The sequence below is a fragment of the Streptomyces sp. NPDC045998 genome, assembly GCF_056430285.1.
In genome coordinates this window covers 166767-222999 of record NZ_JBWKLJ010000005.1, presented here as the reverse complement: position 1 = coordinate 222999, position 56233 = coordinate 166767, and the positions used below count along the sequence as shown (strand labels likewise).

Sequence of the window (56233 nt, the reverse complement as noted above, 5' to 3'; positions counted from 1 at the left end):
GTTCGCCCCCGTGCAGGACGACCGAGATGCCCGCGCCGGGGAGGGAGGCGTCGGCCCGCCGGTGTTCGGCGATCCGCCGGGCGACCTGCCGCACGGTCGCGGAGTCCATCCGCCGGGGCTTGGTCCGCCAGCTCTGATCGGCCGCCTCGTACACGTAACAGTACGAACAGGACAGGTTGCACCGCCCGTGCAGCTTCAACAGAAACTGACGGGGGATCACCGCAGGTGCCGGCCCACTTCGACCAGTGCGGAGCCGAACGCCGACACCGGCTCGCAGGAGGGATGGAGGGCGTCGTCCCGCAGTCGCGCCACCATGGCGCCGAACACCGTGTCCGGCAGCTCGGCCAGCTCTGCGTCGCTCAGGGCGCTGACGTCCGCCAGCACCGAGATGAGCGGGGCGGGCGAATCAGTCGCGTCCATGATCCCCTACCTTCACTTTGTGCCGGAGCATATAACAGAGAGTGCCGCTCCGCTCGCGCAAGCGCATCGCGCACGCGACCGCCGCCTCACCCCTCGGAGACCACCACGGCCTCGCCGCCGGTGAGCTTCAGCAGCTCGGTGAACGTCGTACGGAAAACGGTGTGCGGCATGCCGGCACCGGCCCACACATGGTCGTACGCGTCGAGGGCGACATCCACCAGCGTGCGCAGGCGCCGCGGATGGCCGACGGGCGCCACGCCGCCGACCTCCTGCCCCGTCGCGGCGAGGACGGCGTCGGGGTCGGCGCGCTTGATCCTGCCGCGGGCGACACCCAGGACGGGGGCGATCAGCCGGGTGTCGACGCGGTGGTCCCCGCCGGCCAGCACGAGCACCGGGGCGCCGTCGGCCAGGAAGACGAGGCTGTTGGCGATCGCGCCCTCAGGGCAGCCGAGTTGGGCCGCGGCCGCCGCGGCGGTGGGGGCGGGGGCCGGAAGCTCGACGATCTCAGCGGAACCGCCGTTCTCGCGCAGGACCGCGCCGACGCGACGTACTCGTTCGTGCACAGCAGACTCCATCCGTACGGGCCAGGCCCACAACCGGCCGGTCAGGGCGGGCGGTTGACGCCGGGCCACCCCGTGTCCGCCCCGTGTCCGCCCCGTGTCCGCCCCGTGTCCGCCCGGCGTCCTGACGGCCTGTGAACACCTTGACACGCTCGAAGCGCCGTCGCTAGTTTCCTGGCCACCGATAAGAGTTATTTCTCTACAGGAAATGTGCGGGCCGCGCCCACGGCGGTGCCCGCCTGTTGAGTTGCGCGCAGCGTCAGACCCCGACAGCGGAAGAGGGACACACCATGGGCAACATCGGGCGGGAAGAGACGTCGGGAACGCACGACCGGGCCATCCCCGGGAAGTTCCTGGAGCTGATGACGACCGGCTGGAGCGAGGACGAGGCCGACGTCGCCCCGGTCCCCCACGTCAAGCAGCTGACCCGGCGCCGGGCGCTGCTCTCCGCGGCCTTCCCGGGCGACACCCTGGTGATCCCCACGGGGAACATCCGCTCCCGCACCTTCGGCGCGCCGTACGAGTTCCGCGCGGGCAGCGACTTCCTCTGGCTGACCGGCGACCAGGAGCCCAACTCGGTGCTCGTGCTGCACCCGACGGCCACCGGGCACGACGCGGTGCTGTACGCGCAGCCGCGTTCGGACGCCTCGACCAGCGCCCAGTACCTCGACCGGATGGACGGTGAGATCTGGCACGGCCGGCGCTACTCGCCGCGCGAGAAGTCCGTCCTCTTCGAGATCGAGACGCGCCCGCTGGACGAACTGCCCCGGGTTCTCGCCTCGGTGGCGTCCTCGGACCGGCTGCGGGTGCTGCGCGGGTACGACACCGGCATCGACGGCGGCATGGAGCGCGGCGCGCTGCCCGTCACGCCCGACAACCGGGAACGGGACGCGCTGCTCGCGAGCGTGCTGTCCGAACTGCGCCTGGAGAAGGACGAGTGGGAGATCGCGCAGATCCAGGACGCGGTCGACGCCACCGTGCTCGGCTTCGAGGACGTCGCCCGGCGGCTGCGGCCCGACGTCCCGACGTCCGAGCGGTACATCGAGGGCGTCTTCTCCTGGCGTGCGCGGGTCGCCGGCAACGGCGTCGGCTACAGCTCCATCGTCGGCGGCGGCCCCCACTCCACGATCCTGCACTGGACGCGCAACGACGCGGCGGTGGAGCCGGGGCAGATCCTGCTCCTCGACATGGGCGTGGAGAACGTCCACTGCTACACGGCCGACGTGACGCGCGTCCTGCCGGTCTCCGGCACCTTCAGCCCGGCGCAGCGCGACGTGTACGACATCGTGTACGCGTCGCGGACCGCGGGCCTGGAGGCCATCGCGCCGGGCGTGGAGTTCGCCGAGGTCCAGACCGTCTGCAACCGCGTCCTCGCCGAGGGACTGCGCGGGCTCGGCCTGCTCAAGGGGAGCCTGGAGGAGGTGCTGGACCCGGAGACGATGGCGTACCGCAGGTGGTCGCTGCACGGCTTCGGGCACATGCTCGGCCTCGACGTCCACGACTGCGGGCACGCCCGGCCCGAGCACTACGGCAGCGGCAGGCTGCGCGAGAACCACGTGCTGACCATGGAGCCGGGCCTCTACCTCCAGCCCCACGACGAGCTCGTACCGGAGGAGCTGCGCGGCATCGGCGTACGCATCGAGGACGACGTCCTGGTCACCGCCGGCGGCTCCCGGCTGCTGACGGAGGCGCTGCCGACGGCGTCGCACGAGGTGGAGGCGTGGCTCGCCGCCCAGCGGGAGGCGGGCCCGCGGGAGCCGGGCGTCGACGGCGCCTGAGAGCGGGAAGGTCCGCACGGCCGGCCGGAGCGCGCGGCGGGCGGGGTGAGGTGTGCCGGCGTCACGGGGGTGCGGCGGCACACCGCGCCCCGCCTTCCGCGCGCTCCGGCCGTACGGGAAGAGGCCGAGGCCCCGGTCCGCAGAGCCACGCCTATTCTTGGCAGCACGGCAGGGCGGGAGCGGAACGACGATTCGGGGACGGCGCATGGACGAGCTCGTGGAACAGGTGGGCGGCAGGCTCCGCCGGCTGCGCCGCGCCCGCGGTATGACGCTCGCCGACCTCGCCGACCGCGCCAACCTCACCGGCGGCTACCTCGCCAACGTGGAGAACGGGGTCACCACCCCGAGCCTCAGCGCGCTGTCGACCCTCGCGGCCGTCCTGGGCACCGACATGTCGGCGTTCTTCCCCCCGGTGGCCCGCGAGACCGTGCACGTCCACCGGGCCGCCGACACCAACCACATGCGGGTGGTGACCGGCCTGAAGCGGACCTACACCGTCCTGTCCGCGCGCTCGGTCGCCCCCGCCTTCACCGGCCTGCTCGACCGGATCGAACCACCGGACACCACCGCGCCCTACTCCTGTTTCGGCGAGAGGCTCCTGCTCGTGCTCGAGGGGGAGATCGAGACCCGCATCGGGGCCACGGTCCTCCGGCTGGGCCCCGGCGAGACGCTGCACTACTCCTCCCACCCCGAGCACACGCTCACGGTCACCTCCGACGACCCCGCGGTGATCCTGTGGGCCGTCACCCCGGCGATCCTGTGAAGAGAGACGTGGACGACCAGAGCACCCTCGCCGCCCGCGTCGGCGGGCAGCTGCGCCGCATGCGCAAGGAGCGCGGGCTCACGCTCGCGGCGCTCTCCCAGGTCTGCGGCGTCTCCGTGTCGTACCTCTCCGCGGTCGAGAAGGGCGTCAACCACCCCTCGCTGCACACCCTGGCCGCCATCACCGAGTCCCTCGGCGTGACCATCCCGGAGGTGCTCGCCCAGGAGGGCCAGGAGACCCTCCGCCGCGCCAAGGTCCCCGACGGGCCGCGGGGCCTCACCGAGATCTCGCACCCCCTGCTCTCGCTGCGCGGCTGCGTCGTCTCCGCGCTCCCCGGCGACCACGGCACCTGCCCGGTCGCCCTCGACGACCGGGGCCTGTTCGTCTACGTCATCAGCGGCACGGTCGTCGTCCGCGTGGACTCCACCGACTACACCCTGGCCGCGGGCGACGCCCTCGACGTGACGGAGCCGGGCGAGGTGTCCTGGCAGGCCGTCGAGGCGTCGAGGGTGACGTGGGTGTCGTGCCCGAGCCAGCGCGACTGACGCGTACGGCTCGGGCGAACCGGGCCCCTGCCGGAACGGATCTCGGTCCGGGCCGATCCCAGCCTGGACCCCAGCGACGACCCCATCCCGAGCACCGCTGCGACGAGTACGCCCCAGCCTCCACCGCGTCACCCTGATCCGCTACGCTGTCAGGGACCGTCCTTCGGTGGCGGTCAGACCCTTGCCGCAGCGGGGCCGCTTGCTCACGCAGAGTATTCAGCCACGCTTCGCGCAAGCCCTGCCTTCGTAGCTCAGGGGATAGAGCACCGCTCTCCTAAAGCGGGTGTCGCAGGTTCGAATCCTGCCGGGGGCACAAGGCAAAAGGGGCAGTTACTTTTTCAGTAACTGCCCCTTTGACACGACGTCGTCCCCTCGGTCATCGGGTCCGTGGCGCTCTGCGTGGTCGTCTACGAGGTCTCCGTCAAGCGGTGGCTCGCCTCAGCTCCGCAGGTCCGGCCATCCGTCCCTGTTGGAGTGGCTTTCGGAGCAATACCGGGTGGAACGGCTCCATTCCTCGCCGGTGGCCAGCTCGTACGCCTCGTCCGGCACGTACAGCAGCCATTCGCCGTCGTACTCGGTGGAGGTGTACGGGGCGAACCTTTCGGCGTCGAAGAAGACGCTCTCCCACACGGACTGACCTGCAGCCACCACAGCGCAGCGCGCGTGCAGGAACACGTCGGAGGATTGCGGGAAGGGCCTGCCGTCCCGTGTCGTGAGGCCGATCACCGGCAGGGTGCCGAACTTCTCTTGATCCAGGCGGTAGAGCGCCTCGGCGTGCCGTTCCGCGAAGCCGATGATGTCGGAGACGGGACGGCGGCTCAGTTCCTCGGCGAGACGCCGGCAGCTCGCTTGCGTGCTTTGGCCGTTCAGGGTGGCTATCAGTGCCCGACATCCGAGGCTGACAGCAACGAGAAAGGACGGCGACTGACCTCACCGGCACCTCACCCTCATCTGCCCCGCCCCATGGTGCGCCCCCACCAGGGAGGCGTCCCCCCAGTCGCGGCCCCGGTCCGTCAGTAGCACCGTGAAGGTGGACGACCGGACCTCGTACGTGCCGACCTCGACCAGCGTGCCCCGGTGGCGCGGTTGGCGGATGCCGAAGGCGGCGTACGCGGAGGACGGGGCGTCGTCCGGGTTCGCGAGGATGCGGTAGATCGTCGGGTTGCCCGCGACATCGATGTCACGCGGGCCGTCGGGGATGAACACCGCCAGGGCGCAGCGCTCGTAGGAGGTGCCGACCGGCCAGGTCCAGGTGACGGTGGAGGGGCCGTCGCGGTCGGGGGCGCCCGACATGGGGAGGGCGGTGAAGCGGCCGTCGCAGGAGTCGTCGCGGTGGCCGCCGGACGGGAGGGTGTACCAGGCCGCGTCGCCGTTCTCGAAGCGGCCGTGTTCGCGGTAGTCGGTGTCGGTCGTGCAGCCGGGGCCCGCCCACGCCGTGTACGTCGGCACGCCGGTGGGGGCTATGCGGGACGGGAGGCTGCGTTCGGGCGGGGTGAACCCGTCGTTCCGCGGGGCATCGGCGGACGGGTCGCAGGCCGCGAGGCAGCAGGCCGCCGCCGCGACAACAACCGCCGCCCGTATGGTGCGTTCGCTTGCCATAGCCGATCACTATGAAGCGTCACCCACGGTAACGGGAGAGTCAGCGCAGTTCTTCCGGGCACGGAGTGCCGCGCGGGAAGAGCTTGTACGGGGCCGCCAGGCGGTAGACGCCCGGCTTCGGCGCGAGGAGCTCCGTCCACTCGTCGCCCTCGGCGTCCTCCTCCGCCTTCAGCAGGCAGCCGGCGGTGTTCTCGTACGACTTCACGCCGTCGTCCCGCAGTCTCGACGCCTCCGTCTCCTGCGGCGGCTCGACCTTCTTCCCCTCCTCGTCCAGGAGCGCGAGCCAGGGCGAGTAGGGCACCCGGATCAGCACCCGCCCCTCCGACGTCACCCGGATCGTCACCTCCCCGGCGCCCGCCCGCTCCACGGTCGCCGGTGGATCGGCCAGCGGCGTGGGGTCCTCGACCGCGAACAGCCGCCAGTTGTCGTCCGCCCACACCTGCTTCAGGTACGGCTGCCCGTCCCGCACCAGTTTCGCCTCCTGCTCGGCGCCGGTGTCCGGCTCGCCCTTGGGCAGCACCACGTAGTGCACGGCCCAGCGGTGGAGCCAGTCCCGGTAGGTGACGGAGTTGAGCGTGTCGTCGTAGAAGACCGGGTTGCGCTCCATGTCCGCCTGCCGGTTCCAGCCGCGCGCGAGGTTGATGTACGGCGTGAGGGCGGACGCCTCCCGGTGGCTGCGCGCCGGTACGACCTCGACGCGCGCCTTCTCCGCTCCCCGCACCTGCAACTGGTTGATCAGCGGCGCCGCCTCCCGCGCCCACGCCGCGTCCGGAGCCGTACGCACCACGTCGTCCACGCTCTTGAAGCCGATCCAGCCGTTGAGGCCGATGAACGCCAGGACGACCGCGTACCACCGGACCGTGCGCGGCGCCGTGTACGGCAGGGCCGCCAGCAGCACCACGCCCGCGAACAGCATGGGCAGCCGCGAGACGTTCGACCCGATCTGCGAGTCGACGAGCCAGGTGAGAAGCGTGCCCAGCGCGTACACCGCCGCGCCCGTGCGGACCGTGCGCCAGTCGCGCGGTACGAGGACGCAGACCAGCACCCCGAAGAGGAACGGCAGCGTCGTCGACGCGAACGACATCGGCTGCGTACCGGAGAAGGGGAACAGCCAGGAGGAGAGCGCGACGACCGCGACCGGCGCGAGGCCGAGCGCGTACGCGCCCGGGCGCCGCTTGTTGAGGAACAGCGCCGCGGCCGCCACCCCGAGGAAGAGCCCGGCCACCGGGCTGGCGGCGGTCGCGAGTCCGGCGAGCGGCGCGGCGACCGCCGCCTTCGCCCAGCGCTTGTAGCGCCAGCGGTACGGCCAGCAGAAGACCGCCGCCACCGCGCCGAGCGCGAACATCATGCCGAGGCCGAAGGTCACCCGGCCCGACAGCGCGTTGCACAGCAGCGCGAACACGGCGGCGAGCGCGCACGCCAGTGGATTGCGCACCGCCCGCACCCGCACCAGGATCAGCGCCGTGAGCGCGGCCGACGCGGTGCCGGCCGCCATCATCGTCGTCCGTACGCCGAGCACCGACATCAGGTACGGCGAGACCACGCTGTACGAGACCGGGTGCATGCCGCCGTACCAGGCGAGGTTGTACGCCGAGTCGGGGTGGCGCCCGACGAACTCGGCCCACGCGTCCTGCGCCGCCAGGTCGCCGCCGCTGTTCGCGAAGAGCAGGAACCAGACGATGTGGGTGAGCGCGGCGAGGGCCGTCGCGAGGGCGACGGGGTGGCGGCGGAGGCGGTACGCGAGACGGTGCGCGGGACGCGCGCCGCCGGTGCCGTCGCCCGCAGGCGCCCTGTCACGCGGTCCGGTCGGGGCGCCCCGGCGGGGGGCGTCCCGGCCGGTCGGGGCGTCGCCCGCCTCCGCGCGCGTCGGCTCAGTGGTGGTCACCGCGGCTCTCTCCGTCTGCACCCCGGGCCCGGCCCGGGCATCGCCCACACGATACCGAGGCACATGTCCTCGGACGGCCCCCTGCCCCGTACGCGTGCGCGTACGGGGCAGGGTGCGCACCTCAGCCGAGCCGGACCAGCTTGTCGTCGAAGCCCGGCTCCACCAGGTCCCGCTCGAGCGCCACCGGGACGGCGACCTTGCCCGTGCCCTCGCCGACGGAGAGCTCACCGACCACGGTGCCCTCCTTCGCCGAGTGCGGGAGCGGGGCGTCGCCACTCACCAGCTTCAGGTCCACCTTCAGGCCCGGCCAGCCGACCGGCTTCAGGTCCTTGGTGGCGACGACCGGCGTACGGCCGCCGAGGCCGTCGTCGACGTGACCGACCACATCGCCCTTCTTGACGATGGTGGCCGAGGTGATGCCGTCCTGAGCGGTCTGGATCAGCTTGAGGCTGAGCTTGATCGACTCCTGGAGCTTCTGGTCCGGGGTGGAGCCCTTCTGCACGCCCATCACGGCGCCCACGATCCGGCGCAGCTCGCCGTCGACCTCCGCGTTGGCCGCCCAGAGGAGGTTGCCGCCCGCCGGGGTGGAGGAGCCGGTCTTGATGCCGCTCACGCCCGGCTCCAGCAGGATGTTGTTGTTGTTCTCCATCCGGCCGACGGTGCCGGGGACAGTGGCGTTCGGAGAGTTCACGATCTCCCGGAACACGTCGTTCTCCATCGCCGCCTTGCCCAGCTTGATCTGGTCGACGGCCGTGGAGACGGTGGTGCGGTCCAGACCGCTGGGGTCGGTGTAGTGGGTGTTCGTCATGCCGAGTTCCTTGGCGGCGGCGTTCATCTTCTTGACGAACTCCTCCTGCGAGGAATCCCAGCGGGCGAGCTGGCGGGCGATGTTGTTCGCGGACGGGATCATGAGCATCTGAAGCATCTGCTTCTGCGTGTACTCGTCACCCTCCTTGACGTGCACCCGCGACTCGTCCTCGTTGCTGCTCTCCCGCGCCGCGATCGCGTCCACCTTGATCTTCGGGCCGGTCTGCTTGCCCGTGATCGGGTGCTCCTTGAGGATCACGTACGCCGTCATCGTCTTCGCGACGCTGGCGATGGGCCCGGGCTTGTTCGCGCCGTACGTGCCGATCATGCCGACACCGTCGACCTCGACGGCACCCTGGCCCTCGCCGGGCCACGGCATCGCGAGCTGCCCGCCCTCGAAGGTGTACGTGGCCGGGGCGGCGAGCGTGAGGGTGGGCGCGGGCAGCGGGCGTACGGCCTGCACGATCGCAAAGACGATCAGCAGGAGCGCGACCAGCGGCGTCCAGATCTTCACGCGCCGGATGAGCGTGCGCACCGGGGTCGGCGGCGGGGGCGGCGTGTTCGTCAGCTCCGCGAGCAGGTCCAGCGGCGGGCGGGGCGGGAGGGGCTGCTGCTTGGTCCGCTCGGCCTCGGTGAGCGAGGCGGGAGCGGCGGCCGACGCCGGCGCCGGCGCCGCGACCTTCGGCTTGTCTTGGTTGCCCTGCTTGTCCTGCTTGTCCTGCTGCTCCGGTGCGGGCTTCGGCGCGGGCTTCGACGCGGACGCTGCCGGTGCGCCCGGCTCCTTCATGTCGGGCCGCAGCGGTACGAACTTGCTGGTCCGCTCGGCCGCCGGCTCGGGGCCGGACTTGGGCGCGACCGCCTTCAGCGCGGTGGTCGGCTGGTCCACGGCCTTGCGGGGGATCGCCTTGAAGACGGCGGTGGGCTGGTCGACGGGCGCGGGCTCGGACTCGGACTCGGACTCGGACTCGGACTCGGACTCGTCGGCAGCCTCGCCCCCCTCAACCTTCTTACCGTTCTCGTCCTTCTCCGCGGCGGCGGGGGCGGGAACGGTCTTCTTCGCAGAAGCATCGCTGGCGACGGCGTCGGGAGCGGCGGTCTCCGCACCCTTGTCGTCTTCGTCGGTCTCGTCGTCGGTGCCGGGCTCGTCGGCCTCGCCGTCGGATTCCTCGTTCTCGGCCTCGTCCGGTGCGGCCTCCCCGCCGTCGGGCGTGGCGGAACCTTCCGCCCCATCGCCCTCACCCTCGGCGTCGGCGTCGGCGACGGCGTCGGCGTCGGCGTCACGCGACACCCAGGCCTCCACCGCGGCCTTCAGCCGGGCGTCACCGGAAGCCTCGGACTCCTTGGCCTTCTCGGCCTTCTCGGACTCCTTGGCCCCCTCGGCCTCCGCGGGCTCCTTCGAGGCGTCGTCCGAGGCGTCGTCCGCAGCATCATCCGGGCGCGGAACCGTCGCCGCGCGCGGGAGCGTCTTGAAGACCGCTGTCGGCTGGTCGACGACCGTCCCGTCGCCGCGCATCTGCACCCTCGGGTCGCGTGCGCCCGACGCCGTCTCCCCCGACGGCTTCCGCTGCTCCGACTTGTCGGGGGACTCGCCCGCCACCGTGCCTCCTTCAAAAACGCCGTGTCCGAACCATGTACCAGTGTCCTGTGTGAGCGCTTGGCCCCCGTGCAAGACGAGAACGACATACCTACCGGTTCCCGTACGAAGCACCCAGGCGCTCTCGACAGACCAATGTGAGAGGGGTCACCCTGTCATTCATCCACGCGGGGAGGCATGGATGGGCAGGAGCCGCAGAACACTTCCGGAGGAGCTTCTGCTGCTCGCTCTGGACCCGGCCACGGGTACCACAGCGCAGCCGCAGTCGCTCGACCTCGGTCTCGCCGGAGCTCAGCTAGTGGAGCTGGCTCTGGCGGGACGGATAGCCCCTGACGGGGATCGTATCGCCGTGGTGATGCCACGGCCGACCGGAGATCCGACCCTGGACTCCGCGCTCGAGTTGCTGCGCAGGCGCGGCAGCCCGGTGCGCGCCGTCCACTGGATCGGCGGGCCCCGACTGGGGCTCCGCCAGACGTATCTCTCGCATCTGGAGCGGTGCGGCATGGTGCATGCCGTCGAGGGCCAGATGTGCGGGGTGCTGCCGACGACGCGCTATCAGGCGACGGAGACGGCGATCAGCCGGGAGATCAGGGCCCGGCTGGACAGCGCGATCCGCACCGGTGTGCCGCCGGACCCGCGGACCGCGGCGCTTGCCGCGCTGGCCCATGCGGTCGGACTCGGCAAGCACCTGTACCCGGGCAACGAAGGACGCTCGTCCCGTTCCCGGCTGCGGGATCTGATCAGGCACGACCCCATGGGCGGACTCGTGGCGCACGCCGTGATGGACGTCCAGAACGGCGCGGGCGCGCAGCCCCGCCGTAACGGCACCCCCGCGGCGGGGGGCCCCACCCGGCAGGCGCCGGGCGGTGGTGTCCCGTTGCAGCCGCGGTCGCGCGCCACCGGGTCCATGGCCCGCGTCGTGAGCGCGTAGCCGCACGCACCCGCACCACGCAGCACGCACCACGCAGCACGCACCACGCAGCACGCAGCACGCAGCACGAACTCGAAGAGCCCGTTCGGGAGCCGCACAAAAGCGCGCGGGACAGTCCTCGGCGACCGTCCCGCGCGCTCGCGCTCGCCGTACGTCTGGCCATTTTCCAGCGAGACCGGCGCTTTGGTGGCAGTCTGCTGAGACGTAGATACGCAGAGCTACGCCAAGTCACAGCTAGGCAGCCGGAGGTGCAGTTTCCGTGGCGTCCAACGTCAACCCCACCGTCAGGCGACGCAGATTGGGCCAGGAGCTGCGGCGACTGCGTGAGCTCAAGGGCATGACGGCGGAGGAGGTGGCGGAACGGCTGCTGGTCTCGCAGTCGAAGATCAGCCGCCTCGAGAACGGCCGCCGTTCCATCAGCCAGCGCGACGTCCGCGACCTGTGCGGGGTGTACGAGGTCGAGGACCACCGCATCGTGGACTCGCTGATGCAAATGGCCAAGGACTCGCGCCAGCAGGGCTGGTGGCACGCCTTCGGCGACATCCCGTACAGCGTGTACATCGGCCTGGAGACCGACGCCGCTTCCCTGCGCGTGTACGAACCGCAGGTCGTACCGGGCCTGCTGCAGACGCGGCGGTACGCGGAGGCGCTGATCACCGGCGCGCTGCCGGAGAGCTCGCCGGCCGACATCGAGAAGCGCGTCAACGTCCGCGCCCGCCGCCAGGACCGCATCAAGGACGCCGACCAGCCGCTGCGCCTGTGGGCGGTGATCGACGAGGCGGCGCTGCGCCGCGTGGTCGGCGACAAGCAACTGATGATCGAGCAGCTGGAGCACCTCGTCGAGCAATCGCAGCAGCCCCACGTCACCGTGCAGGTGCTGCCGTTCGACATGGGCGCGCACCCGGGCATCAGCGGGCACTACGCGATCCTGGAGTTCCCGGACGCCTCGGACTCGTCCGTCGTCTACATCGAGGGCGTCACCAGTGACCTCTACCTGGAGAAGCCGAACGACGTGCAGCGGTACAGCGTGATGTACGAGCACCTGCGCGCCCAGGCCCTGAACGCCGACCAGACGCGGCAGTTCATCACCGACGTGATGAAGGACTACGCACGCTGATGTACAGGGCCCCCTACAAGAAGGCCGGCAAGGTACACCCCTGTCGGCCTTCAAGGGAAGCCTCCATGGAATATGCCATCCAGTCGAGTGAATGACGGGCCCGCGCTCCGGGGCCGACGAGTAGCGTCGATCACGCCAGCACGACCGACTCGCGACCCATCGCGGTCAGAAACCGGAGCGAAGAAGATGGCAATTATTCAGGGCGCCACGGACACCTGGACGAAGTCCTCGTACTCGGGTGGCAACGGCGCGTGCGTCGAGGTGAAGTCCCCGGTGGTCCAGGAGATCGCGGTCCGGGACTCGAAGGTCCCGTCCGGCCCGTCGATCACCTTCGTACCGGAGTCGTGGAACGCGTTCGTGAGGGAAGTGAGCACGGGCGCGCTCTGAGCAGGCCCCCTCGCCGTACCGCACCACCGCGTCACGGCACCGCCGCGTCGCCGCATCACCGCATGAGCCCTCTCGACTGGCCCGCCGTCCCGGCCGAGGGGGCTCGGTCATGTCCGCACCCGGCACTCCCCCTTCTCCCCCTCCCGCCCCTCCCGTCGAAGTGACCGCGGAGGACCCGCATCCCCCGCCGATGAAGCGCCCCCACATCGTGGGACCACCCTCGCGATCACAACAACGGCCCACCGGGTCAAGAGCGAGTAAAATCGTCCGCCTTGCTGACCGGCGTTCACACTCATGACCCGGAACCTCTTGACCCTCCAGGCGAACAAACGGTTCAATCCCCCAAGTCCCCGCTCCCGCACGGGGTTTCCCGCTGATCGGCGACCGACCGGCGAAGCGCCTCGACGTTCACGATGCGGACCCCTGGAGGGGACACATGAACAGTCTGGACTGGGCCGTACTCATCGGCTACTTCGGCGTGATGGTCGCGATCGGCCTGTGGTCCCACAAACGCGTGGACGACGTCGGCGACTTCTTCACCGCCGGCGGCAAGATGCCGTGGTGGCTGTCGGGCATCTCGCACCACATGTCCGGCTACAGCGCGGTGATGTTCACCGGGTACGCGGGCATCGCGTACACCTACGGCGTCACCTCGTACGTCACCTGGTCCTTCCCCATCGCGATCGGCATCGCCGTCGGCGCCCACCTCTTCGCGCCCCGCCTCAACCGCCTGCGCTCCCGGCTCGGGGTCGCGTCGCCCCTCGAGTACCTGAAGAACCGCTACAACCTGCCCACCCAGCAAGCCCTCGCCTGGTCGGGTGTGCTGCTGAAGATCGTGGACGTGGGCGCGAAGTGGGCGGCGATCGCGACGCTGCTCTCCGTCTTCACCGGGATCTCCCTCAACCAGGGCATCCTCATCACCGGTGTCATCACCGGCGTCTACTGCACGGTCGGCGGGCTGTGGGCCGACGCCCTCACCGAACTGGGCCAGTTCATCATCCAGTTCTTCGCCGGCATCGCCATGCTCGTCGCCGTCATGGCGGAGCTCGGCGGGTTCAGCACGCTGTGGACCGTGTGGGACCGGCCCGAGCTCCAGGGGCACACGGCCCCGACCGCCGGGCCGTACACGCTGACGTTCCTCCTCGCGTACCTCTTCATCAAGACCTTCGAGTACAGCGGCGGCATGTGGAACCAGGCCCAGCGCTACATGGCCACGCCCACCGCCCGCGAGGCCACCCGCTCGGGGCGGCTGTCGGCCGTGCTGTGGCTGGTCTGGCCGCTGGTCCTCTTCTTCCCGATGTGGGTCGCGCCGCTGCTGGTCACGCCCCAGAAGCCGGACGCGTCGGACGCGTACGCGCTGATGACCGCGCAGCTGCTGCCGCACGGGCTGCTCGGGCTGGTGATCGTCGGGTTCTTCTCGCACACGATGGCCATGTGCTCCTCGGACGCCAACGCCATCGCCGCCGTCTTCACCCGCGACATCGCGCCCGCCCTGTCGAAGACGGCGCGCGGCTGGACGCACCGGGCCGGGCTGCTCGCGGCGCGCTGGTCGACGATCGCGTTCCTCGCGCTGTCGATGGCGGTGGCCACGCAGGTCAACTCCCCCACGTTCCAGGACATCATCACGGTCGTCATCAAGTGGGTGGCCGGTCTGATGGGGCCGATCGCGATCCCGTTCATGCTGGGCCTGCTGCGCGCCTTCCGCCGGTCCGGGCCGACGGCGGCGCTGGTGTCGTGGGCGGCGGGCCTGTTCGCCTTCTGGCTGACGAACTACGGGCTCGACTCCATCGAGCTCCAGATCCAGATCGTCTCGCCGCTCGCGACCTCACTCGTGCTGTACGTCCTCATCGGCTTCCTCAAGCCGGAGGACACCCCGGAGCGGGACCGGGTGCTCGACCGGCTCCACTCCGACGACGGCAGCCCCGCCCCGACCGCGGCGCGTCAGCCCCTCGGGTAGCGGGCCAGCCAGCCCGGCGACGACACCCCCGGACCGTGCAGGGCCGGGCCCTGGGTCATCTCCATGGCGAAGTCGTCCGCCATCTCCAGGAGCGTCGGCCGCCCTTCCAGCTCGGCCAGCCAGGTCGGCGGCAGGGCGGTCTCGCCGTGCAGGGCGCCCAGCAGCGCGCCGGTCAGCGACCCGGTGGCCTCGGACGGGCCGTCGTGGTTCACGGCGAGCCGCAGCCCGTGCCGTACGTCCTCGCTGACCAGGGCGCAGTACACGGCGATGGCCAGCGCGTCCTCGGCGTGCTCGCCGTCGGTGTCGCCGAGCGACGCGATCCTCGCCGGGCCGGGGATGCCCTGCCGTACGGCGCCGAGGGCGTGCTTCAGCGCCTCGGTGACCGGCTCGTGGCCGGGGCGGGGCGCGAGCTGGACCATCGCCCGCTGCACGGACCCGTCGAGGGTCTCGCCGCGCGCGAGGCCGTGCACGATGACGGCGAACGCCCCGGCGGCCAGGTACGCGGCGGGGTGCCCGTGCGTCTGCGCCGCGCACTCGACGGCCAGCTGGCACACCAGCTGCGGCTCCCAGCCGACCAGCAGCCCGAACGGCGCCGAGCGCACGACGGCCCCCGCGTCCCGGGCGCCGGGGTTCTTCGGCCGGTCGAGCGTGCCGAGGACCTCGTCGGCGAGCCCGGTGAGCGTCGCCCGCGCCGGGTCACGGCGCGCGTACAGCCACTCCTCGCAGGCGAGCCAGCCGTTGTCCTTGCGCCGCTCGTCCGGGCCCCAGTCGCGCTGCGTGGCCGCCCACCGCAGATGGGCGCGGTGCACGTCGGACGGCGGGTGCCAGGCGCCGGTGTCGCGGCGCACCTGGGCCCGTATGAGCCCGTCGACGGTGAACAGCGTGAGCTGCGTGGCCGAGGTGACGGCACCGCGCCGCCCGTAGGCGGGTGCCAGATCGGCGAGCCCGTCCGCCCCGTGGGCCGCGCGGATCGCCTCCACGGACAGCGTGGAGACCCCGGCCCCGAGGGCGTCACCGATGGCCGCCCCCAGCAGGCACCCCCGCACCCGGGCCCGGAAGTCCTGCTGCTCGGCCCGGCCCCAGACAGCCGTGGCTGCTGCACACACCTCGCGCCCCTTCCGTCCCTGTCGCCTGCGTCGTCACCTGCGTCCGGCGCGCAGCACTGTAATCGAACGGATGCCGGACGGCCGAGGTGCGCGCGTCACGTGGCCGTTTCGTCCCCGGGGCCCCCGGACGGGACGCGGTCCCGCAGGATGCGCTCCCGCTGCTCCGCCGCCCACGTGTAGCCGGGTTCCAGGGCCAGCGCGTCGTCGAGGTCGCGCAGGGCGTCGGCGCGGCGGCCGATCGCCTCGTACGCCAGGGCGCGGCTGCCGAGCGCCCACGCGTACGCGGGATCGAGCCGCAGAGCGCGCGTGTACGCGGTGACCGCCTCCTCGTGGCGGCCCTGCGCGCGCAGGACCTCCCCGCGCTCGCCCAGCACCCACGGGTCGGCCGGCGAGACGCGCTCCGCCCGGTCGAGGTCGGCCAGGGCGCCGGTGACGTCCCCGAGGGCGCGCCGGACCTGGGCGCGCCGCACCAGACCCCACAGGTAGTCGGGGTCCAGGCCCAACGCGACGTCCAGCTCGGCCAGGGCTTCCACCGGCCGGTCCAGCTTCCGCAGGACCTGGGCACGGCTCGCGCGCGGCCACACCCACCGCGGGTCGCGTTCGACCACGCGGTCGAAGTCCGCGAGGGCCTCGGCGTAGCGGCCCATCCGCCGGTACGTCTCTCCGCGATGGGCGAGGGGCCTCGTGTTCGGCGTGGCCAGCTCGACGGCCCGGTCGTGGTCCCTGAGCGCCGCCTCGAAGTCGCCGCGCCCGCGGTGGACGAAGGCCCGCCCGGTGAGCGCCCTCGGGAACTCCGGGCAGAGTTCGAGCGCCCGGTCGAAGTCGGCCAGCGCCTCGTCGTACCGGCCCGCGGCGTACAGGGCGTGGCCCCGGGCCTCGACGGCGTGGGCACGGTCGTCGGAGTCCACCTGGGCGACCAGCAGGGTCAGGACGGCGACGACGGACGCGGCCGGATCGGCGAGCGCCTCCAGGCACGTGTTCCCCAGGCGCCGCAGGAGCGCGTCGTCCGCGTCCTCGCCCGCTTCCGTCAGCGCCCGTGCCCAGCGGCGGGCCTGGACCGGCCCCTCGTTGCACGCCTTCGTCCCGTCCCTCAGCGCCTCGGGCAGCGCGCCGGCCGGGCCCGCACACAGCCGGTGGTACAGCTCCTCCAGTCGCAGGGCCCGCCAGTCCTCGTGCTCCCAGAGCTCCTGAACGTCGAGTCCCTCGACCGCCACGGCCGCCCACTCCGCGAAGACGTCCGCCAGCCGCGCGTGCGCCTCCCGCCAGCGGCGCGGCGAGGTCGTCCGCTGGAGTCGCAGCATGGGGACGCGTACGACGTCGTGATAGCGGGCATGGCCGTCGCGTTCGGAGACGAACGGCAGGTTGCGCAGCCAGCCGTACATGGCCGGGTCTCCGTCCGTCGCCGCGACGAACACGTCCTCGTCGAGCCGGCGCGGTAGCGCACAGGCCAGCGCGGCCGCGCGGCGGTCCGGGTCGGGCTCCCACTTCAGGAACCGGTCCACGGCGCCGGCGCCCGCCGTGTCCGGCGCGCCCGGATTCTCCGCGAGTGTCGACACCAGGACCGGAAGCCCGCCCGACAGGCGAAGGACCTCCTGGACGACCGGCTCGTCCACGACTCCCCTCGCCGACAGCAGCCGTCGGGTCTCGGGCTCCGTGAAGGGCGCCAGCGGCAGGTCCTCCACGAGACCGGCCCAGTCCGCCCAGCACACCGGGTCGAGGCGTGGCCGCCCGGCCAGTGTGACGACGGTGTTCGCGGGCAGCGCCCCGTACCGCACCCCTGCGGCCAGGTCGCGCAGCCAGGTGTCGAGGAACGGCCCGGTGCTTTCGTACGTGTCGAAGAAGAGGGCCAGCCAAGGGACCTCCGCCGAGACCCGGTTCAGCTCGCTCACCAGGACCGGGGTGAGGACCTTGAGCGGTTCGAGGACGAGCTGGACGTCCTCCGGGTTGGGGAAGCGGGCGGTGAGCACCGCCTTGATCCGGTCGGCGCGCCGGGCGACGGCCACCGGGTCCACGGCCCCGGCGAAGGCGCCGACGACCGGCAGCATGCCCGCCCCGATCAGACCGGCCTGGGCGGCGGCCATGCTGCCCGGTGAGGGGGAGGCGGGCTCCGGCCGGTCGGCCACGGAGGCCAGCTCGGCCTCGTGGCTACGCTGCCGGTACGTCGCCAACTGCCGGTCCAGCGCCTTCAGGGCGTGCCCCTGCCGGGCGAAGGCCGCGCTGATCGCCGCCATCACGTCGGGCACGCTGTCGGCGTCCTCGTCGACGTACGCCGTAACGGCCCCCAGCTCCTCGGCGATGTCGAGCAGTTCCCGTACGAGGGTGGTCTTGCCGACGCCCGCGTCGCCCCGGACGTGGAAGAGGAACCGGTGCCGTTCCTCGTCCGGCGCGGTGGCGAAGTTCTCGCGGAACAACGCCTTTTCGCGCTCCCTGCCGACGAATCCCGCCCGCCTGCGCCGCTCGATCAGCTCGCGCATCGACGGCCGCGCGCCCCCCGCTCCCGACCTCATGCCGTCAGTCTGTCAGCACCGGCAGCAGCTCCGGCAGGTGTCCGTCCGACGCGGCCGCCGCGCGCCGCCGCTCCTCGGGGACCTCGCCGTACAGGGTCGTACGGGGGCGGGCCGGGCGGCCGGCCGCCTCGGCGATGGCGGTGAGGTCCTTGACGGAGCGGTACGAGCCGTAGGAGGAGCCGGCCATGCGGGAAATGGTCTCCTCCATGAGGGTGCCGCCGAGGTCGTTGGCGCCGGAGCGGAGCATCTCGGCGGCGCCGTCCGTGCCGAGCTTCACCCAGCTGGTCTGGATGTTCGGGATGTGGGGGTGGAGCAGGAGGCGCGCCATGGCGGTGACGGCACGGTTGTCGCGGGCCGTCGGGCCGGGGCGGGCGATGCCGGCGAGGTACACGGGCGCGTTGGTGTGGATGAACGGGAGCGTCACGAACTCCGTGAAGCCGCCGGTCTCCCGCTGGATGCGGGCGAGGGTGCGCAGGTGCCCCAGCCAGTGGCGGGGCTGGTCGACGTGGCCGTACATCATCGTCGACGACGACCGGATGCCCAGCTCGTGCGCGGTGGTGATGACCTCGATCCAGGTGGCGGTCGGCAGCTTGCCCTTCGTCAGCACCCAGCGGACCTCGTCGTCGAGGATCTCGGCGGCGGTGCCGGGGATCGAGTCGAGACCGGCCTCCTTGGCGGCGGTCAGCCACTCCCGGATCGAAAGGCCGGTGCGGGTCGCGCCGTTGACGACCTCCATCGGCGAGAAGGCGTGCACGTGCATGCCGGGGACGCGGGCCTTCACGGCGCGGGCGATGTCGAAGTACGCCGTACCGGGCAGGTCCGGGTGGATGCCGCCCTGCATGCAGACCTCGACCGCGCCGACGTCCCACGCCTGCTGGGCGCGGTCGGCGACCTGGTCCAGGGAGAGGGTGTACGCGTCGGCGTCGGTGCGGCGCTGGGCGAAGGCGCAGAAGCGGCATCCGGTGTAGCAGACGTTGGTGAAGTTGATGTTGCGGGTGACGATGTAGGTGACGTCGTCGCCGACGGCCGCCTTGCGGACGTCGTCCGCGATCCGGCAGAGCGCGTCGAGCGCCGGCCCGTCCGCGTGCAGCAGCGCGAGCGCCTGGTCGTCGGTGAGGCGCGTCGGGTCGTCGGCGGCCACCGCGAGGGCCTCGCGCACGTCGATGTCGATGCGCTGCGGCACCATGCCGGGCGCGGCGGCCTCGCGCAGCGCCTCCCAGTCGCCGTACACCTCGTCGAAGTCGTCCCGGCGGTCGCCGGTGCGCCCCTCGGTGTCGATGGTGCGGTGCAGGTCGGTGCGGCCGGAGCCCGCGCCCGACGCGGTGAAGCCCTCGTCGGGTTCCTGCCACGGCAGCCCGCGCACCGGTGCGTCCGGGTTCGCGAGGCCCGTCTCGGGGTCGGCCAGCGCCCGCACGTGCGGCAGCACACGGGGGTCGAGCCACGGCTCGCCACGCCGTACGAACTCGGGGTAGACGCAGAGGCGTTCGCGCAGCTCGAAGCCGGCGGCCGCGGAGTGCTCGGCGAGCGCGTCGATCTGCGGCCACGGCCGCTCGGGGTTGACGTGGTCGATGGTGACCGGGGAGACGCCGCCCCAGTCGTCGATCCCGGCGCCGATGAGGCGCGCGTACTCGCCGTCGACCAGGTTCGGCGGGGCCTGGAGGCAGGCGGAGGGGCCCATGATGTGCCGGGCGACGGCGACGGTGGCGACCAGGTCGTCGAGCTCGGCGTCCGGCATGCCGCGCATCGCCGTGTCCGGCTTGGCGCGGAAGTTCTGGATGATCAGCTCCTGGATGCCGTGGTACGCGCGGGCGACGCGGCGCAGCGCGAACAGCGACTCCGCCCGCTCCTCGTACGTCTCGCCGATCCCGATGAGCAGCCCGCTGGTGAACGGCACCGACGACCGCCCCGCGTCCTCCAGCACCCGCAGCCGCACCGCCGGCTCCTTGTCGGGCGAGCCGTGGTGCGGGCCGCCCGGCTCCGACCAGAGCCGGGTCGCCGTCGTCTCCAGCATCATGCCCATGGAGGGCGCCACCGGCTTGAGCCGCTGGAAGTCGGTCCACGACAGGACACCGGGGTTGAGGTGCGGCAGCAGCCCGGTCTCCTCCAGGATGCGGATCGCCATGGCCCGTACGTAGGCGAGGGTGTCGTCGTAGCCGTGCGCGTCCAGCCACTCGCGCGCCTCGGGCCAGCGGTCCTCGGGCTTGTCGCCGAGCGTGATCAGGGCTTCCTTGCAGCCGAGTTCGGCGCCGCGCCGGGCGATGTCCAGCACCTCGTCCGGCGACATGAACATCCCGTGTCCCGCACGCCGCAGCTTGCCCGGCACGGTCGCGAAGGTGCAGTAGTGGCACTTGTCGCGGCACAGCCGGGTGAGCGGGATGAACACGCTCTTCGAGTACGTGATGACCCCGGGCCGCCCGGCCGCCGCGAGCCCCGCGTCCCGCACCCGCGCGGCGGACGCGGCCAGCTCCTCCAGGTCCGCGCCGCGCGCCTGGAGGAGCACGGCGGCCTCCCCGGCGTCCAGCGCGACCCCGTCCCTGGCTCGTCGCAACGCCCGTCGCATGGCGTTTTCCGTGGGGCGGCTGGTGGGGTGGTCGGCGGGGCGTCCGGGCTGGTCATCAGTCATGGGCCCGAGCATACGAGCCGCCCCCGCGGCGCAGTCGTGGCTCCTGCGGGCAGCACGGCCACGGGCACGGGGACGGCGACCGCTACAGGTACTGGGCGTACGCGTCGAGCGCCCGCAGCACCTCCGCCTCGGGGGCGGAGGGGAGTTGGAGCACCACCTCGGTGATGCCGAGGTCCGCGAAGTGCGCGAGCTTGCCCGGCGTGGGGCTGATGCCGCACGGGACCACGCGCAGGGTCTCGGGGTCGCGGCCCGCCTTCTCCCAGACGCCGCGCAGCGCGGGGAGCGTCTCGGTGAGGCCGCGGCCGCCGATCGGGATCCAGCCGTCGGCGTAGTCGGCCATGTGCGCGAAGAGCTTGGGGCCCGCGGCGCCGCCGAGGAGGATGCGCGGGGCGCCGCCCGCCGGCTTCGGATACGCGGAGGAGGCGCGTACCGCGGCGAACTCGCCCTCGTAGGCGGTTGGTTCCTCGGCCCACAGGGCGCGCATCAGGCCGATGAAGTCGCGGACGCGCTCGCGCCGGGTGCGCCAGACGACGCCGTGGTCCTCGGCCTCCTCGCGGTTCCAGCCGTGGCCGACGCCCAGGGTGAAGCGGCCCCCGGAGAGGTGGTCGAGGGTGGCGACCTGCTTGGCCAGGTCGATGGGGTCGTGCTGGGCGACCAGGGTGATGCCGGTGCCGAGGGTGAGCCGTTCGGTGACGGCGGCGGCCTGGCCGAGCGCCACGAAGGCGTCGAGGGTCCGTCCGTACTCGGGCGGCAGGACGCCGCCGAAGGGGTACGGGGTGGTCCGTTCGACGGGGATGTGGCTGTGCTCCGGCAGATACAGGCCGGCGAATCCGCGCTGCTCCAGCTCGCGCGCGAGGCGGACGGGGGTGATCGACTGATCGGTCAGGAAGATCGTGGTCGCGATGCGCATACGGCCAACGTATGGCGTGCGGCGGCGATTTCCGAGACCGTCGGCGTACGTTGCCGACGCGTTCACCGCGTCCGGGGAGGGTGGTCGCATGCTGGACAGGCGCGGGTTCGTGGCGGGTGCCGTGGGTCTGCTCACCGTGCCGGGGGTGAGCTTCGCGGGCGGGCGCACCGAGGTCGTCGTCCGCGGCACGCTGCCGCCCGGCTCGCCCGACTACGTGTACCTGCCGGTCGAGGTGCCACGCGGGGTGCGGGAGCTGAGGGTCTCGTACGCGTACGACCGGCCCGTCGTGCCCGCCGGGACGCAGGGCAACGCGCTGGACATCGGCGTGTTCGACGAGCGGGGCACCGAGCTGGGCGGGCGCGGCTTCCGGGGCTGGTCGGGCGGCGCCCGGTCGGAGTTCTTCCTCCGGGCGGACGCGGCGACGCCCGGGTACCTGGCGGGGCCCGTCCGCGCGGGCACCTGGCACATCGCGCTCGGGCCGTACACGGTGGCGCCGCAGGGCCTGAACTACACGGTGACGGTGAGGGTCGCGTACGGCGCCGAGGGGCCGGCGCCACGGCCGGTGTACCCGCCGGAGCGGGCGCGGGGGCGCGGGCGGGCCTGGTACCGCGGCGACTGCCACCTGCACTCGGTGTACTCGGACGGCCGGCGCACCCCGGCCGAGATCGCCGCCGCGGCGCGCGCCGCCGGGCTGGACTTCGTCAACACCTCCGAGCACAACACGCACGCGGCGCACGCGGCCTGGGAGGGCCTGTGGGGCGACGACCTGCTGATCCTCACCGGCGAGGAGGTGACGACGCGGACCGGCCACGTCCTGGCCGTGGGCACCGACCCGGGCACCTTCGTCGACTGGCGCTACCGCGCACGCGACAACCGCTTCGGCCGCTTTGCCCGCGCCATCCGGCGCGCCGGCGGGCTCGTCGTACCGGCGCATCCGCACGCGACCTGCGTCGGCTGCGCCTGGAAGTACGGCTTCGCGGAGGCGGACGCGGTGGAGGTGTGGAACGGTCCGTACACGCCGGAGGACGAGGCCGCGCTCGCCGACTGGGACGCCATGCTGACCGGCGGCGCCGGCTGGCTGCCGGCGATGGGCGGCAGCGACGCGCACCGCGAGCCTCAGCGGGTGGGCGAGCCGCAGACCGTCGTCCTCGCCGAGGAGCTGTCGCGCGAGGCGGTCCTGGCGGGGCTGCGGGCGGGGCGGTCGTACGTCGCGGAGTCGGCGGCGGTCTCGCTCGCCTTCTCGGCCTCGGGCGGCCGCGGCGAGCACGCCGGCATCGGGGAGCGGCTGCGGGTGGCGTCACCGGACACGCCGGTGACCGTGCGCCTGGAGGTGGCGGGCGCGCCGGGCTGCGCCGTCCGCTTCGTCACGGACCAGGGCCTGCTGCACACGGCTCCGCTGCCCGCGTCGGGGGCGGGCGCGGTGGAGTGGACCACGACGGCCGCGTACGCCGCCTACGTACGGGCGGAGGTGCGCCACCCGGGGACGGGGGCGGGAACGGGGACGGGGACGCCGGGCGGGCTGCCGGGGCCGCTGGCGGCGTTCACGAACCCGGTGTTCCTCGGGGAGGCACGCTCATGACGGGTCAGTCGTTCACGGCCGTGAGCAGCACCGCCGTGTCCGTCACGGCCCGCAGCCCGTGGCGCTCGTGCGGCAGCAGGTAGAGGGACCCCATGGTGAGCTCCGTGTCCCCGGACGCGGCGGTCACCGCCACCACGCCCCGCAGCACCTGGAGCGAGGAGGCGGGCGGCGGGTTGTGCTCGTCGAGCGTGGTGCCCGCGGTGAGCGCGATGACGGTCTGGCGCAGGGGCGGGTCGCGCAGGATCAGGTTGGAGCTGCGGCCGTGCTCGTCGGCGTGGGCCGCCTTCAGGTGTTCCTCGGCGATGTCGTTGAGGTCGTACATATGGTCCACCTTGCCCCGCTGCCGGTTCGTACGCATATGAAGCGCATACGGAAGGGCGGCCACCGTGCCGTCCCACGGTGGCCGCCCTTCCGGCTCAGGTGTTCGTGTTGGTGAGGGGGGTCGTCAGTCGGCGACGACCAGCGACGGGGTCTCCTTCGTGAGGACCTCGCCCCGGAAGAACGCCGGGCTGCGGCGCTGCATGATCAGCATGAGGACCGCGCCGAGGAGCAGCAGGCCGACGCCGATGACGAAGACGGAGCCGACGCCCGCGATGGAGCTGCCGCTGCCGTACGCCGGGTCGAGCGTGTCGTACAGCGTCTTGCCGAAGACGCCGGCGAGCATCAGGCCGCCGAGGAGCGGCAGGACGCCCTTGTAGAGGGTGTCCTTGACGGACTTGCCGAGGTCCTTGCGGAAGTACCACGCGCAGGCGAAGGCGGTCAGCGAGTAGTAGAAGCAGATCATGAGGCCGAGGGCGTAGATGGTGTCCGTGAGGACGTTCTCGCTGACCAGCGTCATGACCGTGTAGAAGACGCCGGTGCCGACACCCGCGATGACGGTGGCCTTGCCGGGGACCTTGTGCTTCGGGTGGACCTTGGCGAGGGAGGCGGGCATGGCCTCGTAGGTGGCCATCGACAGGACCGTGCGGGCGACCGGGATGAAGGTGGTCTGGAGGCTCGCGGCGGCGGAGGCCAGGACGGCGACGAACAGCGCGCCGGCGAGGAACCAGGAACCCATGACCGGCTCGGCGAGCGCGGCGAAGACGTTGTCGGAGGTCTCCTCGTTGGCGAGGCCGAGGCCCTCGGTGCCGGAGCCGACGGCCATCTGGGCGGCGACGCCGACGATCAGGTACGAGCCGATGAGGACGATCATGGAGATCATCGCGGCGCGACCGGGGGTCTTGGCGCTGCCGACGGTCTCCTCGTTCGCGGTGAGGCAGGTGTCCCAGCCCCAGTACATGAAGATCGACAGGGAGAGGCCGGCGGTGAAGGCGGCGAAGGAGTCGATCCCGAACGGGTTCAGCCAGGAGAGGGAGAAGTCCACGCCGCTGGGGAACGCCCCGCTGCCGGCCTTCTGGAACGCCAGGACGGCGAAGACGACCAGGACCACCATCTGCAGGCCCACGAGGGCGTACTGGATGGCCTTCGTCGCGGTCATGCCGCGGTAGCTGACCCAGGTCGCGAGCGCGACCAGGATGAGGACGGTGGCGATGTGCGCGAACTTGTTGCCGTCCAGCGCCGCGATCTGTTCGCTACCGGTGAGGTGGCCCGCCAGGAGCCAGAAGTACGTGGTGGCGACGCCGGCCAGGTTGGAGAGGACGATGATCGTCGCGATCAGCAGGCCCCAGCCGCACATCCAGCCGATCTTGGGGCCGAAGGCCTTCACGGTCCAGGTGAAGGAGGTACCGCAGTCGGGCATCGCCTTGTTGAGCTCGCGGTACGCGAAGGCGACCAGGAGCATGGGGAGGAACCCGGCCAGGAAGATGGCCGGCATCTGGACGCCGACCTCGCCGGCCGTGGTGCCGAGGGTCGAGGTCAGACAGTAGACGGGGGCCACGGTCGAGATGCCGATGACGGCGCTGCCCACCAGGCCGACGGAGTTTCCGCTGAGGCCCTTCGTCTTGATGTCGTGGTCGCCGGTCCCGGCGACGCCCCTTACCGTGTCTCCAGCCATGGGCTGTGCTTCCACCTGAGTCATAGGAGGGACGTTAGGCGCTGCGGTTTCCACATCCGGAAGATCGGAATCCGTGATCTTCGCCTTGCATTGCGAGGCAGGGGGCGCCCGATCGTCAAGGATTCAAAGACCCCTCAGGCTGAGGTCGACGGATTGACAGGCGACCCGAAGGCCGTTCGATATACGGGAACCGCAGCTGTGTCCGTTTTACCCTTTTCCAAAATTTCCCAAGACTTTTTTCGGCCGTTGAGGAACCTTCTTTCGGCCAGGTGCGTCCGCCGCCACGGACGGCCGGTGGGTGTTGCCGAACCGGCAAAGATCGTTGCCGTACGAGGGAAAACGCGGTGAGGTGGGCCCATGGCATCCCAGCCCCCCGAGCGTCGGCCTTCCGCCGACGGCGCCTCCGCCGACCGGCCCCGCGCCGACCGGTCCTCCGCCGACCGGCCCCGGGCAGACCGGGCCCGCGCGGACCGGCCCTCCGCAGACCGGGCCTCCGCAGACCGGCCCCGCGCGGACCGGGCCCGCGCGGACCGGCCCTCCGCAGACCGGCCGTCCGCAGACCGGCCGTCCGGCATCGCCGACGTCCTCGCCGACGTCGGGCCGCGCCTCAGGCGCCTGCGCACCCGGCGCGGCGTCACCCTCACCGCGCTCGCCGAGGCCACCGGCATCTCCAAGAGCACCCTGTCCCGTCTGGAGAGCGGACAGCGCCGCCCCAGCCTGGAGCTGCTGCTGCCCATCGCCCAGGCCCACCAGGTCCCGCTCGACGAACTCGTCGGCGCCCCCGAGGTGGGCGACCCGCGCGTCCGCCTCGCGCCGCGCCACGCGCACGACGGCAAGGTGGTGGTCCCGCTGACCCGGCAGCCGGGGCCGCTCCAGGCGCTGAAGGTCGTGATCCCGCCCGACAAGAGCGAGCCCGAACCGCGCGTGCACGAGGGATACGAGTGGCTGTACGTCCTCTCCGGGCGGCTCCGGCTGGTGCTGGCCGAGCACGACCTGATCCTGGGCGCGGGTGAGGCGGCGGAGTTCGACACGCGGATGCCGCACTGGTTCGGCTCCGCCGGCGACGGGCCCGTGGAGATCCTCAGCCTGCTCGGGCGCCAGGGGGAGCGGATGCACTTCCGCGCCAAGCCGCGCGGCGCGCGGGCGCGGGACGCGTCCGACTGACTCCATTCGGCTCCGGCCGGGGCGGCTGGTTCCGGCCGACTCGGGCCGGCTGCGACCGACTCCGGCTGGAGGACTTGTCACGACCTTGTGCAGAGCGTCACCCCCTGCTGACGCATTCGCCATCGACAAGGCAGACTGTCGAGGGCGAATCCAGCGGTACGGGGCAGGGGGAGCTATGGACCGTGAAGACGGGCCGCGAGTGCCGGAGCAGCGACGCGCTCCGCGTCCGGGTCCCGCCGGCACACGCGGCGACCTGCGCTTCGCCGTGCTCGGCCCCGTCCGCGCCTGGTACGACGGAGAACCCCTGCCCTCCGGGTCGCCGCAGCAGCGGGCCCTGCTCGCCGCGCTGCTGCTGCGCGACGGGCGCACCGCCACGGCCGCCGAGCTGATCGACGCCATCTGGGGCGACGAACCGCCCTTGCAGGCCCTCGCGGCGGTGCGGACGTACGCCTCGCGCCTGCGCAAGGTGCTGCCGGACGGCGTGCTGGCCAGCGAGTCCGGCGGGTACGCCATCCGCGGCCGCTCCGACGCCCTCGACCTCAACGTCGCACAGGAGCTCGCCGCCGAGGCGGAGAAGGCCCGGGCGGCCGGCGAGGGGGGCCAGGCACGGGTCCTCATCAACAAGTCGCTGGGCCTGTGGGACGGCGAGCCCCTCGCCTCCGTACCCGGCCCGTACGCCGAGACGCAGCGCGCCCGCCTGGAGGAGTGGCGGCTGACGCTCCTGGAGACCCGGCTGGACCTGGACCTGGAGTGCGGGCACCACGCGGAGGCGGTCTCCGAGCTGACCGCCCTGACCGCCGCGCACCCGCTGCGCGAGCGGCTGCGGGAGCTGCTGATGCTGGCGCTGTACCGCAGCGGGCGGCAGGCGGAGGCGCTCGCCGTGTACGCCGACACGCGCCGGCTCCTCGCCGACGAGCTGGGCGTGGACCCGCGCCCCGAGCTGTCGCGGCTCCAGCAGCGCATCCTGTGCGCGGACGAGGAGCTCGCCTGCCCCGTCGAGCAGCCGCCCACCGCGCCCACCCCGTCCCGCCCGGCGCAGCTGCCCGCCACGGTGCCGGACTTCACCGGCCGGGCCGCGTTCGTACGGGAGCTGGGCGACCGGCTGGCGACCGCCGAGGGCTCGGTCATGGCCGTGTCGGCGCTCGCGGGCATCGGCGGCGTCGGCAAGACGACCCTCGCCGTGCACGTCGCGCACGAGGCGCGGCCGCACTTCCCGGACGGCCAGCTGTACGTCGACCTGCAGGGCGCGGGCGCGCGGGCGGCCGAGCCCGAGACCGTGCTCGGTGCCTTCCTGCGCGCCCTCGGCACGCCGGACTCCGCCATCCCGGACACGCCGGAGGAGCGCGCCGCCCTCTACCGCTCCACGCTCGCCGGGCGGCGGGTGCTGGTCCTCCTCGACAACGCGCGCGACGCCGCCCAGGTGCGGCCGCTGCTGCCCGGTACCGCCGGCTGCGCGGCCCTCGTCACCAGCCGCGTCCGCATGGTCGACCTCGCGGGCGCGCACCTCGTGGACCTCGACGTGATGTCTCCGGAGGAGGCGCTCCAGCTCTTCACGAAGATCGTCGGGGTGGAGCGGGTGCACGCGGAGCGCGAGGCGGCGCTCGACGTCGTGGCCGCGTGCGGTTTCCTGCCCCTCGCCATCCGCATCGCCGCCTCCCGCCTGGCGGCACGCCGCACGTGGACGGTCTCGGTCCTCGCGGCCAAGCTCGCCGACGAGCGCCGCCGGCTGGACGAGCTCCAGGCGGGCGACCTCGCCGTGAAGGCCACCTTCGAGCTGGGCTACGGCCAGCTGGAGCCCGCCCAGGCCCGCGCCTTCCGCCTCCTGGGCCTCGCCGACGGCCCCGACATCTCCCTCGCGGCCGCGGCGGCGGTCCTGGACCTCCCCCTCCACGACGCCGAGGACATCCTCGAGTGCCTGGTCGACACCTCCCTCCTGGAGTCCGCCGCCCCGGGCCGCTACCGCTTCCACGACCTCGTACGCCTCTACGCGCGTGCGTGCGCGGAACGCGACGAGCAGCCGCCGTCGGAGCGGGAGAGCGCGATGTCGCGGCTGCTGGACTTCTACCTGGCGACGGCGGCGCGGGTGTACGCCGTGCAGCGGCCGGGCGACCGCATGGTGGACCACCTGAAGCCCGCCGCCTACCCGGGCCTGGAGTTCGCCGACCGCCACCAGGCGCTGGACTGGCTGTACACCGAGGCCAACTGCCTGCTGGCCTGCGCTCGCCAGTCGACGGCCGGGCCCCGGCTCTCCACCGCGGTGGACCTCCTGTGGGCCGCCCAGGACCTCGCGGAGTCCGGCGCCAACTCCAAGGTGTACGAAACTGCCGCCCGCGCCGCGCTGGAGGCCGCCGTCGCCGTCGGGGACCCGCGGGTCGAGGCGCGGGCCCGGACCTCGATGACCAACGTCCACCTGGTGGCGGGGCGGTACGAGGAGGCGGACCGGGAGGCGGAGAAGGCCTCGCTCCTCGGGCTCGCGGCGCAGGACCCGGCGCCGGTGTACTGGGCCGACAACGACCGGGGCATCATCGCCGCCATACAGGGGCGCCACGAGGACGCCGAGGGCCACCTGGTCAAGGCGATGGAGAGGTGCCGCCTCGACGGCAATCAGCCCGGCGAGGCCAGCGCCCTGTGCAACCTCTCCCGCATCCGGCTCTCCAACGGGCGGGTCGAGCAGGCGATCTCCCTCGCCCGGCAGGGCGCGGAGCTCTACGAACAGATAGGGCACACCCTGCGCCTGGCCAACGCCCGGTACGCCCTGGGCATGGCGCTGACCCGGGCGCGCCGCCATGCGGAGGCCCTGGCGGAGCTGGACAAGGCGCTGCACGGCTTCGAGACGAACCGGCAGCGGTTGTGGGCGGGGACGACCCACTTCCGCATCGCGGAGGCCCACCTGTCGGCCCGGCGCGCGGCCCAGGCCGCCCAGCACGCGGAGCAGGCGCTCGCCATCGGCTGCATGGGCGGCGACCGCACCCGTGGCAACGTCCTGACCACGCTCGGGAAGGCGCTGGACAGCCTCGGCCAGATGGACCGTGCGCGCGCCTGCTGGCGGGAAGCGCTCGCCCTGCACGAGCAGTCGGGCGCTCCGGAGGCCGAGGAGGTCCGGGACCTCCTCGGCGACCTCACCATCGCCTGAGGCTCCGATCAGGGCGTTCATCAACCGTTTATCGCCCTCCGGCATGCTCGTCACCAGTCGATCCGTCGCGACGGGGGAGCGGACGGATCGCCGGGACCTCCAGCTCGGGGGGGGCGAGCGGTCCCCTAACCTTCTGTCCGGCGGCCCTCGGGGGAGTCGCCGGGCAGAAGACAGCTCACACCAGCACAGCGATCCCACGGGGGAAACACCATGAGCGGTTCCGAGAAGAAGAACCTCGACGACATCACCACCATGGGCGACCACCACATGCCGGCCCCGCCGGCCAAGGAGCCCACCGTCACCACCCTGGGCGACCACCACATGCCGGCGCCCCCGGCGACCACCACCCCCACCACCACCGACGAAACCATCGTCACCATGGGCGACCACCACATGCCGGCGCCGCCGGCCAAGTAGACCTTCACCCACGGGGTGCGGCCGCGGCGGTGCGGAGGGGGAGCCGCCGCGGTCGCCGGACGTGGCACGGCACATGAGGGGCCGGACCTTCGGGTCCGGCCCTTCGGCGTTCCCCGTCGTGTGGCGGCGGCCACGGGGCGGGCGTAGCGTCGGGGGCGAGAGCCTGACCGCAAGGAGGCCGACGATGATCCGCAACGTCATCGGCAGCGTCCTCGCTCTCGTCGGAGCGACGGCCGCCGTCTGGAGCCCCTTCCGTGCCTGGTACGACGGCCGTCTCGGACGCCACTTCCGCGTCGCCGACCTCTTCAGCGGCATCAGCGACAGCCGCTCGGAGCTGTGGGTGTCGATCCTGCTGCCGCTCGCCTTCGGCGCGCTGGTGGCGCTCGTCGGGGTCGTGCTGCGGTCGCGGGTGCTGGTCGGGCTGGCCGCGTGCGTCGTCCTGGGCTTCACCATCCTGTGGATGGTGCGGCAGGCGCAGGTCGCGGACGGGCTCGCGTTCGACGACCCCGGCAGCGCCGGGCTGGGCTGGGGCGTGGTCGTCGCCCTGGTCGGCGGGGCGCTGTTGCTGCTCGGCGCCGCGGTGATGGCCGGCCGTCCGCGCCGGCGCCGCACGGCGTACGCCGAGGGCCCGCCCCCGCACGACGACGGGTACGACGCCAGGTACGACCACAGGTACGACGACAGACACGGCGACGGGTACGGCGAGCCCGGCCCCGAAGGGCCGGGACCTCCGCACCGGGTCTAGGTCGTGTTGGCCTAGGGGGCGCTCCGCCCGGTCGCCGTGCCCTTCACCGCGTCCAGCGCGTACACGCACCGGTCCTTGCTGCACGCGTAGACGACGCCGCCGCGCGCCACCAGCGAGCCGGTGATCTCGCCGCCCGTGGTGAGCTTCCAGCGCAGCTGGCCGCCGCTCGCGTCCAGGGTGTACAGGACGTGGTCCGCCGAACCGAAGTGGAGGCGGCCGTCGGCGACGACCGGGCTGCCGATGATGCTGCCGCCCGCGGCGAAGCGCCACTTCGGGGTGCCGGTGACCGCGTCCAGCGTGTAGACCGCGCTGCCGCTGCCGACGTGGATGTTCCCGTTCACGACGAGGACGGGCTCCGTCGCCGGGCGGGACTCCGTGGCGATGCGCCAGCGGTCCTTGCCGGTCGTGGCGTCGAGCGCGTACACCGTGCCGAGGTAGTCGGCGAGGTACACGCCACCGCCGGTGACCGCCGGGCCCGGGGCGAAGGCGGGCGGCGAGAGGAAGACCGCCGGGGCCTCGAAGTGCCAGCGGACGTGGCCGGACATGTGGTCGACGGAGAGCACGCGGGTCCCGGCGGCTACGTAGACGTATCCGTCCTCCGCCGGGGTGACGCGCACCGGTACGCCGCCGCAGGAGGCGGCGTCGCCGATCGGGTACGACCAGCGCTCGGTGCCCGTGCGGGCGTCGAGCGCGCGCAGGCGGGCGTCCTGCCAGACGTAGACGGTGTCGCCGTGGAGGACCGGGCCGCCCTCGGGCGTCTCGAAGTCGGTCTGTGCTCCGGTGATCTCCCACAGCTTCGCGCCGTTGGAGGCCTCCCAGCCCTGGACGCCGCCGCCGCGCGTGGCGGTGACGACCGTGCCGCGATCGACCCGGAGGGCGTACACCCAGGCGTCGGTCATCAGCCGCCACCGCTCGCTGCCGTCGAGGGCGTCGAGCGCGTACAGGGACGGCCCGTCGGAGGCGTGGATGCGGCCTCCGGCCACGGCCATGGACCAGGCCACGTCCCGCGTCTTGAACTGGCGGCGGCCACTCGCCACGTCCAGGGCGTGCACCTCGAAGGAGGTGACGTAGAGCAGGTCGCCGTCGACGACGGGCGTGCCCCACACGTCGTTCGACATGCGGAAACGCCAGGGGCGCCAGTGGCCCGGCCCGGCGTTCTCGGGCGCGGGCGGTGCTGCCTGCGCGGGCGGGGCCGACGGGAGCGGCGGGCCGCTGGGCGGGGCGGGGTCGGCGCCGTTCGTCAGCCCGCCGGGCGGGCGGACCCAGCCGGTGGTCGCGGGCCCGGCGGAGCCCGCCGCGGCGAGCGCGGTGCGCGTGTCGGAGACCCGGGGCCCGGGGCCGATGGGGACCCGGGCGCCAGGGAGCTGCACCGGTGCGGCGGGGGCGGGGGCGGCGGCCGCCCCGGCCGGCCGCGCGGGCGGCGCCATCTGGCCCGTACGGGGATCGACGGCGCCACGGCCCCCACCGCTGCGGCCGTCGGCGCCGTCGGCGCGCCAGGCCGCGTCCCAGTCCCGGCCGGGCGCGGGGGCCTGGGCGGGCGGCGCCTGCGGTGCGGGCGGGGCGGGGGGCGCGGGGGCCGGGGGCGGCGGGGTGCTCGGGCGGCCGCCCCGGCGGGCCTCGATCATCGCGGTCGCCCGGGCCGGCAGCCACGCCGACGCCGTACCGCTGTCGTCGCTGCCGCCGAAGAGGTGCGGCGCCAGCTGGGCCTGGAGGTCGGCGGGCGTGGGCCGCAGCGCGGCCTCCATCTGCATGCAGGACTCGATCAGCGGCCGCAGCTCGTCCGGCAGCCCCTCCAGGTCCGGGCCCTCGCGCAGCAGCATGAAGACCGTCTCCACCGGGTTCGCCCCGTGGTACGGCGCGTGCCCGGTCGCCGCGAAGACCAGGGTGGAGCCGAGCGAGAAGACGTCGCTCGCGCCCGTCACGCTGCGCGAGTCCTTCGCCTGCTCGGGTGACATGTACGCGGGCGTGCCCACGGCGACGTTGGTCATCGTCAGCCGGGTGTTGGAGACGCCGGACGCGATGCCGAAGTCGATGACGCGCGGCCCGTCCTCCACGACGAGCACGTTGGACGGCTTGAGGTCGCGGTGGACGAGACCGGCGCCGTGGATGGACTGGAGGGCCTCGGCGATACCCGCCGCCAGCCAGCGCACGGCCGGAGCGGGCAGGGGCCCGCACTCGTTCACTATCTCCTCGAGGGAGGGTGCGGGGACGTACGCCGTGGCCAGCCACGGCACCGCCGCCCTCGGGTCGGCGTCCACCACGGCCGCCGTGTAGAAGCCGGACACCGCCCGCGCGGCCTCCACCTCCCGCGTGAAGCGGACGCGGAACAGCTGGTCCTCGGCGAGCTCGGTCCGTACGGTCTTGATCGCCACGCGCCGACCCGACGCCGAGCGCGCCAGATAGACCAGGCCCATGCCGCCGGCACCGAGCCGGCCCAGCACCTCGAAGGGACCGATCCGCCTCGGGTCGTGCTGCGTGAGCTGCTCCACTTGCCTGCCACCTCCCCGTAGGGGCCATCAAGGTACGGCCCCGTCGCCCCTGATTCTTCCTGTCCGAGGCGGTGGTTGCGAACCCGGGGGCGGATCGGGGTGTCTCACCTCGATCCGGACACCCGCGTGAGGGTTCAGGCCGCCTTGGGCTCGGCGAGCACGGCGAAGACCGCTCCCTGGTCGTCGGCGAGGACCGCGATCCTGCCGTACGGGGTGTCGAACGGCTGTTCGGTGACGCGGCCGCCGAGGCGCTGGGCGGCCGCGGCCGTGTCGTCGCAGTCCTCGACGGCGAAGTAGACGAGGAAGTGGGCGGGCATCTCGGCCGGGAAGGCGTCGGTGATCACGCTGCGCCCGCCGATGGCGTTCTCGTCGCTCGCCTGCGTACCGGCGGGGGACCAGACGCGGAAGTCGATCGAGGCGTCGTCGAGGTCCCGCACCTGGAAGCCGAAGACGGTCTCGTAGAAGGAGTCGACGGGGTCCTTCTGCCGCGTGTAGACCTCGGTCCAGCAGAAGGAGTTCGGCTCGCCCTGCTTCTCGAAGCCGTTGTGCGTCCCGGCCTCCCACAGGCCGAAGACGGCGCCGCCGGGGTCGACGGCGAGCGCCATCGTCCCGTACGCGCCGACGGGCACGGGGTTCGTCACGATGCGGCCGCCCGCGTCCAGGATGCGGCGGCTGGTGGCCGTGGCGTCGGGGGTGGCGAAGTAGACGCCCCAGACGGTGGGCATCCGGCCGTCCCGCTTGGGGGCGAGGCCGGCGACGCGCCGTCCGTCGCTGTAGGCGTTGGTGTAGTCACCGTGGGCTTCGTCGCCGCCGTCGAACGTCCAGCCGAAGAGCTCGCCGTAGAAGCGCTTGCCCGCTGCGAGGTCGGGGAGCAGCACGTCCACCCAGCACGGCGTGCCCTCTGTGAATGCGGCCATGGAGCTGATCCCTTTCCTCGTCGGGCCCCACAGTCAAGTTAACGGCGCGCCGCCGGTACCGCTCGCTTGTCCACGGGAGTTTTCCACAGCCTGTTGATAATCTTACTTGGCTGGAAACCGCCCTTCGAGGCAGACAGGACGGGCCCGATCCCGCTTGGAGCCGCCCACGGCGGAGAATCCCTGCCCACAGGCCCATATGGGCTCTCCACGGCCACCCGGGGACACCCGCGGACGGCGCGTGAAGGGCCCCGGGAGAGCCCCGCACCCCATTTGCAGTCGGCCGAATAGCGCCCTGATCCCCCCTCGGTAAGCTGACGGCATGACAGGACAAGTACGCACCGTCGACGGCCGTGTGGCCGGCCGACGCGGCCAGGCGACGCGGCAGAAGCTGCTCGACTGCCTCAGCGAGATGCTCCGCTCCTCGCCGTACCGGGACGTCAAAGTCATCGACGTGGCCCGGAAGGCGGGCACGTCCCCCGCGACCTTCTATCAGTACTTCCCCGACGTCGAGGGCGCCGTCCTCGAGATCGCGGAGGAGATGACGAGGGAGGGCGGGGCCCTCTCCGACCTCGCCTCCGGCCGCACCTGGGTCGGCAAGGCGGGATGGCAGTCGTCGGAGGAACTGGTCGAGGGGTTCCTCGACTTCTGGCGCAAGAACGACGCCCTGCTGCGGGTGGTGGACCTCGGCGCCGCGGAGGGCGACAAGCGGTTCTACAAGCTCCGCATGAAGATCCTCGGCTCGGTCACCAGCTCCCTCACCGACGCGGTCAAGGAGCTCCAGACCAAGGGCCGGGTCGACAAGGACGTCAACCCCGCGGCGATCGCCGGAGCCCTGGTCGCGATGCTGGCGGCGGTCGCCTCGCACCAGAAGGCGTTCCAGACCTGGGGCGTGAAGCAGAACGAACTCAAGCCGAACCTCGCGCTGTTGGTGCACCTCGGCGTCACCGGCAAGAAGCCCACGAAGTAGCACCCCTCCCGTCCCGCCTCCTGTCGTCGCCCGTCCTGTCACGCGCCGGCGGCGGCCGGTCCTCGCGCCCGGCCGCCGCCGGCGTTCCTCTGGGCGACGCACACCGGCGCGGATGATGTCCCCATGACAGAGCGCTTCCACGAAACCCTCCGCTCGCTGCGCGTGTGGGACACCGAGCTGCCCGCCTTCGACCCGGACGCCGCGCCCGCGGCGCCGCTGCCGCTGTTCCACGCGTGGTTCACGGCCGCGGCGGACGCCGGGCAGGCCGAGCCGCACACGATGGCGCTGGCCACCGTCGACGCCGACGGGCGCCCCGACGTACGGACGGTGATGCTGCACGACGCCGACGAGCGGGGCTGGCACTTCGCCTCCCACTCCACCAGCGCCAAGGGCCGCCAACTGGCGGCCACTCGGCACGCCGCGGTCCACTTCTACTGGCCGGTCCAGGGCCGCCAGGTCCGCGTCCGCGGCCGCGTGACCCCCGCCCCCGCCGAGGAGGCGTACGCCGACCTGCACGCCCGTACGACCGGAGCGCTGGCGGCCGCGCTGGTGGGCCGCCAGAGCGAGGTGCTGGACTCCCTGGCCACGCTCGCGGAGGCGGGCGAAGCGGCCTGGGCGCGGGCGGAGGCGGAACCGGACGCGGACGTGCAGACCTGGACCCTGTACGTACTCGACCCCGACGAGGTCGAGTTCTTCCAGGGCGACGTCCGCCGCCGCCACGTACGGCTCCGCTACCGGCGGCGGGGCACCGCTTCGTGGGAACGGGAGCTGCTCTGGCCTTAGGTTCCGTCCCGAGCGGCGCAACCCCACGGTCCTCCCCGACGTCGACATGTATGACCGCAACGACCGAGGGGGAAGCGCATGGCCGTCACGCTGGGCGAGGAGATCACGCTGCTGTCGCTGGACGACGAGTCGGGTGCCACGAAGGAACGGGCATCCGCCGCCTGGGCGGTCGCGGGCGGCATCCTGCTGGAGTTGACCATGGCGGGGCGCGTCACCGTGACCGGCGGGCGACTGGCCGTGGTCGACACCACGCCGACGGGAGACGCCCTGCTCGACGGGCGCCTGCGGCTGCTCACGGAGTGGACGCGGAGCAACCGCGGGCGCAAGGTCACCGACTGGCTGGCCAAGGACCAGTCGAAGACCACGCAGGCGACGGTGGAGAGCCTGTGCGAGCGCGGTCTCGTGGTCGAGGAGCGGCACCGGGTGCTCGGGCTCTTCCCGGTACGGCGCTATCCGGAGGCCGACGGCTCGGTGGAGCGCGAGCTGCGCGAGCGCCTCGCGTCCGCGGTCCTGCAGGGCGCGCAGCCGGACGACCGCACCAGCGGCCTCGTCGCCCTGCTCCACGCGGCGCGCCTGCACCACCTGGCCTTCCCCGAGCTGCCGCGCAAGCAGGTCGAGGCCCGCATGGCGGAGATCGCCGAGGGCCAGTGGGCGGGCGACGGCGTCCGCGAGGCCATCCGGAACATGCAGGCGGCGCTGGTGGCCGTCACCGTGATCACCGCCGCCACCGCCGCGATCTGACGTCAGGCCGTCGCCGCCCCCGCGACGAACGCCGCCCACGCGCCGGGCGCCACCGCGAAGGTGGGCCCGTCGGACACCTTGGAGTCGCGGACGTGGACGGCGTGGGGGCAGGCGGCGACCTCGACGCACTCGCCGCCCTCGTTGTTGCTGTAGCTCGACTTGTGCCAGTCGTAGGCGACTTCGACGCACTCGCCGCCCTCATTACCGCTGTAACTGCTCTTGAACCAGACCAGGCCGGGGTTCATAGCTTCGCCGCCATCCTCTCGATCAGTTCCACGGACTCCCAGGGGGTGAGCGCCTGGGCCCGCAGCGCGCCGAAGAGGTCGTTGAGCCGGTTGACCTCTTCGGGTTTCGAGATCAACGTATCCCCGCCTTGCCCCTCCGTGTACCCCAGATTCCGTCCTTCTCGGGTGCTCAGCAGCTTCAACGGCCCATTAAGCCCCGCGTGCACGAACCGCTGCGTCGGCATCACCTGCACCGTCAGATGGTTCCTGGTCCTCGCCAACTCCAGCACGTGCAGAAGCTGCTCCTTGAGCACCGGCTCGCCGCCGATCGGCCGCTGGAACACCGACTCCTCCACGACGTAACTGACGATCGGCCTCGGCCTGCGGTCCAGCACCTCCTGCCGCTCCAGCCGCGCCTGCACATGGCGCTCGATCTCGTCCGGCTCGTACATCGGCACGCGCGTCTCGTACAGCGCCCGCACGTACGCCGGGCTCTGCAACAGGCCCGGCACGAACATGGTCTCGTACGCGCTGATGCTCGCGGCGTCCGCCTCGGTGCGCTTCCAGTTCAGGAACTTCGGCGAGTACTTCTCCTCCTCCATCATCTCGATGCACGACTCCAGTGCGCCCCCGGCCTGCAGCACCCGGTCCGCGTCCACCAGGAACGCCGTCGTCGGGATGCGTTCCGCTCGCTCGTACGCGCCCAGCAGCGACTCCGACATCAACAGCCGTTCCGCGAGTTCCTTCTGGGTCATCCCCGCCCGGGTGCGGAACTTCTTGATGAGCTCGCCCACATGCTTCCGCGCGGGCGAGGGCTCGCTGTTCGATCCCACCGCCACCACCGTCCTTCCCACACCGGCCCGAAGTGGATCGCGTCCCTCTGGTCACGCTACGCATGCACCCCGATGCTCATAGCCATGACCAGCGAAAAACTCCCCGATTGGGTACCGGCCTCCGGCATCCAACTGCGTCTGTCCGGCATCCACTTCGACGCGATCCGCGTGCGCGGCGTACGCGGTGAGGCCGTCCTGCACCACCTCGCCGAGGCCACGGGCGGGCGCCCCGGCCCGGTGGTGCGGGAGATCGCGGGCGGGCGGTGGACGTACTTCCTGATTCCGCCCGGCAGCAGCAAGGAGTACACGTGGCCGCCCGGCGCCACCTGTTTCGGGCCGTCCGCGCGGGATCAGTACATCGGCATCCCGGCGCCGCACGGCAGCACGTACCCGCTGGAGTGGCGCGGCGGGCCGCCCGTGGCGGGCGAGTTCGTCGACCCGGAGCTCCTCCACGAGGTGGTCACGGCGCAGCTGTGCGTGTCCCCCGACGCGTAAAGGCACGTAGAAGAGGGACTCAGGCGTCCGGCTTGCGCGCCTCGATCAAGAAGCGGGACGAGTGCGCCACGAACGGCCCCTCCGACTGGATGCGTTCGTGCAGCTCGCGCAGCTTGTCGCGGTACGCCTCGACGGTGAAGCCGGGCACCATCCAGATGACCTTGCGCAGGAAGTAGACGACCGCCCCGATGTCGTGGAACTCGGTGCGCAGCCGCTCGCTGCGCAGGTCCACGATCTCCAGGCCGGCCGCGCGGGCGTCCGCGCTCTCGTCGTCGGGGTGGCGGGCCCGGCGGACCTCCTCGGGCTGGGGGCCCAGGAAGAACTCGACCAGTTCGAAGACGCTCGCGGGGCCGACGTGCTGGGCGACGTACGAGCCGCCGGGCCGCAGCACCCGCGCGATCTCGGTCCACCACACGGTCGCCGGGTGGCGGCTCGTCACCAGGTCGAACGCCTCGTCGGCGAAGGGCAGCGGCGGCTCGTCCGGGTCCGCGACGACGACCACGCCCCGCGGATGGAGCAGCCGGGTCGCCTTGATGATGTTGGGCGGCCACGACTCGGTGGCGGCCATCGTGGGCGGGAACTTCCCAGCCCCGGCGAGGACCTCGCCGCCGCCGGTCTGGATGTCCAGGGCGGCGGCCACGCCGGGGTCGGCGAGCCGCTCGCTCATCAGCCGCTGGTACCCCCAGGAGGGGCGCTGCTCGGTGGCCCGGCCGTCCAGCCAGGAGAAGTCCCAGCCCTCCACCGATACGGCGTCGGCCTCGGCCACCAGGTCGTCGAAGGTGCGTGTCACGCACACCATTCTCCGGCCCGGCGGCCGAGGCCGCGAACTCTTATCGTGGTCGGCTATCGCCGTCGGATCAGGGGTTCAGCACCAGCTTCGACGTGTCGTTCCGGTGGTTCGGGTCGAAAGGCAGGGGCTGGGTGCCGTACGGGGGCTTCAGGGCCACCGTGCCCGCGGAGCCGGTGATGACGGTGTCGATCCGCAGCTCGAAGGGGAACGTCACGGTCTGGTTCTCGGCCACCCACATGGGCAGGTCGCACACATAGCGCGGGGCACCGGTGCGCCCGCCCTCGTACCAGTCGCCTTCGAGGGTGCGGGGCTGGCAGACCTCCGGTACGGACGTGACGGTGGCACCCTTGGGGACGGTGAGGTCGACCGCGGCCACCGGGTCACCGGAGCGGAGGTTCGCGATCCACGCCGGGCCCCGGTTGCGGAAGGTCAGCGCCGCCTTGACGGTCTCGCCCGCCGCGCCGCTCGCCTTGGCGCCGCGGACGGCGAAGTCGGCGGTGTTGACGGCGCGGACGTCGACGCCCGCGCCGTTGTCCCCGGGGGCCAGGTCCTCTGCGCCGCCGCGCGCCTCGACGTTGATGTCGAGCCGCTCGCTGTAGGCGTACGGGGCCACCGTGGCGCGCAGCGGCTCGGGCAGCGTGAAGCTCGCGCCGGGCGCGAGGACGTCGTCGAACGCGCAGTCCACCCGGGTGAAGGGCGCGACGGTGCCGCCCTCGCCTACCGGGGTGCTGGTGCACCGGGGGTCGACCGTGCCGAGGTCGAGGCCGCGCGTCGCGTAGAAGGTGGCCTGGAGGCCGTTGGCGGGCTGGTTGCCGTGGTTGACGACGGAGAAGGGCACGGGCACGGTGCTGCCCGGCTGGACCCCCTCGGCGGACACGGGCCCCTCCAGGACGAGGTCGGGCCCGGTGCCCACCTTGACGGTGGTCTCGTACCCCTCACCCGCCGTGAGCTGACCGCCCTCCATCGTGGTGGCCGCCGTGGCGCTGTAGGTGATGCGCCCGCTGGCCCCGACGGCCGCGTCGGTGACGGCCCGGATCCGGAGGGGCACCGAGGTGGTGCCCGTGAGCGGCACCTCCGGCACGCTGCACACGGCGGTGGTGCCGGAGGGCGCGCAGTTCTCGGGCCAGACGACCTCGGCGACGCCGGCCAGTCCGGAGACGTCGACGGTGAGGCGGCCGTCGGTCACCTGGAAGCCGCTGTGGTCGTGGTAGAGCCCGAGGCCGAGGGTGCGGGTCGCGGGCTCCTGTCCGGGGCCGGCCGCCGTGGGCACCACGGTCTCGTACGGTGCCACGATCCACAGCTGGTCGCTGTCGGCGAACGCCGGCGTGGCCATCCCCACGGTGACCAGCCCGGCCGCGGCCATGCACACGGCGCCGAGGCGCACGGTGCGGCCACGGACTCGCCTGGCGGAAGGGGTCGGCGTTGTCATGTGACTCCCTGCGGTGTTCGGCGGATCCGCTCGCCGGATCCGCTCCTGCGGTGATCCGCCGAGTGGATCACCGCAGTACTGGACCACCGAGACTACCGAACAGTTGTACGCATCGGCCGCACAAGCTGGTTGACGTCCCGTCACGGGCGTCACGCCACGGCGAGGACCTTCCGGCGGCGGATCACCAGGGACATCAGGGCCGCCGCCGCGCACAGGGCGCCCGAGGCGTACCAGACCACGTCGTACGAGCCGAAGACGTCGCGCGCCACACCGCCCGCGAAGGCCACCAGGGCCGCGCCGACCTGGTGGGAGGCGAGCACCCAGCCGAAGACGATGGCGCTGTCGTCGCCGTAGTGCTCACGGCACAGGGCGATCGTCGGCGGCACGGTGGCCACCCAGTCCAGGCCGTAGAAGACGATGAAGAACACCATCGGCGGGTGCACGGACGGCGCCAGCAGCATGGGCAGGAACAGCAGCGAGACACCGCGCAGCGCGTAGTACACCGCCAGCAGCCGCCGTGCCTCGAAGCGGTCGGTGAACCAGCCGGAGGCGATGGTGCCGACGACGTCGAAGACGCCGATCACCGCGAGCAGCGAGGCGGCGGCCGTGATGGGCATCCCGTGGTCGTGCGCCGCCGGGACGAAGTGCGTCTTCATCAGGCCGTTCGTCGAGGCGCCGCAGATCGCGAAGGTGCCGGCGAGCAGCCAGAACGGGCCGGTGCGGGCGGCCGAGAAGAGGATGGTGACGGCGCGGCGGGCCGCCCCCGGGACGGGCGCGGGCTTGGCGACGAACTCCGGTGCCCCGTACGGCGCGAGGCCCACGTCCGCCGGGTGGTCGCGCAGCAGCAGCCAGACGAAGGGGACGACGGCGAGCGCGGACAGCGCCACCGTGACCGCGGCCGGGCGCCAGCCCTCGTGCTCCACCAGCCAGGACAGCAGCGGAAGGAAGACCAGCTGCCCGGAGGCCCCGGCCGCCGTGAGGACGCCCGTCACCAGGCCGCGCCGGGCCGTGAACCACCGGTTGGTGACGGTCGCGGCGAAGGCGAGCGCCATGGAGCCGCTGCCGAGTCCGACGAGGATGCCCCAGAACAGCACGAGTTGCCACGCCGCCGTCATCCACACGGTGAGCAGCGAGCCGGCCGCGATGACGCTCAGCGCGACGGCGACGACGCGGCGGATGCCGAACCGGTCCATCAGCGCGGCGGCGAACGGCGCCGTCAGGCCGTACAGCGCGAGGTTGACGGAGACGGCGAAGCCGATCGTGCCGCGCGACCAGTCGAACTCCCGGTGCAGCGGCTCGATCAGCAGGCCGGGCAGCGAGGCGAAGGCGGCGGCGCCGATGATCGTCACGAAGGTGACGGCGGCGACGAGCCACGCGCGGTGGATGCGGGGCGGGCGAGGAGGGCGGACGCCGGTACGCGGAAGGGCGTCAGGGGCTGCGACGTGTGCGGGAGTTGTCTGGGTCACGTCATCCACCTTGCCGGGCCGTTGAACCGCCGACCACTGGCCCGAATGACAGCTTTCACTATGATCGGGCCATGGCCCTTCCGCAGCGGCACCGCGTCGTCGTCCTCGCCCTCGACGGTCTCCTCCCCTTCGAACTGGGCATTCCCCACCGCATCTTCGGCCTCGCCAGGACCGGCGAAGGCCACCGCCTGTACGAGACGGTCACGTGCGGTGTCACCGGCGCGCCCGTGCAGACCAATGCCGACTTCGCCATCTCCGTCGCCCACGGACCCGAGCTGCTCGCCACCGCCGACACCGTCGTCGTCCCCGCCTCGTACGAACTGGGCCCGGTCTACGAGGAGGGCAGGCTCACCGGCGAACTGGCCGCCGCGCTGGCCCACATCCGGCCCGGCACCCGCCTCGTCGCCATCTGCACCGGGGGGTACGTGCTCGCCGCCGCCGGGTTCCTCGACGGGCGGCCGGCCACCACCCACTGGGCGCACGCCGACCACTTCCAGCGGCTCTTCCCCACGATCAGGGTCGACGCGGACGTGCTGTTCATCGACGACGGCGACGTCCTGACCTCCGCCGGGGTGGCCGCCGGCATCGACCTGTGCCTGCACATCGTGCGCCGCGACCACGGCGCGGCCGTCGCCAACGACGTCGCGCGCCGCACCGTCGTACCGCCGCACCGGGACGGCGGCCAGGCGCAGTACATCCAGCGCCCGGTGCCCGAACCGGCGCAGCGGGCCACGACGACCGATGCGCGCGCCTGGGCGCTGGCCCACCTCCACGAGCCGGTCCAACTGCGCGACCTCGCCGAGCGGGAGGCGATGAGCGTCCGCACCTTCACGCGCCGCTTCCGCGAGGAGGTCGGCGTCAGCCCGGGCCAGTGGCTCACCCAGCAGCGCGTCGAACGCGCCCGCCACCTCCTGGAGTCGACCGACCTCTCCATCGACCAGGTGGCCACGGACTCCGGGTTCGGCACCGCCCAGTCGCTGCGCCAGCACTTCCAGGCCGCGCTGGGCGTCCCGCCGACGGTCTACCGGCGTACGTTCCGCACGGGCGGAGACGGAACCGGGAAGGGTGGCGGCGCACTCGTGCGCACCCCGAGCACGGCACGGCGGCCGCCACCGCGGCGATCCGCGTTCGCCGAGGACGACGACACGGGTGTCGTCACGTCCTCGGCGTCCCCTCGCCGCGTATCGCCGATCCCAGAGTGATCAGGCGGCCACGCGACGTCAACGGCTATTCGAGGGGTGCACCGTGCGGGGCCTGGGTGTGACGGCGCACGAAGGCTCGAAAGCCCCCGGCTCACGCGCCCCTCGGGTCACCACGGGTGCGCCCCGGTCGACCTCGCACCAGATGCGCTTGCCGGCCCCCTCGGCCTGCCATCCCCACCGGTCGGCGAGGCCGTCGACCAGTTCCAGGCCCCGCCCGTTGGTGTCGTCGCCGTCGGCGTGGCGGGGGCGCGGCGGGCAGGAGCTGCGGTCGGCGACCTCCACCCGCACCGTCCCGGCCTCGGCGGATCCGGCCCCGAAGAGCATGCGCAGCACGGCCGGACAGCCGGTGTGCACGACGGCGTTGGTGACGAGCTCCGAGATGAGCAGCACCAGCGTCTCGGCCAGCGGCTCGTCCTCCCCTATCCCGGAACCGGCGAGCCGGGACCGCGCCCATCTACGCGCGCGCCCCACCTCCGCGGGATCGGGTCCGATCTCCAACTGAACCTGAAGCACCTGCACCGCTCACACCATCCGAACCGGCGGACACATCGCCTCGCGCCTCACAGCGACCACAGCCGAAACAGCCGTCACTGAACGTGATTTCCCTGTGGGACAGCATGGTTGACGTACAGTCACCGCAACAAGCGCTTCGGGCATATTCCCGCGCGAAGGAGTACGGGTGGGGCATACTGTGCGACGCACACGGCGGGTAGTCGAACAGGGGCGCGCATCGGCGCCGGAACGCCCCGGTCTGTGCACCACTCGCATCTCACCGAGCGTACCGGAGCGGGAGGGCGGCCCGGGGTTGTGACGGGTGCGGCGAGGACACAACCCGGTATCGGCGCGCGGTCACTGGCGGTGACCGTCGCGCGCTCCCCCGGCCCGTCAGCCCTCCCGCGTGACGAAGTAGCGGGCGAAGGCCGTGACCGCCTCCTCCGGGTCGACGCTCCCGCTGCGGTCCACGTCCAGCGACTCCGCCGTCAACGCCGCGGTGTGCGGCTCGACTCCGAGGACCCGCAGGGCGCGCTCCAGCCCGTCGACCTCCGCGCGGCCGTCGCCGTCACCGTCGGCGACCGCGAGCACGGCGCACACGAAGGGCCGGGCGATCTCGGCGAACCGGTCCGGGTTGTCCCGCAGGCGCTTGACGGCACCGTGGACGAACTCCGCCCGCGTCACCCGCTGGTCGCCGTCGACGTCGGCGATGCCGGCCAGTCCCTGCCAGAACGCCTCCGCCCCGACCGACAGCGCCTGGCCCTTGTCCGAGCGGAACGGGGTGCCGAACGCGTCGAGCAGCCGGGAGGCCGCGGTGGTGAAGTCCTCGCGGGAGATATACCCGTTGCCGTCCTGGTCGAAGGCGTCGAACCGGTCGGCGATCCGGCGCTGGTACAAGTCCTCTGCGTCCATGCCCGGGAGGGTACGTCGCGAAGGGGTCGGCGTCACGCGGAGAGCGGCTCCGCCTCGTCGGCGGTGGCCGCGTCGACGTCCGCGTACACGGCGAACAGCCGCCGTACGCCCAGGGCCGCGAGGACCCGGTTGACGTGGGACCCGTCGACGGCGCCCTGCGCGGGGAGTATCAGGCGCAGCCGGCCGCGGCAGGAGTGCAGCAGACGGCGGGCGGCGATGAGCACGCCGACGCCGCTGGAGTCGCAGAACAGCACCTGGGACAGGTCCAGGACGACGTCGTGGCGGCCGGCGGCGACGGCGTCGTGGACACGGCGGCGGATCACGGGCGAGGAGACCAGGTCCAGTTCGCCGCTGATGTGCAACACGGTCCAGGCGCCGTGCTCGGCTTCGTTCACCGTGAGCGTCGTCACGCGCCGCACCTTTCGTCGTCGAACCGGAGGCGTCGCTTCCTTTCGCGGGCTGCTGCCCAGCCCGCCCGCACTGAAACCCCCTTCGCACGGTCTGACGGTTTCCTGGGCAAAGCCGGGTGCGTTGTCCGTGGCGCCCACTACATTCGAAAGGAGTCGGACCGGGAGGGCTCCGTATGGCGAAGGACACACCACCGCGCTGGGACCGCAGGATGCAGCAGCGCCTCGCGCGCGGCGAGGCGGCCGCGCTGGGTGAGCTGTACGACCGGTTCGCCTCGCTCGTCCACAACACCGCGCACCGCGTCCTCGCCGACGAGGACGCCGCCGACCAGGTGACGCGCGAGGTCTTCGGCTACGTGTGGGAGAACCCCGACGCGTACGACCCGCGCCGCGAGGGCTCCATGCGCTCGTGGATAGCGCGGCTCACGCGCAGCCAGGCCGTACACCGGCTGCGGCAGGCGGAGGCGGCGGCGTTCACGGAGCGCGGCGAGGGCACGCCGGAGGAGCTGGAGCAGAAGGTGCGGCGCGCGGCGGTGGCCGCCCGCGCCGACTACATCGTGCAGTCGATGCCCGCGCCGCTGCGCCAGGCGCTGGAGCTGGCGTACTTCCAGCGCCGGGACTACCGCCAGACGGCCGCCGACCTCGGCGTGACGGAGGACGAGGCCCGGCGCCGGCTGCGCCTGGGGCTGCAGTTGCTCTCCACCGCGAACACCCGGCCGGTGGACGGGCGGGCGCTGTGACGGGGCCTCTGGACGGCGGCAGCCGGGACGACGGGGAGGACGAGGTGCGGGGCGCGCCGCGCATACCGGCACCGCGCCGGGCCGCCGACGACTACGACCCGCTGCCTCCGCCGCCCGCACGGGAGCCCGGCCCCGTACCGGAGGCGGAGCCCGTAGCGGAGACGGGTCCCGTGCCGGAAACGGGTCCCGTGCCGGAGCGCGGGCCGGCGTCGTCGTCGCCGCCGGCGCTGCCGCACACGGTGCTCAAGTCGTTGCTGGGCGCGTGGGCGCTGGCGGCCTGCTCGGTCGAGGAGACGGCGGCCGTCGAGGCCCACCTGACCGAGTGCGCGCCGTGCGCGGACGAGGCGCTGCGGCTGCGCGACGCGGTGGCGCTGCTCCACCACGAGCGGGACCTGGACCTCGACCCGCTGCTGCGCTCGCGGGTGCTGGAGAACTGCCTGGGCCGCCGCCCGGCCCGCATCCCGGTGCCCGACTGGGCCGGCCCGTACGACGCGGAGACCGCGCGGCTCGACGCGCTGCTGCGGGACATCGGTGACGCGGACTGGCACGCGCCGGTGCGGCTCAAGTGGTTCGAGCAGGAGCGGCAGGTCGGCCGCCGGACGACGGTGGCCGGGGTCATCGGGCACCTCCTGGCGGTGGACGGGCTGGTCGGATCGGCGCTCGGCCTGGGCGACCCGCTGGTGGCGGAGGCCCCGGGCAAGCCGCCGGGCCCGCCCGCGCCGGTCGACCCGTCGGAGCGCACCGAGGCGTACTGGCGCGCCGCGCACCACCCGCCCACGCGCGCGATCCGCGAGCCGTGGCGCGACCAGAGCCACACGCTGATCCGCACCGTCTCCTTCGCCGGGCACGGCGTCGGGGATCTGTCCGTGTCGTACGGCGACTTCGCGCTGCCGATGCGGGACTCGCTGCTCGACCGGGCCTTCGAGTGCTGGGTGCACGCGGTGGACATCGCCAACGCCGTCGACTACCCCTACGAGCCGCCCAGCGGTACGCACCTGCACAGCATGATCGACCTCGCGGCGCGCCAGCTGCCGGCCGCGCTCGCCCACCGGCGCCGGGCCGGGGTCGCGGCCCCGCCCCGCCGGCTGGTCGCGGCCGGCTCCCCGGGCCGCTCGCTCCACCTGGAGGTCGAGGGCTCCGGTGGCGGCCACTGGTACATCGCGCTGGACTCCCCGGCGGCGGTGGGGTGCGCCGAGGAGTCGGTCGCACTGGTGGCGCTGGACGCGGAGGAGTTCTGCCAGCTGGTGGCGGGCCACGTCTCCCCGGAGGAGGCGGCCGTGGGCCAGGACGGCGACCGCGAGGCCATCAAGGACGTGCTCTTCGCCGCGGCCTCCCTGAGCCGGCTGTAGCCGACCGGCCCGGGAGGACGCGCAGGGGTTCCCGGACGTTCCCAGACGTGCAGGGCTTCCTACTCGAAGACGACCGTGCGGCGGCCGTTGAGCAGGATGCGGCGCTCCGCGTGCCACTTCACCGCGCGCGCCAGCGCCTGGCACTCGACGTCGCGGCCGATCGCCACCAGCTGCTCCGGGGTGACCTGGTGGCCCACCCGCTCGACCTCCTGCTCGATGATCGGGCCCTCGTCGAGGTCGGCCGTCACGTAGTGGGCCGTCGCGCCGATCAGCTTCACGCCGCGCGCGTGCGCCTGGTGGTAAGGCTTGGCGCCCTTGAAGCTCGGGAGGAAGGAGTGGTGGATGTTGATGACGCGGCCGCTGAGCTGCTTGCACAGGTCGTCCGAGAGGACCTGCATGTACCGGGCCAGCACGACCAGCTCGACGTTCTCGCCGCGCACCAGCTCCAGCAGCTGCGCCTCCGCCTGCGCCTTGGTGTCCTTCGTGACCGGGATGTGGTGGAAGGGGATGTCGTACGAGGCGACGAGCTCGGCGAAGTCGGTGTGGTTCGAGACCACGGCCACGATGTCGACGGGCAGGGCGCCGATCCGGGTACGGAAGAGCAGGTCGTTCAGGCAGTGCCCGAACTTCGACACCATCAGCACGACCCGCATGCGCTCGTCGGCGCGGTGGATCTGCCAGTCCATGTCGAAGGAGTCGCCGACCGCCGCGAAGCTGGCGCGGAGCTTCTCCACGGTCACCGGGGCCTCGGCCGTGAAGTGCACCCGCATGAAGAAGAGACCCGAGTCCCGGTCTCCGTACTGCTGACTGTCCTCGATGTTGCAGCCGGTGATGAAGAGGTAGCTCGACACGGCGTGCACGATGCCCTGTTTGTCAGGGCAGGAAAGCGTGAGGACGTACTGGTCAGTCATCCTCGCAGGATGCCACATTCCGCCGGCGCTCCCCGCCCCCGGTCCGGGAAGCGGACGCCGCCCCCGCGCGGGACCGCGCTACGCCGCACCCGTCATGATCCGCAGCACGTCGAGCGGGCGCGGCGGCTCGTCCGGGTCGTCCCCGTCGTTCACGGCGAGCCGTACGTGCGCGTCCCGCGCCGCCCGCACCGCCTCCGGCCAGCCGTGGTGCGCCATGTACGTGGCGACCGGGGCGTCCGCACCGACCTGGTGCATGATCCGCAGCACCCGCAGCACGGCCACGTCCACCAGGGCGGCCTCCGCCGAGTCCCGGAATATGGTGCCGACGTACTTCTCGGCGGACCAGTTGTCCAGCCAGGTGTCCTCCACCAGCCGGTACACGGCGTCGGTGACGTCCCCGTACCCCTCACGGCCGGCCAGCCAGCACTCCTGGTGGAACACCGGGTCGGAAAGCATGTGCAGCGCGGAGCGGACGTTGGTGCGCCAGCGCCACCACGGCATGTCGTTGAGCGGCATGCCGCCCATGGTGGAGGAGCGACGGCCGCGACGGGAAGAGTTCACGGAACTGGACACGTTTCGATCGTACGTTCCCCCGCAGTACGGACAGACCGCACCCCGTAATTCACCTCGTCGTCACCGAGCGTTGAACCTTCCACACTGCCGCGTTACCCATGGGGCGGAATTGTGCGGGGCATGACCGGTAGCGGTAATGGCAGGTTCGGCCTCACCCTCAAGGCCGCGACGGCACTCGTCTCGGCCTGTCTCGTCACCGGCTGCGGGGCGATCCCTGGAGCCACGGGGGGCTCCAGGGACCCCGTCACCGTGATGACCTGGGCGCCGGAAGGCACCCGCGCCACCAACATGCCCGGCATGCCCGCCATGGCCCAGGCGTACGCCCGCTGGGTCAACGCCCGCGGCGGCATCGACGGCCACGAGCTCCGCGTCCTGACCTGCAACGAGCGCAACGACCCGGCCGGCGCCGCCGCCTGCGCCCGGCGCGCCGCCGAGGAGGGCGCGGTCGCGGTCGTCGGCTCGTACAGCCAGCAGGGCCGCGCCTTCATGGCGCCGCTGGAGGCCGCCGGCATCCCGTACATCGGCGGGTACGGCGTCTCCGACGACGAGTTCACCAGCTACCTCTCCTACCCGGTGAACGGCGGCCAGCCCGCGCTGCTCGCGGGCAACGGCATGCAGCTCGCCGAGGCGTGCGAACGCGTCTCGCTCGTCCGGCCCGATTCCGTCACCGGCGACAACCTGCCGCACCTGGTCAACTCCGGCCTCGCCCACCGCCGTCACCGCCTGGCCACCGACATCCCGGCCGCCGAGGACGCCGGCGAGTACGCGGCCGAGGCGATGCAGTCCCGCGACCGGGCCGGCGAGAAGGGCGGCTGCGTCACCGCCGCGCTGGGCGAGCGCACCGCCAACTTCTTCGACTCCTTCCGCCGCCTGCCCTCCGACGGGCGCGACGTCAAGGTCTCCTCGGTCCTCGGCAGCGTCGACCAGCCGCTCGTCGACCGCACCGGCGGCGCGAACGGCCCCTTCGAAGGCGCCTACATCACCGGCTGGTACCCGGAGGCGGGCGATCCGGCCTGGGCCCCCATGCGGCAGGTCATCCGCGAGCACGCCTTCGGCGACAACCGCATCGACCCGGCCGACGCGGGCGTCCAGACCACGTGGATCGCGTACACCGTCCTGCGCCGGGTGATCGAGGCCCTCCGGACGGAGGAGATCACCGCCTCCAAGGTCACCCACGCCCTCGACCGCGGCGTGGAGGTCGACACCGGCGGCCTCACCCCGAGGCTGCGCTGGCGCTACGAGGACATGCTCGGCACGCCGGGCTTCCCGCGGATAGTGAACCGGGACGTCACCTTCCAGGTCGTACGCCAAGGGCGGCTGGTCGCGCAGAAGAAGGGCTTCGTCGACACGGGCCCGACCCTGCGCGAGGCGCGCTCGCTCTGACGCTCCTTCCGGCGCTCCCTCAGAGCTGGTGGGGCTGGCGCGCGGTCAGGCCGTAGCTGGCGGCGATCTTGTTCCACAGCGTGGAGGCCTGCCGCTTGGCGGCCGTGGCCTCCCCGCTCGCCACGTTGGCCCGGGCGGTCTCGGCGGTGTTGCGCGCGCGGCCGTCCTTGCAGCCCTTCTTGTCCTTCACCTGTGTCGCCCAGGTCGCGTAGTGGTCGTCGGCGGACGCGGACGCCTGCCACGCCTTGGTGAGGGCGGCGGTCAGCGCGGCGTGGTCGGGCAGCTTGTCGACCTTGAGCCCCTGGAGCTTGGTCACCAGCCCCCGGCGCTGGCCCGCGGCCCCGCGCAGGTCGCTGGCGGCCTGGTCGAGCTTGTCGCACCGCTTGATGTTCTCGACGGAGCGGATCACCGCGTCCCGGCTGCTGCTGCTCTCGGCGAGCAGCTTGTCGAGCGCCTCGGCCTGCTCCTTGACCGGGTCGGCGGCGGCCTCGGGGGCGCTGCCGTCGGCGGGCGCGGGCGACGTGGCCCCGGCGACGCTGGTGTGGTCACCCGTGCCGCCGCCCGCGTCGCCGCCACCGCCGCTGAGCAGCGCTCCGGCGCCGAGCCCGACGGCCGCGCAGCCGACGACGACTCCGGCGATGAGCATCACCTTCGGCCTGCGCCGCGACGCGGGCCGCGGCTCGTCGTACGCCTCCTGGTACGGCGGCTGGTGCTGCGCGTGCTGCTGATGCTGCGCCTGCTGGTGGTGTTGCGCGGGCTGCTGGTACGCGGGTGTCCGCGGGTACTGCTGCTGCGGCATGTGCTGCGTGGCGGCCGCGCCCGCGTTGTCGCGGAAGAGGTTGTCGAACTCGGCAGGCGGCTGCCGCTCGTCGGGCGTCCCGGGCCGGATGCCGTACGGCGCGCCGGACGGCTGCGGCGGGACGGGCGGCAGGTACGCCGTCGCCTCGGCGTCCGGCCCGGCGGGCGGCACCGGCCGGGCGACGGGCGGTATGTACTGCGTGGCGTCCGCGTCGGAGGCCCCGCGGGCGGGCATCTCCGGTGGCAGCGGCTGCGCGACCGTGCCGTACTGCGGCTGTTGGTGCTGCTGAGGCGGCTGCTGGGGCTGGTGCTGCTGTGGCGGCAGCGGCTGCTGGGGCTGGTGCTGCTGATGTTGCTGCGGCGGGTACTGCTGGTGCTGCTGCTGGTACGGCCCCGGCTGGTACGCCCCGGGCTGCTGCGGCGGCTGGTGCTGCGGCCCCGGCTGCTGCGCCTGCGGAGGAGCCTCCTGCCCGCCGCCCGGCGGACCCCAGGGCCCGCCCCACGGCTGGCCCCCGGCCGGTCCCGCACCCGCCGGACCCGGACCCTGGCCCGCGCCCCAGGTCTGGCTGCCCTCGGCGGGCAGCACGACACCTTCGTGCGCGGGCCGCGCCGCCGGAAGGTGCGGCTCCTGACCCTGTCCGCTCTGCGTCACCGGGACTCCTACGTGTGTACCTACGGAATCGTCGGTTCACGCTACCGGGTGACTCCCGGCCCGCGCACACCTGTGTGGCGGCAGTAACAAGAACCCTTTCGCGGACGCTGTTAAGCCGTGGTGCCGGGCGGGCGTCAGGCCGCCTGGAGCTCCAGTCGCGCGCCGAATTCACGGACCGCCGGCTCGTCCGCGTACGGCTCCAGCCGGTGCTGGAGGTCCTCCAGGTACTCCGCGCCGCGCGTCGAGCGCAGCGTGCCGAGCAACTGCGCGGCGCGCGTGCCCGTGTGGCAGGCCTGTTCGACCTCGCGCTGCTGGAGCTCGGCCGTGGCCAGCAGGACCAGGCCGATGGCGCGCCGCCGCGCCCGCGACTCCGGGTGCCCGTCGAGCGCGTCGCCCGCGGCCCGTGCCGCCTCCGCCGGGCGCCCCAGGTCCCGGTAGCAGTGCGCCAGTTCGTCGGCGAGGTACGCGTGGTCGAAGTGCGCGATCCACGCCGGGTCGTCGCCCGATTCCGGGTCGGCCCGGTCCAGCGCGGCCACCGCCCGGCCCACCACCTCCTCGCAGGTGCGCGCGTCGCCGAGCAGCGCGTGCCCGCGCGCCTCCGCCGCCAGGAACATCGCCTCCGCCCGCGGCGGCACGTGCCCGCGCGCCCCCTCCTGCGCGGCCCGCGCCAGCTGGGCGATCTCCCGCGGGTTGCCGAGCTGGGCCGCCAAGTGGCTCATGGACGCGGCCAGTACGTACCCGCCGTACCCGCGGTCCCCCGCCGCCTGCGCGAGCCGCAGCGCCTGGATGTAGTACCGCTGGGCCAGCCCCGGCTGGCCGGTGTCCACCGCCATGTACCCGGCGAGCTCCGTCAACCGGGCGACCGCGCCGAAGAGTTGCCGCCCGACGGCGTCCCGGTACGAACCCGAGAGCAGCCCGGACACCACGCTGTTGAGGTAGTGCACGACCACGGGCCGTACGTGCCCGCTGCCGAAGCGGTGGTCCAGCTCCACCAGCGCGTCCGTCATCGCCCGTACCGCCTCGACGTCGGACGTCCCGACCCGCGCCCCGGTCTGCCGCGCCACATGGGCGTCGGCGCCCGTGATGAGCCAGTCGCGGCTCGGCTCGACCAGCGCGGAGGCGGCGACCGTCGAACCGGACAGGAAGTCGCGCCGGCCCACGTCGCTGCGCCACAGCTCGCAGACCTGCTCGATGGCGCCGAGCACCGTGGGCGCGAACTGCAGGCCCACACCGGAGGCGAGGTGCCTGCCGTTGGCCATGCCGATCTCGTCGATCGTGACCGTGCGGCCCAGCTTGCGGCCCAGCGCCTCGGCGATGATGCCGGGGGCCCGCCCGCGTGGCTGCTGGCCGCGCAGCCAGCGCGCCACCGAGGTCTTGTCGTACCGCAGATCGAGTCCGCGCTCCTGCCCGACCATGTTGACGCGGCGGGCGAGCCCGGCGTTGGAACACCCCGCTTCCTGGATGAGAGCCTGCAGCCGTTCGTTCGGCTGACGGGCGACGAGCGGCCTCGCTGCCATGACTACCCCCTGTTGCGCCGGTGATCAGTCCGTTGATCACTGCCCGGCTGATATGCGAAGAATGCAGAAGTTGACGTCGGATCGCTGCCTTGTGCCGAGACAGGCGTCATGCCATGCAATGCCGGTCAATGACGCGCATTGCCATGCAATGACGTGCAATACCTTGCATTGACAGGAGATTGCCATATGTATGGCACGGCTCCCACCGACTGTGGCTACCCGCCGCCCGCTCCCGGCCCTCCCGCGCGCCCCCGGTCGTGCATCCATGCGCCCCGGATGCCGAATCGATGCTCCTCCGCCTCCCCGCCCGCGCCCCGTAACCCCCCGGTTGACCGGTAGTTGAGCTGTCCGTGGAAGAGACCATCGGAGTCACGGACGCCGCGCGGATCCCCCTGCAGCGAGGCGAGCAGCTGCTGGACGCCGCCGTGCGGTACGCGGAAGAGCGGCACTGGGAGGTGTTCCCCGGCACCTGGCTGGAGCCGGTGGACGGTACGGAGCGGTGCTCGTGCGGCGAGGCCGCCTGCCCCGCGCCGGGCGCGCACCCGGCCCGGCCGGACTGGGCGACGCAGGCGACGGGCAGCGCCGTCGCGGCGCGCCGCATGTGGGGGAAGCAGCCCCGGGCGTCGATCCTGCTGCCGACGGGGCGGACGTTCGACGCGCTGGACGTGCCGGAGGCGGCGGGGTTCCTGGCGCTGGCGCGGATGGAGCGGATGGACCTCACGCTCGGCCCGGTGACCTGCACGCCGAACCGCCGAATGCAGTTCTTCGTCCTGCCGGGCGGCGCGGGCAAGGCGGCCGATCTCGTACGGAAGCTGGGCTGGTCGCCCACCTCCATCGACCTCGTCGCGATGGGCGAGGGGAGTTACGTCGCGGCCCCGCCGACCCGGGTCGGCGGCCACGGCGCGGTGCAGTGGGCCCGCCGCCCGACGCCCGCCAACCGCTGGCTGCCCGACGCCGAGGAGCTCATCAGCCCGCTGGCGTACGCGTGTGGGCGCGAGGCGGCCGCTGCCCGCTCCCGGAAGGCCTGACCAGCGGAAACTGCCGGGCCCCGCCCCTGCGCCGGCCCGGGCCCCGTCCGTAGGCTGACCCCGTTACCAACAGGTACGTACATACGGGGACTACGGAAGGCAGTGACCATGCCGGACGATGACGAGATGAGGGGCGCCGCGCCCGCCGTGCGGGTCGAGGGTCTGGGGAAGAGGTTCGGCGACCACGTCGCCGTGGCCGGGATCGATCTGCTGCTGCCCGCGGGCCGGTTCATCGGGCTCGTGGGGCCGAACGGCGCGGGCAAGACCACGACGCTGTCCATGGTGACGGGGCTGCTGCGGCCCGACCAGGGCCGGGTGGAGGTGGCCGGGCACGACGTGTGGCGCGACCCGGTCGAGGTGAAGGCGCGGATCGGTGTGCTGCCCGAGGGGCTGCGGCTGTTCGAGCGGCTGTCGGGCCGTGAGCTCCTCGCGTACACCGGGCGGCTGCGGGGGCTGCCGGGGGACGAGGTGGACAAGCGGGCCGCCCAGCTGCTGGACGTGCTCGACCTGGCGGGTTCCCAGCACAAGCTGGTCGTGGACTACTCGACCGGGATGCGCAAGAAGATCGGCCTGGCGGCGGCGCTGCTGCACAACCCCGAGGTGCTCTTCCTCGACGAGCCGTTCGAGGGCGTCGACCCGGTGTCGGCGCAGACGATCCGGGGGGTGCTGGAGCGGTACACCGCCTCCGGCGCGACGGTGGTGTTCTCCAGCCATGTGATGGAGCTGGTGGAGTCGCTCTGCGACTGGGTCGCGGTGATGGCGGCCGGCCGGATCCGCGCCCAGGGCACGCTCGCCGAGGTACGCGGCGAAGCGCCGTCCCTCCAGGCCGCGTTCCTGGAGCTGGTGGGCGCGCAGGGGCGGGACGCGGGCGAGTCGCTCGACTGGCTGGGCGGTGGCCGGTGATCTCGGTCTTCGTACGGCTGAAGCTGTCGCTGCTGCGCAACGGGCTGCGGCAGTCGGCGGGGCGCACGGCCGTGTACGTCACGTCGATGGTGCTCACGCTGGTGTGCGCGGCGGGGCTGCTGCTCGGCTTGGTGCTGCTGCGCGGGCATGCGCAGGCGGCCGCGGTGGTGGTGCCGCTGACGGCGTTGCTGGCGCTGGGGTGGGCGGTGGCGCCGCTGTTCTTCCCGGGCGGTGACGAGACGCTCGATCCGACGCGGCTGGTGATGCTGCCGCTGCGGCCGGGGCCGCTGGTGCGGGCGCTGCTGGTGTCGTCGCTGGTGGGCATCGGTCCGCTGTTCACGCTGTGTCTGGCGGTGGGCGCGGGGCTCGCGTTGGCGCACGGTGCGGTCGCCGTGGTGGTGGCGGTGGTGGCCGTGCCGCTGGTGCTGCTGGTGTGCGTGGCGTTGGCGCGGGCGGTCGCGGCGGCGAACATCCGGCTGCTGACCTCGCGCCGGGGGCGGGACCTGGCGGTGCTGAGCGGTCTGCTGATCGCGGTGGGCGCCCAGGTCGTCAACTTCGGGGCACAGCGGCTCAGTCGGTCGGGCGGCCTCGCTGAGCTGGAGCCGCTCGCGGAGGTGGTGCGGTGGATCCCGCCGGCGTCGGCGGTCGGCGCGGTGGAGTCGGCGGGCGAGGGCGCGTACGGGGAGGCGGCGGCCGGGCTGCTGCTGTCCGTGGCCGCGCTGGCCGGCCTGGTGTACGCGTGGCGGCGCAGCCTGGTGCGGCTGATGACGGCGCCGGACGGCTCGACGCTGGCGGCGGCCTCGCGCCCGTCGCGCCGCGAGTCGGCGGCTTCGGCGGGCTCTTCGACGCGGCTGTGGCCCGGGGGGCGTACGGGCACGGTGATGCAGCGGAGCCTGCGCTATGTGTGGCGGGACCCGAAGACCAAGGCGGCGTGGGTGACCTCGCTGGCGATCGGTCTCATCGTGCCGCTGTTCAACGCCCTGCAGGGCACGGGCTCGGTCTACTTGGCGTGCCTCGCGGCCGCGATGCTCGGCATCCAGATGTACAACCAGTTCGGGCAGGACACCTCCGCCTTCTGGATGGTGGCGATGGCGATCTCCTCGACGCGGGACGCCTACGAGGAGCTGCGGGCGCGCGCAGCCGCGCTGCTGCTGATCACCGTCCCGTACGTGGTGCTGGTGACGGCCGTGACGGCCGCGATCCTGGGCGACTGGGCCGTGCTGCCGGAGGCGCTGGGCCTGTCCTTCGGGGTGCTGGGCGCGATGGTGGGCACGGGCGCGCTGGCGTCGGCCCGCTTCCCGTACTCGATCCCGCAGGACAGCGGCTACAAGAACGTGGCGCCGGGGCAGGCGGGGCTGGCGTGGATGTCGCTGCTGGGCGGCATGCTCGCGGCGACGGTGCTCAGCGCGCCGCTGATCGCGCTCACGGTCACGCTGCACGTCACCGGCGCCGCGTCCTGGCTGTGGCTGCTGCTGCCGCTGGGCGTCGCCTGGGGGGCCCTGCTCACCTGGGCGGGGGTGCGGCTGGCGGCGCCGCGCACGGCGGAGCGCCTGCCGGAGATCCTGGCCGCGGTCAGCAAGGGCTAGCCGGCGCCGGGGCCGAGCCCGGCGAGAAAGGGCTCCAGCACAGCGCGCCAGGCCTCCGGGCGTTCGTAGTGGAGGAGGTGGCCGACGTCGGGCACCTCGGCGTACTGGCCGTGGGGCAGGACGCGG

General features: G+C 72.9%; 51 protein-coding genes and 1 tRNA gene (2 of these 52 only partly in view). 24 read left to right on the top strand and 28 right to left on the bottom strand.

What is annotated here, in order from left to right; translation table 11 throughout:
- The 3 genes from AC07FJ_RS17500 to AC07FJ_RS17490 all read right to left on the bottom strand — a co-directional run.
- Nucleotides 1-220, bottom strand: the 5' end (the start) of a protein-coding gene (locus tag AC07FJ_RS17500; RefSeq protein WP_479049824.1) for a radical SAM protein. The gene continues 1022 nt to the left of window position 1, outside the view; only the first 220 of its 1242 coding nucleotides appear in the window; its start codon is at nt 218-220; its stop codon lies off the left edge, out of view.
- Nucleotides 217-420 carry an FxSxx-COOH cyclophane-containing RiPP peptide gene (gene fxsA / locus AC07FJ_RS17495; protein ID WP_479049822.1) on the bottom strand — a complete coding sequence of 68 codons (204 nt, stop codon included), beginning with the start codon at nt 418-420 and terminating at the stop codon, nt 217-219. Before fxsA ends, AC07FJ_RS17500 begins: the two co-directional genes overlap by 4 nt.
- A gap of 86 nt (nt 421-506) precedes the next feature.
- The gene (locus AC07FJ_RS17490; protein WP_479049820.1) at nt 507-983 is read right to left on the bottom strand and encodes a YbaK/EbsC family protein; all 477 of its coding nucleotides are present in this window, start codon (nt 981-983) and stop codon (nt 507-509) included.
- 287 nt (nt 984-1270) lie between these two features.
- Between AC07FJ_RS17490 and AC07FJ_RS17485 the strand changes: the two genes are divergently transcribed.
- The 4 genes from AC07FJ_RS17485 (at nt 1271) to AC07FJ_RS17470 (ending at nt 4379) form a co-directional block, all read left to right on the top strand.
- Nucleotides 1271-2758, top strand: a complete 1488-nt coding sequence (locus AC07FJ_RS17485) for an aminopeptidase P family protein (protein WP_479049818.1) — start codon at nt 1271-1273, stop codon at nt 2756-2758.
- 205 nt (nt 2759-2963) lie between these two features.
- Nucleotides 2964-3521: a helix-turn-helix domain-containing protein gene (locus tag AC07FJ_RS17480; protein WP_361417903.1), complete on the top strand. Its 558-nt coding sequence runs from the start codon at nt 2964-2966 to the stop codon at nt 3519-3521.
- 8 nt (nt 3522-3529) lie between these two features.
- Entirely contained in the window at nt 3530-4066 is a 537-nt protein-coding gene (locus tag AC07FJ_RS17475; protein ID WP_479049816.1) for a helix-turn-helix domain-containing protein, read from the top strand.
- Nucleotides 4067-4306: 240 nt separating this feature from the next.
- Nucleotides 4307-4379, top strand: a tRNA-Arg gene (locus AC07FJ_RS17470).
- 125 nt (nt 4380-4504) lie between these two features.
- Here AC07FJ_RS17470 and AC07FJ_RS17465 read toward each other — a convergent pair.
- From AC07FJ_RS17465 to AC07FJ_RS17450, 4 genes are all read right to left on the bottom strand, one after another.
- Nucleotides 4505-4936, bottom strand: a complete 432-nt coding sequence (locus tag AC07FJ_RS17465; RefSeq protein ID WP_479050192.1) for a DUF4240 domain-containing protein — start codon at nt 4934-4936, stop codon at nt 4505-4507.
- A gap of 60 nt (nt 4937-4996) precedes the next feature.
- Complete coding sequence (locus AC07FJ_RS17460) at nt 4997-5665, bottom strand: adhesin (RefSeq protein WP_479049814.1); 669 nt, start codon at nt 5663-5665, stop codon at nt 4997-4999.
- Between the two features lie 40 nt (nt 5666-5705).
- Nucleotides 5706-7550, bottom strand: coding sequence for an MFS transporter (locus AC07FJ_RS17455; protein WP_479049813.1), 1845 nt, complete (start codon nt 7548-7550; stop codon nt 5706-5708).
- A 121-nt stretch (nt 7551-7671) separates the two neighbouring features.
- Complete coding sequence (locus AC07FJ_RS17450) at nt 7672-9954, bottom strand: D-alanyl-D-alanine carboxypeptidase family protein (protein WP_479049811.1); 2283 nt, start codon at nt 9952-9954, stop codon at nt 7672-7674.
- A 178-nt stretch (nt 9955-10132) separates the two neighbouring features.
- Between AC07FJ_RS17450 and AC07FJ_RS17445 the strand changes: the two genes are divergently transcribed.
- The 4 genes from AC07FJ_RS17445 (at nt 10133) to AC07FJ_RS17430 (ending at nt 14343) form a co-directional block, all read left to right on the top strand.
- A complete protein-coding gene (locus AC07FJ_RS17445; protein WP_479049809.1) occupies nt 10133-10882 on the top strand; it encodes a GOLPH3/VPS74 family protein in 750 nt (249 codons plus the stop codon).
- 259 nt (nt 10883-11141) lie between these two features.
- Nucleotides 11142-11999, top strand: coding sequence for a helix-turn-helix domain-containing protein (locus AC07FJ_RS17440; protein WP_361417849.1), 858 nt, complete (start codon nt 11142-11144; stop codon nt 11997-11999).
- Nucleotides 12000-12185: 186 nt separating this feature from the next.
- The gene (locus tag AC07FJ_RS17435) at nt 12186-12386 is read left to right on the top strand and encodes a DUF397 domain-containing protein (RefSeq protein WP_479049807.1); all 201 of its coding nucleotides are present in this window, start codon (nt 12186-12188) and stop codon (nt 12384-12386) included.
- A gap of 436 nt (nt 12387-12822) precedes the next feature.
- Nucleotides 12823-14343, top strand: a complete 1521-nt coding sequence (locus AC07FJ_RS17430) for a sodium:solute symporter family protein (protein WP_479049805.1) — start codon at nt 12823-12825, stop codon at nt 14341-14343.
- Here AC07FJ_RS17430 and AC07FJ_RS17425 read toward each other — a convergent pair.
- From AC07FJ_RS17425 to AC07FJ_RS17410, 4 genes are all read right to left on the bottom strand, one after another.
- Entirely contained in the window at nt 14328-15449 is a 1122-nt protein-coding gene (locus tag AC07FJ_RS17425; RefSeq protein ID WP_468293609.1) for an ADP-ribosylglycohydrolase family protein, read from the bottom strand. The genes AC07FJ_RS17430 and AC07FJ_RS17425 overlap by 16 nt on opposite strands.
- Nucleotides 15450-15544: 95 nt before the next feature.
- On the bottom strand, nt 15545-17956 hold the full coding sequence (locus AC07FJ_RS17420) for a tetratricopeptide repeat protein (protein WP_479049803.1): 2412 nt from the start codon (nt 17954-17956) through the stop codon (nt 15545-15547).
- A gap of 4 nt (nt 17957-17960) precedes the next feature.
- Entirely contained in the window at nt 17961-20579 is a 2619-nt protein-coding gene (locus AC07FJ_RS17415) for a bifunctional FO biosynthesis protein CofGH (protein ID WP_479049801.1), read from the bottom strand.
- 82 nt (nt 20580-20661) lie between these two features.
- Nucleotides 20662-21489 carry an LLM class F420-dependent oxidoreductase gene (locus tag AC07FJ_RS17410; protein WP_479049799.1) on the bottom strand — a complete coding sequence of 276 codons (828 nt, stop codon included), beginning with the start codon at nt 21487-21489 and terminating at the stop codon, nt 20662-20664.
- Between the two features lie 88 nt (nt 21490-21577).
- Between AC07FJ_RS17410 and AC07FJ_RS17405 the strand changes: the two genes are divergently transcribed.
- Nucleotides 21578-23068 (top strand): CehA/McbA family metallohydrolase, encoded by a 1491-nt coding sequence (locus AC07FJ_RS17405; protein WP_479049797.1) that lies wholly within the window; start codon nt 21578-21580, stop codon nt 23066-23068.
- Nucleotides 23069-23072: 4 nt separating this feature from the next.
- Here the strand turns inward: AC07FJ_RS17405 and AC07FJ_RS17400 are convergent, their stop codons facing one another.
- Together AC07FJ_RS17400 and AC07FJ_RS17395 are read right to left on the bottom strand one after the other, a co-directional pair.
- The gene (locus AC07FJ_RS17400; protein ID WP_361418432.1) at nt 23073-23390 is read right to left on the bottom strand and encodes a cupin domain-containing protein; all 318 of its coding nucleotides are present in this window, start codon (nt 23388-23390) and stop codon (nt 23073-23075) included.
- Nucleotides 23391-23513: 123 nt separating this feature from the next.
- Nucleotides 23514-25085, bottom strand: a complete 1572-nt coding sequence (locus tag AC07FJ_RS17395; RefSeq protein ID WP_479049795.1) for an APC family permease — start codon at nt 25083-25085, stop codon at nt 23514-23516.
- A gap of 549 nt (nt 25086-25634) precedes the next feature.
- Between AC07FJ_RS17395 and AC07FJ_RS17390 the strand changes: the two genes are divergently transcribed.
- The 4 genes from AC07FJ_RS17390 to AC07FJ_RS17375 all read left to right on the top strand — a co-directional run bounded on the left by AC07FJ_RS17390 (nt 25635) and on the right by AC07FJ_RS17375 (nt 30520).
- A complete protein-coding gene (locus AC07FJ_RS17390) occupies nt 25635-26225 on the top strand; it encodes a helix-turn-helix domain-containing protein (protein ID WP_479050190.1) in 591 nt (196 codons plus the stop codon).
- Between the two features lie 175 nt (nt 26226-26400).
- Nucleotides 26401-29358: an SARP-family global regulator AfsR gene (gene afsR, locus AC07FJ_RS17385; protein WP_479049793.1), complete on the top strand. Its 2958-nt coding sequence runs from the start codon at nt 26401-26403 to the stop codon at nt 29356-29358.
- A 210-nt stretch (nt 29359-29568) separates the two neighbouring features.
- A complete protein-coding gene (locus AC07FJ_RS17380) occupies nt 29569-29775 on the top strand; it encodes a sigma-like protein (protein ID WP_479049791.1) in 207 nt (68 codons plus the stop codon).
- A 184-nt stretch (nt 29776-29959) separates the two neighbouring features.
- Nucleotides 29960-30520 (top strand): hypothetical protein, encoded by a 561-nt coding sequence (locus AC07FJ_RS17375; RefSeq protein ID WP_479049789.1) that lies wholly within the window; start codon nt 29960-29962, stop codon nt 30518-30520.
- Between the two features lie 11 nt (nt 30521-30531).
- Here the strand turns inward: AC07FJ_RS17375 and afsK are convergent, their stop codons facing one another.
- Both afsK and kbpA read right to left on the bottom strand, forming a co-directional pair.
- Nucleotides 30532-33009, bottom strand: a complete 2478-nt coding sequence (gene afsK, locus AC07FJ_RS17370) for a protein serine/threonine kinase AfsK (protein ID WP_479049787.1) — start codon at nt 33007-33009, stop codon at nt 30532-30534.
- Nucleotides 33010-33143: 134 nt separating this feature from the next.
- On the bottom strand, nt 33144-33926 hold the full coding sequence (kbpA, locus tag AC07FJ_RS17365) for an AfsK-binding protein KbpA (RefSeq protein WP_479049785.1): 783 nt from the start codon (nt 33924-33926) through the stop codon (nt 33144-33146).
- 319 nt (nt 33927-34245) lie between these two features.
- On the opposite strand from kbpA, the gene AC07FJ_RS17360 reads away from it, so the two are divergent.
- From AC07FJ_RS17360 to AC07FJ_RS17350, 3 genes are all read left to right on the top strand, one after another.
- On the top strand, nt 34246-34893 hold the full coding sequence (locus AC07FJ_RS17360) for a TetR family transcriptional regulator (RefSeq protein ID WP_361417804.1): 648 nt from the start codon (nt 34246-34248) through the stop codon (nt 34891-34893).
- A 123-nt stretch (nt 34894-35016) separates the two neighbouring features.
- Nucleotides 35017-35676: a pyridoxine/pyridoxamine 5'-phosphate oxidase gene (locus tag AC07FJ_RS17355; RefSeq protein ID WP_479049783.1), complete on the top strand. Its 660-nt coding sequence runs from the start codon at nt 35017-35019 to the stop codon at nt 35674-35676.
- A 78-nt stretch (nt 35677-35754) separates the two neighbouring features.
- Entirely contained in the window at nt 35755-36417 is a 663-nt protein-coding gene (locus AC07FJ_RS17350; RefSeq protein WP_479049781.1) for a GOLPH3/VPS74 family protein, read from the top strand.
- A gap of 2 nt (nt 36418-36419) precedes the next feature.
- On the opposite strand, the gene AC07FJ_RS17345 is transcribed toward AC07FJ_RS17350, so the two are convergent.
- On the bottom strand, nt 36420-36662 hold the full coding sequence (locus tag AC07FJ_RS17345) for a DUF397 domain-containing protein (protein WP_479049779.1): 243 nt from the start codon (nt 36660-36662) through the stop codon (nt 36420-36422).
- The gene (locus AC07FJ_RS17340; protein WP_479049777.1) at nt 36659-37474 is read right to left on the bottom strand and encodes a helix-turn-helix domain-containing protein; all 816 of its coding nucleotides are present in this window, start codon (nt 37472-37474) and stop codon (nt 36659-36661) included. Before AC07FJ_RS17340 ends, AC07FJ_RS17345 begins: the two co-directional genes overlap by 4 nt.
- An 84-nt stretch (nt 37475-37558) precedes the next feature.
- Here AC07FJ_RS17340 and AC07FJ_RS17335 point away from each other — a divergent pair, with 84 nt between their 5' ends.
- Entirely contained in the window at nt 37559-37969 is a 411-nt protein-coding gene (locus tag AC07FJ_RS17335) for a hypothetical protein (protein WP_479049775.1), read from the top strand.
- A gap of 19 nt (nt 37970-37988) precedes the next feature.
- Here the strand turns inward: AC07FJ_RS17335 and AC07FJ_RS17330 are convergent, their stop codons facing one another.
- The 3 genes from AC07FJ_RS17330 to AC07FJ_RS17320 form a co-directional block, all read right to left on the bottom strand.
- On the bottom strand, nt 37989-38768 hold the full coding sequence (locus AC07FJ_RS17330; RefSeq protein ID WP_479049773.1) for a class I SAM-dependent methyltransferase: 780 nt from the start codon (nt 38766-38768) through the stop codon (nt 37989-37991).
- A gap of 58 nt (nt 38769-38826) precedes the next feature.
- On the bottom strand, nt 38827-40188 hold the full coding sequence (locus AC07FJ_RS17325) for a COG1361 family protein (RefSeq protein ID WP_479049771.1): 1362 nt from the start codon (nt 40186-40188) through the stop codon (nt 38827-38829).
- Nucleotides 40189-40337: 149 nt separating this feature from the next.
- Entirely contained in the window at nt 40338-41654 is a 1317-nt protein-coding gene (locus tag AC07FJ_RS17320; protein ID WP_479049769.1) for an MFS transporter, read from the bottom strand.
- Between the two features lie 71 nt (nt 41655-41725).
- On the opposite strand from AC07FJ_RS17320, the gene AC07FJ_RS17315 reads away from it, so the two are divergent.
- Nucleotides 41726-42856, top strand: coding sequence for a GlxA family transcriptional regulator (locus tag AC07FJ_RS17315; protein WP_479049767.1), 1131 nt, complete (start codon nt 41726-41728; stop codon nt 42854-42856).
- Nucleotides 42857-42874: 18 nt separating this feature from the next.
- Here the strand turns inward: AC07FJ_RS17315 and AC07FJ_RS17310 are convergent, their stop codons facing one another.
- The 3 genes from AC07FJ_RS17310 to AC07FJ_RS17300 form a co-directional block, all read right to left on the bottom strand.
- Nucleotides 42875-43375 (bottom strand): ATP-binding protein, encoded by a 501-nt coding sequence (locus AC07FJ_RS17310; protein ID WP_361417774.1) that lies wholly within the window; start codon nt 43373-43375, stop codon nt 42875-42877.
- 366 nt (nt 43376-43741) lie between these two features.
- A complete protein-coding gene (locus AC07FJ_RS17305) occupies nt 43742-44260 on the bottom strand; it encodes an EF-hand domain-containing protein (protein WP_479049765.1) in 519 nt (172 codons plus the stop codon).
- Nucleotides 44261-44292: 32 nt separating this feature from the next.
- Nucleotides 44293-44670, bottom strand: coding sequence for an STAS domain-containing protein (locus AC07FJ_RS17300; protein ID WP_361417768.1), 378 nt, complete (start codon nt 44668-44670; stop codon nt 44293-44295).
- Nucleotides 44671-44843: 173 nt separating this feature from the next.
- Here AC07FJ_RS17300 and AC07FJ_RS17295 point away from each other — a divergent pair, with 173 nt between their 5' ends.
- Complete coding sequence (locus AC07FJ_RS17295) at nt 44844-45407, top strand: sigma-70 family RNA polymerase sigma factor (RefSeq protein WP_468293673.1); 564 nt, start codon at nt 44844-44846, stop codon at nt 45405-45407.
- Nucleotides 45404-46756 (top strand): maleylpyruvate isomerase N-terminal domain-containing protein, encoded by a 1353-nt coding sequence (locus AC07FJ_RS17290; protein ID WP_479049763.1) that lies wholly within the window; start codon nt 45404-45406, stop codon nt 46754-46756. The genes AC07FJ_RS17295 and AC07FJ_RS17290 overlap by 4 nt, the downstream gene beginning before the upstream one ends.
- A gap of 59 nt (nt 46757-46815) precedes the next feature.
- Here AC07FJ_RS17290 and purU read toward each other — a convergent pair whose 3' ends face one another.
- The gene (gene purU / locus AC07FJ_RS17285) at nt 46816-47667 is read right to left on the bottom strand and encodes a formyltetrahydrofolate deformylase (protein ID WP_361417759.1); all 852 of its coding nucleotides are present in this window, start codon (nt 47665-47667) and stop codon (nt 46816-46818) included.
- 78 nt (nt 47668-47745) lie between these two features.
- Entirely contained in the window at nt 47746-48192 is a 447-nt protein-coding gene (locus tag AC07FJ_RS17280; protein WP_355355663.1) for an SCO4402 family protein, read from the bottom strand.
- A gap of 168 nt (nt 48193-48360) precedes the next feature.
- Here AC07FJ_RS17280 and AC07FJ_RS17275 point away from each other — a divergent pair, with 168 nt between their 5' ends.
- Complete coding sequence (locus tag AC07FJ_RS17275) at nt 48361-49623, top strand: ABC transporter substrate-binding protein (protein WP_479049761.1); 1263 nt, start codon at nt 48361-48363, stop codon at nt 49621-49623.
- Between the two features lie 19 nt (nt 49624-49642).
- On the opposite strand, the gene AC07FJ_RS17270 is transcribed toward AC07FJ_RS17275, so the two are convergent.
- Nucleotides 49643-51073 (bottom strand): hypothetical protein, encoded by a 1431-nt coding sequence (locus AC07FJ_RS17270; protein WP_479049759.1) that lies wholly within the window; start codon nt 51071-51073, stop codon nt 49643-49645.
- Nucleotides 51074-51207: 134 nt separating this feature from the next.
- Nucleotides 51208-52590 carry a transcriptional regulator gene (locus tag AC07FJ_RS17265; RefSeq protein ID WP_479049757.1) on the bottom strand — a complete coding sequence of 461 codons (1383 nt, stop codon included), beginning with the start codon at nt 52588-52590 and terminating at the stop codon, nt 51208-51210.
- 350 nt (nt 52591-52940) lie between these two features.
- On the opposite strand from AC07FJ_RS17265, the gene AC07FJ_RS17260 reads away from it, so the two are divergent.
- From AC07FJ_RS17260 to AC07FJ_RS17250, 3 genes are all read left to right on the top strand, one after another.
- Nucleotides 52941-53618: a bifunctional DNA primase/polymerase gene (locus tag AC07FJ_RS17260; protein ID WP_479049755.1), complete on the top strand. Its 678-nt coding sequence runs from the start codon at nt 52941-52943 to the stop codon at nt 53616-53618.
- 108 nt (nt 53619-53726) lie between these two features.
- Nucleotides 53727-54521 carry an ABC transporter ATP-binding protein gene (locus tag AC07FJ_RS17255; RefSeq protein WP_479049753.1) on the top strand — a complete coding sequence of 265 codons (795 nt, stop codon included), beginning with the start codon at nt 53727-53729 and terminating at the stop codon, nt 54519-54521.
- Nucleotides 54500-56107, top strand: a complete 1608-nt coding sequence (locus tag AC07FJ_RS17250) for a transporter (protein WP_479050189.1) — start codon at nt 54500-54502, stop codon at nt 56105-56107. Before AC07FJ_RS17255 ends, AC07FJ_RS17250 begins: the two co-directional genes overlap by 22 nt.
- Here the strand turns inward: AC07FJ_RS17250 and AC07FJ_RS17245 are convergent.
- A protein-coding gene (locus AC07FJ_RS17245) for an alpha/beta fold hydrolase (RefSeq protein ID WP_479049751.1) crosses the window boundary here: on the bottom strand, nt 56104-56233 show its 3' end. Its footprint extends 740 nt past the window's final position; the window shows 130 of its 870 coding nt (coding positions 741-870); its start codon lies beyond the right edge, outside the window; its stop codon occupies nt 56104-56106. The two genes, AC07FJ_RS17250 and AC07FJ_RS17245, sit on opposite strands and share 4 nt — an antisense overlap.

Excerpts from the sequence above, each read along its gene's own strand:
- kbpA (WP_479049785.1), bottom strand. The coding sequence starts at position 33,926 with ATGGCCGCATTCACAGAGGGCACGCCGTGCTGGGTGGACGTGCTGCTC.
- AC07FJ_RS17325 (WP_479049771.1), bottom strand. The coding sequence starts at position 40,188 with ATGACAACGCCGACCCCTTCCGCCAGGCGAGTCCGTGGCCGCACCGTG.
- AC07FJ_RS17280 (WP_355355663.1), bottom strand. The coding sequence starts at position 48,192 with ATGGGCGGCATGCCGCTCAACGACATGCCGTGGTGGCGCTGGCGCACC.
- AC07FJ_RS17265 (WP_479049757.1), bottom strand. The coding sequence starts at position 52,590 with ATGGCAGCGAGGCCGCTCGTCGCCCGTCAGCCGAACGAACGGCTGCAG.
- purU (WP_361417759.1), bottom strand. The coding sequence starts at position 47,667 with ATGACTGACCAGTACGTCCTCACGCTTTCCTGCCCTGACAAACAGGGC.
- AC07FJ_RS17295 (WP_468293673.1), top strand. The coding sequence starts at position 44,844 with ATGGCGAAGGACACACCACCGCGCTGGGACCGCAGGATGCAGCAGCGC.
- AC07FJ_RS17400 (WP_361418432.1), bottom strand. The coding sequence starts at position 23,390 with ATGTACGACCTCAACGACATCGCCGAGGAACACCTGAAGGCGGCCCAC.
- AC07FJ_RS17485 (WP_479049818.1), top strand. The coding sequence starts at position 1,271 with ATGGGCAACATCGGGCGGGAAGAGACGTCGGGAACGCACGACCGGGCC.
- AC07FJ_RS17330 (WP_479049773.1), bottom strand. The coding sequence starts at position 38,768 with ATGGTGTGCGTGACACGCACCTTCGACGACCTGGTGGCCGAGGCCGAC.
- AC07FJ_RS17410 (WP_479049799.1), bottom strand. The coding sequence starts at position 21,489 with ATGCGCATCGCGACCACGATCTTCCTGACCGATCAGTCGATCACCCCC.
- AC07FJ_RS17355 (WP_479049783.1), top strand. The coding sequence starts at position 35,017 with ATGACAGAGCGCTTCCACGAAACCCTCCGCTCGCTGCGCGTGTGGGAC.
- AC07FJ_RS17360 (WP_361417804.1), top strand. The coding sequence starts at position 34,246 with ATGACAGGACAAGTACGCACCGTCGACGGCCGTGTGGCCGGCCGACGC.
- AC07FJ_RS17435 (WP_479049807.1), top strand. The coding sequence starts at position 12,186 with ATGGCAATTATTCAGGGCGCCACGGACACCTGGACGAAGTCCTCGTAC.
- AC07FJ_RS17315 (WP_479049767.1), top strand. The coding sequence starts at position 41,726 with ATGGCCCTTCCGCAGCGGCACCGCGTCGTCGTCCTCGCCCTCGACGGT.
- AC07FJ_RS17380 (WP_479049791.1), top strand. The coding sequence starts at position 29,569 with ATGAGCGGTTCCGAGAAGAAGAACCTCGACGACATCACCACCATGGGC.
- AC07FJ_RS17430 (WP_479049805.1), top strand. The coding sequence starts at position 12,823 with ATGAACAGTCTGGACTGGGCCGTACTCATCGGCTACTTCGGCGTGATG.
- fxsA (WP_479049822.1), bottom strand. The coding sequence starts at position 420 with ATGGACGCGACTGATTCGCCCGCCCCGCTCATCTCGGTGCTGGCGGAC.
- AC07FJ_RS17345 (WP_479049779.1), bottom strand. The coding sequence starts at position 36,662 with ATGAACCCCGGCCTGGTCTGGTTCAAGAGCAGTTACAGCGGTAATGAG.
- AC07FJ_RS17480 (WP_361417903.1), top strand. The coding sequence starts at position 2,964 with ATGGACGAGCTCGTGGAACAGGTGGGCGGCAGGCTCCGCCGGCTGCGC.
- AC07FJ_RS17415 (WP_479049801.1), bottom strand. The coding sequence starts at position 20,579 with ATGACTGATGACCAGCCCGGACGCCCCGCCGACCACCCCACCAGCCGC.
- AC07FJ_RS17255 (WP_479049753.1), top strand. The coding sequence starts at position 53,727 with ATGCCGGACGATGACGAGATGAGGGGCGCCGCGCCCGCCGTGCGGGTC.
- AC07FJ_RS17395 (WP_479049795.1), bottom strand. The coding sequence starts at position 25,085 with ATGACTCAGGTGGAAGCACAGCCCATGGCTGGAGACACGGTAAGGGGC.
- AC07FJ_RS17335 (WP_479049775.1), top strand. The coding sequence starts at position 37,559 with ATGACCAGCGAAAAACTCCCCGATTGGGTACCGGCCTCCGGCATCCAA.
- AC07FJ_RS17305 (WP_479049765.1), bottom strand. The coding sequence starts at position 44,260 with ATGGACGCAGAGGACTTGTACCAGCGCCGGATCGCCGACCGGTTCGAC.
- AC07FJ_RS17375 (WP_479049789.1), top strand. The coding sequence starts at position 29,960 with ATGATCCGCAACGTCATCGGCAGCGTCCTCGCTCTCGTCGGAGCGACG.
- AC07FJ_RS17350 (WP_479049781.1), top strand. The coding sequence starts at position 35,755 with ATGGCCGTCACGCTGGGCGAGGAGATCACGCTGCTGTCGCTGGACGAC.
- AC07FJ_RS17275 (WP_479049761.1), top strand. The coding sequence starts at position 48,361 with ATGACCGGTAGCGGTAATGGCAGGTTCGGCCTCACCCTCAAGGCCGCG.
- AC07FJ_RS17405 (WP_479049797.1), top strand. The coding sequence starts at position 21,578 with ATGCTGGACAGGCGCGGGTTCGTGGCGGGTGCCGTGGGTCTGCTCACC.
- AC07FJ_RS17445 (WP_479049809.1), top strand. The coding sequence starts at position 10,133 with ATGGGCAGGAGCCGCAGAACACTTCCGGAGGAGCTTCTGCTGCTCGCT.
- afsR (WP_479049793.1), top strand. The coding sequence starts at position 26,401 with ATGGACCGTGAAGACGGGCCGCGAGTGCCGGAGCAGCGACGCGCTCCG.
- AC07FJ_RS17460 (WP_479049814.1), bottom strand. The coding sequence starts at position 5,665 with ATGGCAAGCGAACGCACCATACGGGCGGCGGTTGTTGTCGCGGCGGCG.
- AC07FJ_RS17420 (WP_479049803.1), bottom strand. The coding sequence starts at position 17,956 with ATGAGGTCGGGAGCGGGGGGCGCGCGGCCGTCGATGCGCGAGCTGATC.